Raw genomic sequence first — 57,671 nt, 5'->3', positions numbered from 1 at the left:
GGAATCGGTGTGGCTGGCTCGCGCCAGGGTAATGGCGGAACGTGCCGCCGCGAGTCCCGGCTTGACATCGAATCGGCTGAATAGTCTCTTCCATGGCGACCTCGGCATTGCGCTGCTCGTTGCGGATCTAGCCGCACCGGAGTTCGCCTGTATGCCATTCTTTGACAGCGAGCATTGGTCGAAGCGGGCGCCGTCGTTGGCTACCGGAGAGGCCTCGGGCCAGTCAGCCAGATAACGAGCGTCCAGCGAACACCGCTGGTAATCATCGCTGCTCGATGCGTGACGAATGACGGAAACACGACGACATCTCCTATGTCGGCATGCAACTGGTTGTCGATCGCATCACCGTAGAATATCTCGGTGCCACCGCCCTTCATGTCTTTGTTTGCACTAAGTTGCAGAACCATCGAAATCTTGCGAACGCTCGCATCCTTGGCGCCGAGATCCATATGCCAGTTGTATTGCTGCCCTGGTGTATAACGAGTGAGCTGCGCCATCCCCATTTCTGGCAGTAGCTCGAATTGATATGCCTCGTTGAAGCGCTGTGCTGCCGCCCATAGCCGAGAAAAAATCCATTCAGTCCTTGCGCTTCTCGGGATCCAAAACAGGTGGCAGTCTCTGACGGGATCACCCGATTGATAATTTATTCTGCTTGCCACCATGCTGTATTCATTGTGCAGGGAAACGATCGATTGGCAGTCCTCCTCGCTGAACAGTCTTCTGTAGATTTCGTAGTAACGATAGGTCTGCCATTCGATGTGAATGCGCCGAACGGGCAGCGCTAAATGCGCTTCAGCGGGGACGAGCATCGTTGCGGCAACCAGGTCCGATAGCACGGCGAACGCATCTTCCAGCGTGCGCATCGGATCCAATTCGTTCCTTGCACAGAAGTTGGCGATGGCATCCACCACAGTCGTCGGTGAACGGAAGTGCGCTAATAGCGCTGCGGTGTCTTCATCGACAACAAAGGATTCAGCCCCGGCGGCGGCTCGCGTCACAATGAAGTCGTCGGGCTCATGTGCAACGCCACGTCTAAGATCTGAAGGAAGGTTGGCGACCGGCGCCACAATCACATCCTCTGGGAGAAGAAGCGTTGTGGTCGCGTTCATGCCCTTTCCAATGCCGCCGGCCACATCCCGTCGGACGGAATCCATGTGTCGGTATCGATCTCCGCCAAGCTCAGACGTTCGAGCGCATATTGCCAAGGCTCCATCGTGTTCAGCGCGGCGGTCCTGGCTGAGACAAGATATTCGGCAAGGCGCCAAGTCACCCACATTCGCCAGCTTGTCGTTCGCTCGCCTTTGACGGCGCCACGCGGCGGATCGGCTCCCCAGGAGAGGAGACCGTTCTCCGAAGCCGCGGCGCTAAATGGAACACCGTGCGGCGCGCAGCCGGCAAGTCTCGTCCGAAGAAGGTCGGCAAATTGATAGAGATCATCTAAATGAGTGAAATAGACTAAGGTCTTGTCCGGCCGGGAAATCCCCCAAAGTCCGACGCCAACCTTGAATCCCGTGACCCCATGCGCATGAGCCAGTGCGCCGATGAGAGTCTCCAACGCTTCAGGCATGTCATTTACAACAGGACTCAAATAGAGCTTGAAGCTGGCCCTCTGTGCGGTCCCGCGCGGCGGCTCGGATGTGGAAAGCCACTGCCACCAGAATTCCCGAGCACCTTGCGATACCGGCACATGCGTCCAATGACGATGGAGCGAGCGAACCAGGATACCGTCCTCAGCGATTCCGAGGAAGCGGGCTACTGCCGCAGGACCAGTGAGACGCCGTTGAAGTTTGGGAGACACCGGCTTCCGGCCATAGGAGTACAAGCGATGCGCAAGTTCGGTTTCGGGAAGGCAGTTCAACTCCTGGCCATACCGAAGCGCGGACACGGAAAGATCGAAGTTGCAACCGCGGCTCGACCAACCAGGCAGCGATCCGGAAAGTCCCGCCACCTGCGGACCACTGATGAAATCATCGTTGAGCAATATCTGCAGGACTCCATCCAGCAGAAGCCTCTTTATGGTGGACTCAAGGTCGTGACCGAGGCGACGCAGCACATAGCGTGGTAGCGGACCGGCTTCGACAAGCGCCACGAAGAGCAGAGCAGTTTCACAAGATACTGCGCGCCAGCCTTGCGCGCTGCCACCTTGCGGCACGAGAGCGCCATACAGGTCTTCCGAGCAATCGGCTTCCTGAAGTTGGCGTCGCTCTTGCTCGCTGAGCCGATCGACCAGCACCAACTGGTAGTCCGGATTCGATCGAAATATGGAAGTTTCAAGCAGGCGACCGTCCATATCTCTCTGCTTTCGCCGATCCGCACCGTTAGTTGTTCTTGCCCTTCTTTTTCAGTTCCTTTTCGACGCGCTCAACGTCTGCCAATTTTGATTGGACTCGTTTCTTCGCCAAAGTGGTGGCGTCATCCGCAAGCTCCAGCAACTTCATCTTTAATTCAAGCTCTTCCTTGAACAAGGGAAGATCTTCGGGCGACAGAAGCGCCTGCTCGGTCGGGTTGATGACCTCATCCCATGGATTGAGTCCGAAGAAATTGCTCGGCATCCCACAGGGCGGAGCGCCTTGCGGACGAATCGGGGGAGGCGGCGGGCAGACAGCAGATTGCGGTGAGTCGCTGCACCCTGCATCACAGCCCGCGGCGATATCAAGCGGGTCGCCGGGGTTTAGAATCGAGCCGGAGATTCCACAAGGAATTTGGATCCTTACGCGCTTCGCTCTAAAAGCCATGTGTGACACTCCGCTTGGTTGACTAGCAAAGTGCGATTTGCCGCCGTTAAAAGCTTATCAGATGAGCCTGTTTTTTCAAGGCGATTCAGTTCCACCGCTACGCGTGACGCGTCAGTTGTCGCCAGCGTGGCAGTTCGAGGATACCCGCCGTGCCATCTCGCCCGCATAGTGTCGCGCGAGCAGGTCGTACAGGGCCAGCTCATAGCTGTTCGCACAATCCCGAAAAATTCGGTTTGCCCACATGTGCAGATAGCTCTGGACAAGCGCTACGCGGCTACATCCAAGCAGCCCATCAGCATCCAGGGCAACTAGTTTGTTGATTGTGGGTGCGATGCTCGCGGAGCGGGTCCGGATGGCGAGATCGGCTTCGCCGCAGTCATGCGTTTGCGTGGAGAGCAAGCTTCCCACGACACTCTTCACTTCGCGGTATTTGGCTGCCAGAGCCACCAATGTCTCTTGGTGCGCGCGGCCTTTCAGAAGGAGACTTCGGCAGGTGGTCATGACCCGTCGGCGCTCATCCATGCCCAGACAAAAATCATCGAGCAAGGTGTGCATGCCGAGCAAGGCGGCACGCCATCTCGCTTCATTGTCTGCGCGATACCGGGCAATAATCGAAATTGCAGCCACGCTGTCGCTTTCAAAGATTGCATGCGCAAGCTCCATCGCTTGAAAGCCGCCGTAGCGCTCCATCTCGGGCGCGTATGTGTCTACGGCGTGCTTGTAAAGGCTGTTGCGCCACGGCGCCAATGCAGAGAATACCCGGGGCACCACGTGCCGCCATAGGATCGATGCGTCGCCATGCATGCGCCATCGTAAATGCCAGTCCGGATCCGCGTAGCGTATGAAGAACCAGGTATCGATGACCCCTTCTGCCCGCAGCGCTGCGGCCAAGGGGCCCACGCACTCGGTCAACAAGCGGTCTAGCGTGGACGGGCCGGCGTATAGACGAAAATAGAGCCAGTCTTCTCCCGGCCTGCTGTCTTGGCCGGACGGCATGGCGCGGGCTGGCCGCAATGTTTCACGGACGCGGCGAGCGCGAACCAATGGCACGACCAGTTCATGATGAAAGCTGCCTTCCTCGCCGTTCGCCAACAGCTGATCGGGCAACGGGAAGACTTCGGTTACGGCGACCGAGATGCGTCGCCTGGCCGTGGCCAGGAAGCTGTCGACCGACAGCGCATTGTCGAAGTCGACTAACAGCGTCTTGTCGTTTTCCGGAAGCCACACGAATCGAGGCAGCCGATGCTTCTCCCTTAGCGCCTCGATCGCTGTCATCCGATCGTGCTCGGAAAGCAAATGGATCGCCGCCAGTTCTTTGCCACTGAGCTGCCAGCGCGCAAGCGACAATACGAACCGACCGGACACCAGCCGCGGAAGAAAGGGGGCGCTGGACAATGTCCCCCAAGAGAATCTGGACTCGGCGGCATGCCCGCCGGCGGCCAGGCTGGCGAGGAAGCGATACAGTATGGGACCTCCGCGCTGGTGGGCGTGTGCGCATCCCAAATGTGGCACGACGCGGCGCTCCATTGCGGCGGAGCGTAGAACCACCTTGCCCTCGCACAGGGACACAAGCAGGTCACTGACGGCGATTTGTTGCGAAGGTGGAGCCCCGGATGACGCGCATAGCGAAATTTCGTAGGCGCGCAGTATTGGCCGACAGACCACATTGGCAGCCTTGCCCGGCGGCAAGTAGGCGATTTCCGCATGAATGGCATCCGGGTCGCTGGCCTCCTCCTGCCGAAGGGCGCCACGCACCAGCGCAGTGAGTTCCGGTGACGCATGGCAAAAGCGGCCCAGCAGGGTGGCGCTTGAGCCGCCAATCACCTTCTGAAGGTAGATCTGGTAGTCGCCCCGGGCCATCGCTGGCGCATCTGCCGCGGCTATCGAGACAATTGCCGTGCTGCCATGGGGAGCAGTCCACGGTGTATCTTCGACAAGCGCCTCAATATCAACGTGGTCAAGCTCAACCTGTGCCGATTGATGCATGAGCGCTTGCGCAAGACGCTGCAGCAGACGTTGATCGCCGCCATGCCATACGCGCTTGGTGGGCTCGCGAGTGGATGGCAAACCGTCCAGCAAGGATGAGGGACTTGCGCCAATGTATGAATTCGCTTCGAAGCCGATGCCGTCTTCTTCGTCCAACGCTTGCAATAGGGGCACTTCACGCTGGCCGAAACGGATCTCAAAGCGCCGCGCGAATTCGTCCAGCACGTCTGGCTCGCGCTGCGCTGCCAGCTTGCACAGTAGCTCTGCCCCGCGGGCTATCTCGTTGGCCATGTGCTGGCTCAAGGAGAGCGACGCCGCGGGCTTCTCCAGATCGACATAGAACTTGTGTCCAGCGCAATCGCTTTCGGCAAGTGCTTGCAGCAGGGCCGTCGACTCCGGTTCGGGGTACTCCCCAGGGCACGCTATCTGGTCCGTCGCAGCGAATATTGTGCTGAGGACAGAGGGGGGCGAATGACTGGTAGCCACATTGCGCAGCCATGCCACAGTCGCCCTGCCCGGCTCGGGGCCTGTCGCAAAAGGAGGCAACACGGGGCGAAGCAGACCTACGTCGATCAGTTCCTCTAGAAATGCGAGCCCGTCGGCTTCCTCAAGATCCGGCAATGGCACCGTCAACTGCTCGGCGATCGCGCTCAAAGTGGCGCCATCCTCCCCTGCAGCTGCCGCCAGCACCCATCGTAAGTAGTGACTGTCCTTTACTTCCACCAAGTGATAGGTCGGCTGCGGAGTGCAGAGGCGCATCTCGTGGTAGCGTAACCGGTCGCCGGCCTGGTATAGGGTCTGCTCTGCGCGATAGTGCAGGTGGCGCCGGACGCAAGCGTCTTTTGCCAATGATCGTGACACTTCTTGCAGGTAACCGGCATCTAGACGGATGTGGCGACGATGATCAGCCCGGGGTGCGACCGTGAGACGGGTGACGTCACCGATCGGACCCGAGGCCCAGCCGGCGAATAGGCCGAACGGCGTCGCGCGGCTGGCCAAACGCTGCAGGTAGCGCACAGCTACCCGCTCGATTGCGAGAGCATCCTTGTTCTCGCACCCGTTCAACCAGGGGGCCATGCGTCGAGAGAATCCAGGGGAAGCCAGCTCGATTGCCTCACGCACTTGTGGGCGCTCGACAATTTCGCGTAAGCGCGCTCGCAACAGCGCTGCCCCAGCCGGCCGGGCCAGATCTGCACACCAGTTCAGCAGCACCTCCCACGGCAGCGCAGGCGTGCGCATCAGGAAAAATCCCGTGTCCGCCAACTCATCCTTTATTAGTGCCATCGCCACTACTCTTTGTCCTTGCCCGTTAAAGCAGGCTGTTGCTCTTTAGGAGCCAGGCGACGCAGGTCGGCGTAAGCCCGCCACAGGCTACCCCAGCCCCGTTGCACCAGTTGGCCCCACAGCTGCGGAGTTGCCAGCCCTTGGGGGAACGGTCGTGGCCAGAAGAAATTGACATTGATGGCCCACGGCGAGGCCACCGTCACCTGGTGATACCAGCCAACTGGGATATAGAGAGATTCCCCGGCGTGCAGAGTGCATTTCCAACCAACCGCCCGGCGCGCCAGGGGAAACCGCTCGAAATCTGGCACGTTGGGATCGAAGCGGCAATGGGTCATGCGCGGCACGGGGTATAGCCAACGTGCTTGCGACGGCGCAAACATAATGAAGGTCTTGTTGCCAAATACCTGCACATTGCAGTTCGGCTTGATATCTGCGTGCAGGCCGGAGGAGGTTCCCAGTATGCCGCACCAGAAGATGGTGTCCACCGGGGGCAGAGCAAACCACGGCGGTACGGCGGTGTCGGCAAGCAGCAGTGGCGACAACGCGCCTAGGCTCACGTCAAGATAATAGGTGCTTTCGAACCCGCAAGCCCCGATGGCCCGGGTTAGCTGCGCCGTGTCCGCGCCGGCGGCCGCGATGGCGCGGATATCCTCCGCGCCGGCGATCTCGACAACCCAGTCTAGATAGTCGGAAAACAGGATCTTGCCCCCAGCCAGCATGTTCTGGTAGACGTTTCGGGGCGCCCCGCTTATCTCGCGCACGGCCACCTTGCGCGCCCCAACGGCGGTCTTCAGGTATGCGGGCTGCCACCGCTGCAATGCCGGCCAGGCGTCCACGTTGCCGGTCACGACACAAGGCGCACGCGCCAGGCGCGCAGGCCTGAAGCTGCAAGCGGCAATGCGAGGAACAGGATTGAGTTCCATGGCTCTGATCGCCGGTCACGCCGCTAAACCACGATGATATCGGTTCCGTGCGCTCAGATGCCCAGACAGCGGTGCAGGCTCCTCCAACTATGATTTGGCGGGATTGATGACGTCAGCGCCCGGATCCGGCAGTCCGGGGCAAGTCCACAGACTCTCGCTTCGAGGGGCCAGCAGCCGTTCCCAGACATTGAGATTGCGAATGGTTTCGCGCTCTAGCGTCAACTTCCTTTTTTTGGCTTGGTCAGGTTGACTGCCGGCGGGATCCGGCACCGTCTGCGTGCCCAGGGACTTCTCCGCCAGTGACAGGATTCCCAACAGAACCGTCGCTTCCTTTTCGTCGAGCTTCGCGCCTAATTCGTTAAGTTTTTCCGCGAGGGCGTTCACATCGACCTGGGTTACCTCTACATAATCAGACATGCTGCCTCCCGCAGTCGGAGATCGAAACTTCAGGTTACCATCGCTTTCTGCGTAGACCAGCAAAAGGGCGCATGGCACGGTTATGCCTTAAAGATCGCATACTAGATGTGAATCCACGATTTTGGCGTCGGGATTGAAAATAAAAATAGACGGCCAGCGATCAGAGAGGTAGGAGTATCTTGACGCTAGCCTTCAAATCTTTTTAAATCTGTATTTAGTCAATTTTAATATGTAACAAATTTGAATCAATTCGCGCAGCGAATGTGCTCGCATGGCTCCATGCCGATCTTCGGCTTACAGAGAAGCGGCTCTTGATCCTTCAATCGAAATTGGCTCTGCGTGCGCATTTACGCCACTATCGCCTGTAATCCGCGACCGTCCGCACTGCGCTATTTTTTCAATCTCATCTGCACAAATATTAATGTCAGACAGACTCTCTTCACCTAACCTAAATCCACAATCAAAGAATCAAGAGTCATTCAGGGGGAGCCTTATGGACACGCACCACAGTGCCGACCTCCGGCGACAAGTGGCAACAGTCCTTCGAGTGGACCCGCTGTCCAGCACCACGTCGACCGACAATCTGCAGCACCTACAGTTCATCAGCAACGCGGCCCAGACCGTGTTCGACCTAACGGATCCGTTCACCCGCGAACCCTTCACACGAAGCGGCATGTCAACTTGTACGCCCGTCGCGGTATCCATTGAAGAAATGTTGGGCTTCGCCCGCGCCTACTTAAGGGTTACTCTCGAGGCACTGACCCGCTACATGATCCGACTGGAGAAGAAAGGCGGGCTGTAGCCTGGCAGGCTCGGATTGATGTTCGGCTGAATATGGGCGCACGGCAGCGCGTGGCCGTAAGCAGTCGACTCTGATCGCATCACCAGCACTTTGGAAAGGAGCTTTCCATGGATGCCAATACCCTCACTTCCCACCTGCAGACCCGCACCACGCATGTGGTAACGCTAGGCGGCGCTGGATCCGCCATGCTGACCTTCGACCTGGCATCGGTCAGCATGACGCCCGAGCAGGAAGTGGTCGTTCGCAAGCTGTTCAGCCAGCGCCCCGCTCTAGTGGCAACCGAAGGACCGCACTCCGCCCGTGACGAAACCAACAAGCCTGGCCCGGCAAGCCAATACCTCACCCCAGCGGAGTTTGAGAGTATCCGGAAACTTGGCGTAAGACTGGGCACTCAGGGCGTACTGGCAGCAACCGCCTGCGACTTTTGTCTGCACTGCGTCAAGCTGGAGGCATTGCCGTCAGCTGGACCGCTACAAAACGGATGAAACGGGATGCAAATGCCACGTTCCGACGAGGCTGTCGACGTTGCTACTCAGGCCGCAGCTGATAGCCTGATTCTTGGTGGCGCCAACACGCATGAGACCAAGGCCTTCCTCGCTGGCTTGCCGCCGGGCCGTAGCACCGATGCCATTGCAGCGGTGCTTCGCCCCTGCTGCGAAGCACCGCGCCGCTTCCTCGCGGACTCGTCGCTGATACTCGGCAGCTGGCTTTTGGCTCGCCTATCAGCCCGAGGTTACACGCCCACTGCCGAACCATGCGCGGCCATGTATGCGCTGGCAGATGCAGCCAGGATGCTGTCCCTGGTGGAATTGCTGCGCTGGCAGACCGTGGTGGCGGCTTTGCCCGCGCCGCCTCATCTCGAAACCGTGCGTGACAGGCTCCTTTCCCAAAGCCGCACAATGTTGCGAACGCTCGCTCGCCTTTCGGACACCGACGACCTGCGGCATGAACACCGTGTGCTGAAATGTCTGAGGGACAAGCCTTGACACCGCGGCTGAGCCCAAGAACCGCCGGGATCGCTCGGCGCGGCCTGTTGTTGGGGATGGCCTGGCTCAATGAGAACCTGCAGCATTTCGCGGTGCGCACAGTCACCAGCCAGCGGTTTGACAAACACCACGTGGCACAATTGAAGCCACTCACCGAACTTGCGCTGACAGTCTGGATGCTGAAGCGATGCGGTCTTGAACTGCCCCTCCTCGATGCGACGGCCAGCTGGATTTGGCAACAATGCGAACATGGCCGCAAACTGGTGGCACTTCTGCTGGCGCGGCATGATTTCCTGCCTTGTTGTGCACTCTATGCTTCGTTGCGCCAGCTCGGTTTCCGAGACCCAGCGCTAGACCGCGTACTACGCTTACTTGCGCGCGCGGACATCGAGGCAGCGCTTCCCCTGCAACCTTGGTCACGCTTGGCGATGCGCTATAACTTGTGGCAACTTGGCCTGACGAAGTGGCCAGGCCAAGAGGGTGGGCTCTATATAGCAACACGGCCCGAACCATGGGTGGTCTCCGGGGAGGTGGCCTACGCGATTACGCACGAGGTGTTCTACCTAACTGACTTTGGGGCACGCGAGCTGGAAGATGTTTGTGTGACAGATTACCTGCGCGCTTGGCTCCCATACTGGACACGTGCTTTTGTTGACGCCAACGATAATGACCTTGCGGCGGAACTGGCCATGGTTGCTGCCTGTTTACAAGCCAGCCATGATCCCGCGAGTACTCAGGGACTGCATAGCGCGCTTGCTGTCCAGCGCGAGGATGGAGCCGTGCCGGGACCCGACGGCGCAGGTAGCTTCCTTTTCGCTGAAGGCGACACAGCCGCACACCGGGACTTCCTTGGCTGCTACCACACTACCCTTGTTACCCTGATGGCGGCAGCAATGACATTGCGGAATTCCACAATCTGAGCGCTTGGATCGGGAGTCGGTTGACGAAGCATCTGCAGCCACAAGCAGCTCATGTTGACATAAGTGAAGCTTGTCAAAGACCGTGGAGGGCGCCAAGTGTGTCCATTTCTGCTGAGGAAGCGGAGGACAGGCGGCACCTCATACACCTGCGGAGGCATCACATGGACTATCAGGGGACCGCGCTACTCTCGCTGACCACCAAAAGGCCGCCCGATGCCGAACGTGGGGTCGGGCTCGTTCATGTGACTGTCACGCTTCCGGAGAATATCGCCAAGGAAATCAAACTCTCCGAAGATGGCAGCCGCCCTGCGCTCGATCCGAAGGAGGCGGCTAACCTGCTGTGGAACACGCCGGTCGCAGCCTATCTCAACGGCCGGTCGGATGCGTGGCTCAGTGTGCCGGGCGTCCGATTGCTGCTGCCCGGGCTCGAAGCGCTCGCCAAGGCGGACTCGGGCCAGTGGCCGCATGACCAGGCGAATCTGAAGAGCTTCCTTGCCGCGGCGGCGCCGGGCGGACCGACTGTGGCTGCTTGGTCGGCGGAACTGGAGCGCGGGGGCACGACCGCGTTGCTCAATGACCTACTCCTCATCTTCAAGTATGCAGCCCTGCATCGTACGAGGCCTCTGGACATCGTTGCAGGTCTCTACCGCCTCGCAGTCGCCGCCACCACACAGTCGAACGCACCGGCCAACCGCGAGCAGTTAGTCACGTGGTTGACGGCGCCATTCGTCGTGCCGCGCGTGTTCGTCGCGCGTCCGACCGAGGCGCCGAGAAAGCCACCGGCCCCGGGCGGTGGAGGATCGGGCGGAGGCCGGCCTGGCCCGCGTTTCCCGGCTGTATCGTTTGAGACGGCCAGCGGGCGAGAGATACTGCGTCGCTTGGAAGACGAGATCGCAAACCTGGAACGCGGGGCGCGCGCATCGGCGCTGACCGAAGCGCTGCGGGCCGAAGGCATCCGTGATTCGGCCGTACTTGCACGACTTACGCGTGTCCTGGACAGCGCGGCTATGGGACCGCGGCCGGCGGGTACCGAGCGATCCTGGCATCCGCCGCGACGCGCGGGCATCACCCGGACGTACATCGGCGGGTATCCGGTGCTTGTCGACCTCTCCGAGTTCGAACGGCGCACGACGATTTATCGGCGGGCGCTTGCAGAACACCTGACGACGGCACTACCGGCCAACCTGCGCGACCGGTTGACACGTTTGGGCACATCGATCGATATGCTAGTGGAATTGCCGATGGTGATGGCCAACGCGGCGCAGTTGCCAAGCTATCTGGAGCCGGCCGGGCGTAGCGACCTACTGGTCGTGCGGCAGACAACCACCGGCTACAGGCAATCGGAAATCGCATATCTTGAGAATATCCTGGTGGGCGAGACCCGCTTGCGCGAGCATACCCAGCGCCTGATGACGCGGCGCGAGCTGTTCGAGCAGGTGATCAAGGAGGAAGAGGAAACTCACGACCTGCAAGTCACCGATCGGGCCGAACTCAGCCGTGAGATCAGCGACGTGATCAAGGAAGACCTACGGGCCGAGGGTAGCATCCAGGTCACCAGCCGTGGGCCGACAAAGGTTGTCGCCTCCGCCAGCGCTTCGTACAGCCGCTCCACGGAGGAAGCCGCCAAGATCGCCGAAGAATATTCGCGTGAGACCGTGGAGCGTGCCGTCAAGCGCACCATGGAGCGTGTAACGCGAGAGGTCCGCTCGGTGATCGAAGAGGAAATAACTGAGCTGAACCGCCATGGGTTCACCCGCGATACCACTGCGCCGGACCACATATCTGGCATATATCAATATCTTGAGCGCGTCAGCCGGGCCAAAATTTTCTGCTACGGCGAGCGTGAACTCTATGACCTGCTAATTCCGGAGCCTGCCGCCCTCATCTGGCAGATGGCGGTGTCGCGCGTTGAAATGCACAATCCCCTCCAACGGCCAGACGCCGAGTTGTTCGAGTCGTTGACGCTCGCCAACATCGCGGACAAGCGGGCAGAGGTGATTCGGGCTTATCAGGTCAGCGACCTGCCGGACTTTCCAGAGGAGCATAAGCAAGTCTCAATGGCAATATCCAACACCGGTAGCGGAGGCAGCGCGAAGCATGCGCAGAACAAGGACCTGCAGATACCGGAAGGATATGTCGCCGTCGACGGCTCTTTCGTCCTTTCAGTGGAAGTTGAGGATTCAAATAGCAAACCTAATGGCGGCTGGATTGCGGGAAATCTTGTCAACACCTGGATCATCAATAATCTGACCGACAACAAGGGAAAGGCGGCCGAGGATTTCACGTTCGTCACTCCGCAGCCCGGACCTTCCATTGCGGCCGCCTTCAACGCAGACAATTTCACCAGTATCGTAGGTGCCATTACGCTCAATCTCGAACTGACCGAGGACGCGCGACGCGATTGGGCGATCGAAGCCTACGCGAGAGTGTCGGCGCGCTACGAGCAACTGCGCCTCGAATACGAGCAGACGATCATCCAGCTTACGTCCACCCAGCAAGCGGAGAGCACAAAATTGCCAGAAGGGTCGCGGTTGGAACTCCAGCGAATGGTTCGGTTTGAGCTGCAACGATCCGCGATTGACATCATGCGCAATGCCCCCGTCGATTTCGCTTTGATGGGCGAGTACGATTTCAGCCAAGCCGACGGCTCTCTTAGCAGCCATCCGACGGTGGACACAGACGCAGTGCGGACGTCGGAGCCGGAGATTCGCTTCCTGCAGCAAGCGTTCGAGTGGGAGCATATGGTCTGGGTTCTTTATCCCTATTTTTGGGGCCGCCGCCAGCAATGGGATCGCACGGTCGTACAGACCCATCCCGATCCTGATTTCGCAGCCTTCTTGAATGCGGGCGCGGCGCGCGTGCAGATCTCAGTGCGGCCAGGCTTCGAGAATGCGGTGAAGCATTACATGGAGACCGGCGAGGTCTATGGCGGGCTCGGGCTGCCCAAGATAGGCGATCCGAACTACGTCTCATTCATCGATGAGCAGATGACTTCGCTGGGCGGACCGGGCGAAGAGATTGCCTGGCCACCCGACTCTCCGAAGGAATGGACGGTCTTGGCGCCGACGCCGTTGGTGCTGGCGCGTAGCGTCACCAAGCCGCAACTGCCGACCTGGGATCCACAGACCGGCGAAGAGGTGTAGGCGGGGGAGTCGCTCTGCTGTTATTACCTGGCCAGAGACGATGGATCTATCCCCTATCCCATGCACCTGCACTGCGGTCGACGTCTCACCAATGCCGTCACGACCCGTTGGAGGTCCGAGTGCCAACGTCGCTGATCCTCCTCTACAACTCCGATCTCCCGCGGTGGGAGCGAATCGGCCCCGACAATGGGCGTGACAACCATTGGCCGTCCGGACGACTCGTAATCGCCAAGAGCTAGGGCAGTCGCTATGGTCTACCTGTTTGCATTGCCGCCAAAAGTCGAGGTCGTTGAGGATCCCTCGACAGGCAGTGCCACAATTACTTGGTACGAGTCCTCGCTTCAATGGCGGACCAGCAACCGTACCATTCTGGCGCTGAATAGCCCGCCGTGGCACCAGATTGGGGTGCGGCCCTTCGCTTGGGACTACTTCGAGCTTGAGTGGGCGCACCTCCGACTCGCTGTGGCGCGCGGGGTGACAGTGACGCAGCGGACGGGACCGCCCGGCCGTGAGCAAAACGTCCCCATCGGATGGAACGCATTGGATCCGAAGCGCTATCCGCAGGTCCATCTGCACCGGTGCCAGGACGAAGGGCTGCTAGGCGATCCCGACGAAACACTGGACTGGTACAGCATCATCGGCCAGCCTCAGAGAATCGAAAAGGAGAAATTCCTCTTATCACTTACTTCCAATGATGACGCGATTGAAGACTGGAAAAAGCAGCAGAAGGCTGTGCAGGTCACGCCCGGCGAAAACGCCGTCACGTTCCAGCAGATCGATGGCTTCGCCAAGGTGGACGTGACGCTTTCGAACCCGGGCAACCCGTCGGCGTACTGCTACGACGTCCGTCCGGAAGAGTGGATGGAAGAGCTCAAGGAACACGAGTTCATCGACGTGGACCCATCGAGCACAGTTATCAGAATTGTGCATACGCGCGACGTCAAGATACGCCTTCGCGCGCACGAGGATCAAAAAGACGCGCTGATCGTAGAGGCATGCGAGGTCTCGAGGTTGAGCGACGTGCCACCTCAGGGCGCTGCGCTCGGGAAAGCGGACTTCCCTCACCTGCGCTTCCGTCGCCACGCCATCGACGAGCTCATCCCCAGCAACCGCCAACCTTGGGTGATCGCCTTATTCGAGCTTGCCATCAATTTCATCCCTGTCGTCGGCGTCGTCTACGACCTTGGTCAGCTCGCCTATGCCGCGGCCACCGGTAAGACTTTTTTCGGCTACAACGTCAGCGAAGAAGAGCTCTTGCTGATGGGCATCACGACGGCAATTGGGCTCGGAGTCTCGGCTGCAGGTGTTCGCTCGCTGCGCAAGATCGTCCAAGGAACAAGGCTGGAGGCGGCGACCGAGGACGCAACCTTGAGCCAGATCAGGCGAATTGCCGACGCCGGCTACGTAGAGGCAGTCGGCCACCTCCCACCTCGCCAGTGGGACGACCTGCTCAGTGCGTTCGACCGGCACCTTCGCGACCCGATTGCGTTCCCGCTGCCGAAGCTGGTCGACAAGTTCACCAACGTCGTAAACGACGCTTACCTCGTCGCCGTCGAGCGGCGAGTAATGAGAAAAGTGTTCAAACCGGACTTCACCGGATTCCGCGACGCCGACTTAGCCGCCGCGTACAACCGGTATCTGCAACCGAAGTTGCGCAAGAAGTTACCTGCACTCGATCCCGCATCTTGGGCCAAAAAGGCTAATCGCGGACTTCCGAAACAGTTGCTGAGGCGCGCGCTCGGGGACGAATTCGTGGAAGTCATCAATCGTGCCGAGAGGGCTGATGTGCTGCCGCGGCGACTGACCAAGAAACACATCGACGCCTACGACTTCCTCGTGGCTCGGGGTGTCGAGGACTACGGGACACTACGAAACCTGCGGAACAACCTGAAAAACAAGGTGCCAGATGTTGGCAAAATTTTCGAGATCGATCACCTGCTTGAGCAGCGGTTTTGGCGCAACAACCCAAATCTGACGACGGCTTTCGACGAGAAAGGCCTTGGCATGGCTTTCGTGGTGCCAAAGAACCCAGCCGTATCACGGGAGATGTTCATCATGGCCGGTGGCCAGCGAATCCGGTACGTGCACAACGTCAAGACGAACATGCTGAAGGAACTGATTCCGAACGGGGCAGAGACATTGGTGACGGTGCAGGAAATGTGGGATGCGCATGTGCATGTGTTGCGGTCACTCGGCACCCACGAATCCCTTATAAAGGGCCGCCTCGTCAAGGACTTCAGGCTGATGGCCAAGCAACTCGGCCAGAGTTTGGACACCCGGTTTCCGCGCCCCGGGGCCATGCGGCATACCGGCGGTTGGCCGAGATTCGTGGAGGACCCCACTACGGGTGCATGGACAAGGTTGTGAGTCCCCGACTGCTGCTCACCTCTCATCTTGAGACCCTACCGTCAGTTTCCTGTGCGGCGTCATAGCCTGTCGAGGCTGATTGGCTTGCAGAAATATCCAATATCCGCGTAAGTCGTTTAAGAATTTGGACGGAGCCGTTCTTGAATTCGTGGACACGAAGCGCGGACCTCCTTCAGAATCTTGCGACTTGGGGGTGCTGTCATTGTGTCCGAAAGGCGGCAACCCGACATTGGCTCTTTGCGTGGCCGAGCGGCAGGGGTGGGTCGCCAGGATGAGTTCGAGTTTTGGCAAGCTGCCCGTGGACCGAAGTTCCATTCAATGGCCGGTCACGACTTCGGACCGGCCGCTGGGCGCGAGCCGGGTCAATGTCGGCTCCAGCCGGCCTGCTGCCGGCGCCAAGGTGCGCACAACTACTGCTGAACCTAGCGTTGAACGGCGAGCGGGTCGAGCAGACTCCTTTGAGGTCGAGAAGAGACGACCGGTATATGCCCTCGCCGGCGACAAGGTCAGCGATGCGGCAACCCGGTTCGACATAGCGGGCATAGAAAGCGGTGTTCGAAGCGTGGGAGTCGGCGCGTGCTAAGGCCGCAGAAGTCCGCGGCGGCATGCTTTGCAACCGCCGAAGGCCGCGAGTACCTCATTATAACTAGAAGGGCCGTCCGCCTGCGGCGCACCCGAGGGCACGGAGAATTGTCGTTCAGGTTGTACAGGCAGGCCTCAGTGGTCTTCGAGAGCCAGAGATCAGCAGGTAACGAGATTCGTATGCCCAAAGCCCTTGGAATAGTCGAGCACGGAAATGACCATCGGTGTCACCCTGAATAATCGGACGTCTTCCGCGCTTGGCAGCGGCACAGGGAACTCGCTCAGCTCTGGATACTTCAGTGGAAACATCCGCAAGATTCTCTCCGCTACGGCCACATCGACCACCAGTTGCGCGTGCGCCGCCATGGACAGGCCGATAATCGCCATAAGATCGTGAGTATCGTGATCAATTGTCAGCGAGACACGATCGTCCAGTGCCCGTCCATGTTTGATCACCATGGTTGCACTAGTACAAAAGAATCCTCAAGGGACCAACATAACTGCCGCCTCGTTTTTGGCTTTTGGTCTTCTCCAAGGTAAGGGTTGACAGGGCAGCCGTATTGATGAACGTCAACGAAGAACTAAGTTCGCCAAGGCCGGCCGCTAGCCCTTTCTCTGTTGTGCATTAACCGATCTACCCAGTGCATACCTTACCTTGAGGCGCTTGACTGCACCGCTCAGCGCTGCCACGTAATCCATGTGGACTCCGCCGGCAGAAACGCCTCTTCATGCCAAGCGCGTATTCTGGCCGTGTAATGTTCGACTGGACGGGAAGCCCGCACAGATGCGGAGTAGATATAGCCTTCTATCGCGCCCGCAATCGGGCCTTCGGAGGTCATTGACCTCCGTTCTGCGGGAAACTCGCCATTGGCTGCAGCATAGAGTTCGACCCTTACCGACTCTGGCTTGATTTCGCCCAAGTACACGGGCAGCCTGAAATACCACTGATCTGCTACCTGCTTTGCGTCGGCGGTCCCGAAATGGATTTGATGCCAGCCTGTAGCAAGCGACGTGTCCCATGCGTGCAGGGCTCTCGCGAGACGCGCGCCGCTTTCGCTACGTCGCCGGTATGCGCGAGCGGCGGGCCGGTAGAAATGCTCCAAGTACTCGAGGAACATCCGATTGCTACTGAAACGGGGGGCCAAATGCGACATGCTGGCACGCATTCGTCGCACCCAGCCGCGCGGAATGCCCATAGCGTCCCGTTCATAGAAGGTGGGCACTACTTCTTCCTCAAGCAGGCGATACAGACTTTCCGCGTCCGACTCGTCGCCCTTGCCGCCCTCACCGCTCCCAATCGCCCAGCCATATTCCAGTTGATATGCTTCTGCCCACCAGCCGTCGAGCGTCGATAGGTTCAGCCCGCCGTTGCACAACGCTTTCATGCCGCTAGTGCCGCAAGCCTCGCGCGGCCTTCGCGGTGTGTTGATCCACACATCGACACCCTGCAATAGACACTGCGCAAGAGCCAGATCGTAATCTTCCAAGAACACCACATGCCTGCGCAATTCCGGGCGATGCGTGAACTCGAACCATTCACGAATGAGCGCCTTGCCTTCCGTATCATCGGGATGCGCCTTTCCCGCGATGATGAGTTGCAAAGGATGCTGGGCGTCTGTGAGCAGACGCGCCAGACGCGCCGGATCTCTCAGCAACAAATTCGGCCGCTTGTATTCAACGAATCGGCGTGCAAGCCCAAGCGTCAGGGCATTGGGGTCGAGTACCTGTGCTGAGTCTGAAACCAGTTGCGGCGAGGCGCCGCGCTGGCCCAACTGCCATGCGAGACGTTCCCGCGCGTAGCGCACCAGATCGTGTCGTTGCGCGCCAGCCAGGGTCCACAGGGCTTCGTCGTCACTTGTAAACATCGCTTCAGGAAGATGGTCTACAGTCCCGAGCCAGCGATCCTTCCCACAAGCGCAGGTCCATGAATGGTCCGACCTAGCCGAATCCCATGACGGCACGTGCACTCCGTTGGTCACATGGCCCACGGGGACCTCATCTAGCGGCCAGCGCGAGAAAAAGCCGCTGAAGAGCCGGCGGCTAACTTCGGCGTGCAGCCGACTGACGCCGTTGACATGCGCGCACCCGCGTAGCGCGAGATAGGCCATGTGAAATGGTTCTTGGTCGTCGGTCGGGTCAAGGCGGCCCAGGGCGAGGAAATTGCGCGCCGAGATACCGAACTCGGAAAGATACTCGCGCGCGTACCCATTGATCAGAGACGGTGGAAAGGCGTCAAATCCGACTGGAACTGGCGTGTGTGTCGTAAACACATTTCCGGCCCGGGTCGCCCACATCGCTTCTAGAAACGACAGCTTTGTGCGCTGCATGAAGCGCCGAGCACGCTCCAGCACCAGCAGCGCCGCATGGCCTTCGTTGAGATGACACACATCCACTTCGATGCCAAGCGCCTCAAGCATGGTCCAGCCGCCAATACCCAGCACCAACTCTTGAAGTAGGCGCATCTCCGGGCCGCCGCCGTACAGCTTTGCCGTGATGCCCCGATCTGCGGCGCCATTGCGCGCGTCGTTGCTATCGAGCAGGTACAAGCGTGTGCGCCCGACAGTGGCCTGCCATACGCGAACGTATAGCGTCCGACCAGGTAGCGGGAGTTCGACCTTTAGCCAGGCTCCGTCTGAGCCGATCACTGGTTGGACCGGCAAGCTCGTTGGATCATTGTATGGATAGGCCTCCCTCTGGTTCCCCTGTGCATCTATAATCTGGCGGAAATAGCCCTCCTGATAGAGGAGGCCAATGCCGATCATCGGCGCATCTAAATCACTGGCAGTTTTGAGGTAGTCGCCTGCCAGCACCCCAAGTCCGCCAGCATAAAGTGGGAGCGCTTCACTCAGTCCGAATTCCATGCTGAAGTAAGCGATCTTCAAAGGACCATCGCCGTTCCGGCTTCCCCTTTCCACATACCAGCCCGGCTTATTCAGATAACACTGGCGATTCTCAATGGCGCGGTTGAGGTCCTGTAAGAAATTCCAGTCTCTTCCGAGTTCGTCCAGACGGCATTGCGGGACGTTCTGCAAGATCACCCATGGGTTGTGGCTGCGCTTCCAGAGTTCCGGGTCGATGGTTTGCCACAGGGTATCTAAGGCGTGGTTCCATGTCCAACGCAGATCGAGGGCTAGCTCCGTTAGAACTGTCAGCTGTTCCGGCAACGTGCGTGGCAAAAAGGCATGCACTTGTAGCTTCCCTCCGCGCGATTAGCGCGCTTGCGGTGGCGCGGCTTCGCAATCATCCGACTGACTCGCAATCCATGGTAGCTCCGCACATGTCGGCATACGCCTGCTTCGCGTCGGAATACGTATGCCCGCCAGTTCAAAGTAGATTCGCGCGTAAGTTGCAGCTGACCGTGCCCAGCCAAAATCGCCCGACATGGCCTGCTTGCGGAGTTCTGAACAGCGCTTGGGTCGCCTCTCATACAGCGCAATGCAACGGGATAGCGCCGACTCCATGGCTTCGCCAGTAGCATCGTCAAACACGAAGCCGGTCGCATCGGAAGCGCCCCGGGCATGTATACCTGCGTCGCGTACACTATCGGCCAATCCACCGACCCGCCGTACGACTGGAACTGTCCCGTAACGCATGGCGTACATCTGGGTCAGGCCGCATGGTTCGAAGCGAGACCCGTGCAGGAGAATGTCGCCGGCTGCATGGAGTCGGTGCGCCCGCCCCTCCTCGTAGCCGATCTGCACTGATGCGCGCCCGGGAAAGCGGGCCGCCATGAAAGCAAAACCTGCTTCCAGCGCGCTCTCTCCACGACCGTGTAGCGCAAATTGCAAGCGCGGATGGAGTGTCAACATCGCGGGCAACTTTTCAAGTAATACGTCGGCCATCTTCTGCCAGGTTAAGCGACTAATGAAGACTGCTAGCGGCGCCGAAGTGTCGACATTCAGGTTGAGGCGCCGTTGCTCATTCGCTTTGCAGGATTCCTTTCCGCGCAAGTCGCTGCAGGAATAATTGTGGGAGAGATGCGGATCGGTGCATGGATCCCACTGCTGCGCATCGATACCATTGAGAATGCCCACGAGATCAGCACGTCTGGCTCGAAACAGCCCATCCATGCCAAAACCGAATTCTGGCGTGCAGATTTCATTTGCGTATGTCGGGCTGACGGTGGTCACCTTGTCGGCATAGCGCACACCGGCCTTCAGGAATGAGAGCTGGTCGTAGTATTCGATGCCCTCGGGGGTCAATACGTCTTGAGGCAAACTTAGCTGCGCGGCCAGGGTGAATGGAAAATTGCCTTGGAACGCGGCGTTATGGACGGTAAATACCGTGCGCGGTCGCAGTTGGCCACTCAACGCTAATAGTAATGGCACTAGCCCGGCATGCCAGTCATGCGCATGAACGACGTCCGCGCGCCACTCATGTACGGCTTGTCCCAGCGCAACCCGCGCGGCCGCGTGACAGAACGCCCCAAAGCGCTGCGCGTTGTCCTCCCATTCACAGCCACGCGGGTCCTGATAAGGCGTCCCAGGCCGATCATATAGTGCCGGGCAGTCGACCAGCCATACCGGCAAGCCAGAATCCGGCATCGTACCCGCGATCAGGCGGGCGGAGACCCCAGGAAGTAATTCCTCCAAATCGGCCACCTGCCGCGGTGCGTCGAGACGAGCCAAGGCTCCCGGATAACCGGGCATTATTAGGCGCACGTCGATTCCAAGCCGGGCTAGGGCGGTAGGGAGCGCGCCGCAGACGTCGGCTAAGCCGCCTGTTTTTGCCAGAGGAACGATCTCCGAAGCTACAAATAACACGTGCGGAGTGCCTTGTTCGCTACAAAATGGAGCGAAGTTTGGCGCGGCGTCAACCATCTCGTCCATACTGGCTCCCTACGTCATTTGTTCCTATTTTTTGCGTTGTGAGCACTTAGGAATTGAGCCCGGTCAAGCCAACTGTGAAATCTTTCGACCAGAGGCCGTCATAATCACTTTGATTGCGTAGAGGTGTGAGCTTGCCCCCGAAAAACGAATCCCTTGCTGAGCGTTTAAACTCAAGCAAGGAGAGTCAAGAAGATGTGAAAGTGAAAAGAAGTTCGTCACGGATGAGCGAGGCTGCGGGATGGCGGAGAACTTTATCAAGGAATAATGCGCGACGACGTCGCTCTTAGCCCCGCTGCTCTCAGGCAGCGACGACGATGGCATCGTCCAGATGAAGGTCTTGACTCAGGCGCGGACCAAGAATCCGGCCTTGCCAAAGAGCTGGACAGCTCGTGCGATTCGAGACAAGGACTCAGATCGCATCCTGTTGACCGTCATTGACGGACCGGCAACGCTTCAAGCCCACCGATATCCTTCCGTCCTACCGCCGCCGTTGGGAAATCAAAACGAGCTCTGCGCCTGATACAGGGTGAACTGATCTGGGCAGCCGGCATGGCCCCAGGCAAGCTGCCGGCAGCGCTTGCGCGCCAAATTTCAGTTGGCGATCGTACAAAAACGACGGGGGCGATTTGCCCCCGTGTGGTCAAAGCCCTGCCTAAGCTCTACACCGTCCGGTACCTCAGAAAGGACTTAACTGAACGGCATTACTTTTCAAGCGGGCACTTCGCCCTTTAGGGTGACCCGGTTCAAAAGGCGCTCGTGGTTGCCGTAGTCGTGGACCGCATAGTGCATGGTGCACCGGTTATCCCACATCAGCGCATCGCCGACGCGCCACATGTGGCGGTAGATGTTGTCCGGCTGCGTGCTGTGCTCATATAGGAAGTTCAGCAAGGGCCGGGCTTCGGCCTCCGTCATGCCCTCAATGCCCAGCACATTGTCCGGATGCCCGATGTAGAGCGCCTTGCGGCCGGTCTCCGGATGCGTGCGCACCATCGGATGCACGGCGGAGGGCACATCCGACTCGCACACGCCTTGGGAGCGGGCCAGCCGCACGGCGCGGAAATGGACGCGCAAGCCTTGCAGCATGCGTTGCATGACGGGAGTCAGCCTATCGTAGGCGAGATATTGGTTGCACCACATCGTGTCGCCACCCACCGGCACCACCTGCGCGCTGAGCATGGTGATCTTGGGCGGCACGGGCGTGTGCGGCGCATCGTAGTGCCAGGCCTCGGTCGAAATCAGCTCCTTCGGCGCCGTTCGGATCTGGACCACTTCGGGATACTCATCGAGCCGGTGCAGCCCCAGCGAGCCCACATCAAGGGCATCTCTCTCGAACTGGGCTATCTCGGTGACGGTGGCTGGCGCGCCTCCATCGTCCTGCACGACGAGTTGCAAGCTGATACGCATGGCCGCCCTCCTTCCTTGGAAGCTGCGGCGACCAGTCTACCCCTCGAGCTCTCGCAACCGATCATTGACGATCCGACGATCAAAGCGACGATCCAGCCAAATCAGCCACCTATCGACCTCCTCGCGCAGGTCTTCCAGCACGATTGGCCCTTCGCGCAGCGACTCGATTCAATCGACGAACTCATATTCAATGTGTTCGTCCCTGGCCTCCAGATACCTCTCGATTCCGCCAATGTCCTCGGGCGGGCACGGCCCGCAACCCGCCACGCAACGGGGCAACTGGCCAGGCTGTTGCCGCAGCATACGCCGCTCCATGCGTATCTCGTGGCGCCACCACGCGTTGAAGTCATACACATAGACGAAGCCTTCGTGTTCTCGGAGATGAAACGCGGTCAACGGAAGTTCGCTGGCGACTGTGCAGAACTGCAAGACGCCCTCCTGAGCTTCGCCGTAACGCCTGCCACGAATGCTGAACGTGTGCGGATGCTCGTCGGCCCAGCCCATGACGACCTGGATGACATGGTGCAATTGTCCGAGCGTCAAGTGCTCGGGAACGAGGACGCGCCGCCAAACCGACGGGCTCAGGCCGCGCAGAGCAATTCGAAGTTGAAGGACGGAGATCGCCGGCCCAGGATCGGAAGCCATGCGCGCATTGTAGGTGCCTCATTGGCCTCTCAGTAGCTGTCCGGTCGTCAGCCCCCGCTTTGGCGCGGTCTCCGGCAAGGGCTTTCACATGAAGCTACAATGCCGCAGCCACGTCGCGGTGGTGCGCGGTCAGCATGCAACTTACTCCAAATGGGACCGAAGCTGGCCGGCTACAAGGGGCCTGGAAGCATCGCGGATTCGTCCGGCGTTGGGCCGACAAGTTATTTCTTTCTTGGATCCTCCGCGGGATTCAAGTAGCTGATGCCCCAGGGACCGGTGCCATGAATCTGAATGATGGTTTCTTTGCTGGTGGTGTAGGCGAACATAGGCATTCCCGCGGGCATCATCGTGACGCCGCCAGCCGGATAAGCCCTGGCCTTGGCGCGATCGAACGTCTCGCCGATACCCAAATGGAGCGTCCCGGACAACACTGTGACTCGCTCAAACACGGGATGAGTGTGGGCTGGGATCTTGAAGTTGGGAGGAAGCTTGATTCGCATGGTGAACGGCGCGGCTTGCTTGAGATCACCTTCCAATACCGCCAGCTTGGCGCCAGGTCCGATAGATGGGGCCTCGGCCCACTTGACTTCGGACGGGACGATCGAAATGTGGCCTTCCATAGCGGGTTCGGCTGCCAGAGCCGGGGCCATAATGAGCGCACCCAGCGCGCATGCCGTCGAGGCTCCAATCATTCTTAAGTTGCGCATTCTCTACTCCTCTGCGCTCGCATTTCCCCGGTCAACCCAGCCACCGGTGCCGGCAGTCACCGGCCGGCCTGAGATCGCGCTAACCGGTCCGCGTAAGCGGTGAGATGCGCCGCCTGCCTGGAACCCAGCCTGAGCGCGGGCTGAGGCAAAGGACGGGTGTAACCCCACGGCAGCAATTTCAGCCTAGCGTGCCGGATAGCGGGAAGCAAGCAGCGCGGGTCCTGATTCGATGAAGATTCGGTCGCCCTTCCATTAGCAAGCCAAACGGGCAATCTTCATTGGACAGTGAATGCCGGCCGTAGTCGTGAAGGGGGCGATCTCGAGCGCCTACCAAGTGACGGGAAGGGTACGAATCCGGCACGCTGTGGTGGAACCTGAACACCGTCTACGGGTACCTGAGGAACAACGCGCGCACGCTGGTCAACTACGGCGCTCGGCATCGCAAGGGCCTGCGGATCAGCAGCAGCATCGCCGAGTCCGCGGTGAACGAGGTCGTCAGCCACCGCATGGCCTCTGTCTGCTTGTGACAGACCGCACGCGCGCTGATGAGCCATGGCTGCTCGTGACTGGTCACACGCTCATGATCGGCGACCTAGGCCGAACCGAACTCGCCGTGAGCGCGGCACAGGGTGCGAAGGACCTTTTCCGCAGCGTGCAAAGGCTCAGGGCGCTTCCTGATTACCTGGAGATCCTTCCCGGCGCCTACGCCGGCTCGGCCTGCGGGCGCAGCCTCAGCGCTAACCCGACCTCGACACTGGGCTTCGAAAAGCGGTACAACCGGGCGTTCCGCATCGAGAGCGAGGAGGAGTTCGTCCGCTTCATGCTCGACGATGTACCGCCGCCGCCCGAAGCAGCCCGCATACGAGCAGTCAATTCCGGCCGCCGCGCACTTGGAGCGTAGCTGATGGGAGAGGCAGTAGTTGCGTCCGCTCGGCCTTCAATTCGACTAGGGCTCAAGGAAAACTGGCGGCAGTTTTCACTGCTTGTACTGATCAATGCCTTTGTGGGTGGTATGGTCGGCATTGAGCGGACGGTCGTGCCTCTGATTGGCGCAAAAGAATTCCACATCGAGTCCACGACGCTCATTACCTCCTTCATCATCAACTTCGGGGTGATCAAGGCCCTCGCCAACCTTGTTTCGGGACAGCTCGCGGACACGTGGGGCCGCAAGCGTGTGTTAGTCGTCGGATGGCTGCTTGCGCTGCCAGTGCCTTTCATGATCATTGGCGCACCGCACTGGGAATGGGTGATGGCTGCCAATGTCCTGCTTGGCGCCAGCCAGGGCTTTGCATGGTCCATGACCGTGATCATGAAGGTAGACCTGATCGGCCCGAAAGGGCGAGGTCTGGCGGTGGGTCTTAACGAGTTTGCTGGCTATTTCGCGGTGGGCCTAACCGCGTTTCTCACTGGCTATCTGGCGAGCCGGTACGGTCTTCGGCCGATTCCAATCTACCTCGGCATCTTTTATGCGGCAGCCGGGCTAATTCTGTCGATCCTCGTAGTGCGTGCTCGTGGACTCAAGCTGGGCGACTATCTCTTTCCGAGTCGTTTACACGCCTCACCGCACCTGTCAACGCGACAGTACGCGAGGATCGTTCATCGCTGGGTCGCCTCCATTGGCCTTGACGATTCAGCTTACGGAACGCATTCCATCCGATGCACCAAAGCAGCGTTGATCTACCGACGTACGAAGAATCTGCGAGCCGTTCAACTGCTTCTTGGCCATACCAAGCTGGAAAGCACAGTGCGCTACCTTGGCATCGAGGTGGACGACGCGCTCGAGATGGCTGAGCAGACCGAAGTGTAGTTAGGGGACTTGGCCGGCCATTGGAATGGGGCCAGCGACCGACTGAAATAGGTCCACAAGCCGCCTCGGATCGAGATTTCTGGGTTAAGGCCTTACATAGGCGAGGAGCTCAGACGATCCAACCAGCTACGCAGCTCGGCAGGGCGAAAGTCCAGGAGCTTGCCACATGGCGGCACACCAAGAATGTCGGCGGCGTCCTGCAACACGATGCCGCCTGATCGGATGTGCCAGGCACCTTCCTTCACAATCTCCGCCTTGATTGCCACTTCGGAAAGATCCATGAAATCAAGCTGCGCATAAGTGCTGCTCGTATTGCCGATAGACATCATGGGCCTTGGTGCTGAGTATCGTTATTCGGCCCGGATGCTGCCTTGCTTGATGACCTTGGCCCATTTCGCGGTCTCGCCCTCGACGAACTTGCGGAAGTCCTCGGGCCGCGAGCCGGCCGGTTCGGCGCCGATGGCGGCGAGCCGCTTAGAAACCTCTGGAGAGTTGAGCACTTCGCGCGTCAGCGCGCTGAGCCGGTCGACAATCGCCTGTGGCGTACCGGCCGGGGCAAAGAGCCCGTTCCATTCGTAGACCTGATAGCCCGGCAAGCCGGATTCGGCAATCGTGGGCGTGTCCGGCAACGCGGCAGACCGCTTCGTTCCCGTCGTGGCCAGCACCTTGAGCTTCTTGCCCGCGACTAACGGGTATGACGCCGCCATATTGCTGAACATCATGTCGACCTGGCCACCCATCAGGTCGCTTAGCGCAGGCGCGCCGCCCTTATAGGGAACGTGCAGCAGATTCAGTCCCGACTGCTGCCGGAACAACTCCGCTGCCAGGTGCTGTGCCGTGCCCGGCCCCGCTGAAGCATAGGTCAGCTTGCCCGGCTTCGCCTTAGCGGCATTAACAATGTCCTTCGGTGACGTGAATGGAGAATTGGGCGGCACCACTAGCAGGTTCGGCACCAGCACCACCAGCGAGATGGGGGCGAAGTCCTTAACGGTGTCGTATGGCAAGCGCGCCTGCAAGCTTGGATTGACCGAATGCGCGGTGGCATCGAGCAGCAGCGTGTAACCATCGGGCGCGGCCTTTGCCACCGCGCCCGCGCCAATCACGCCGCTTGCACCGGGACGGTTGTCGACCACGATGGTCTGGCCTAGCTTGGCGCCAAGCGGCGCGGCAAGAGTGCGCGCAACCGTGTCGGCGGCACCGCCCGCGGGATAGGGCACAACCAGCCGGATGGGCCGGTCCGGATAGGCTGCAGGTGCGGCGTGGGAGGCGTTCGGCGAAATGCCGAGGCCAAGCAATGCGAGCGAAAGCAGCCGGGCAGTGATGGGCTTGAACATGTCTCTACTCCAGATTCTTATGTGATGAAAAATCAAACGGTAGCGATGGGAGTTGCCGGGGATCCGACCGCGCCGGGCAAGCGCAGGGGCGGTGCGGTCAACAGGAAGCGGCTGCGCCGATGTGCCCGCAGCCACCGCGCCAACGGCGTCAGGTGCCACAGTTCGCCCAGATGAATGCCATTCTTGAACAGGCAATGCTCGTGCAGCGGCAGCCGGGGCCCACGGATCGGCGATGGCGTCAACGGCTTGGGCACGACAAGCTCTACGGCCGGGTTGTCTGCCAGCAGGCAGGCGAGCCGCACGTCGGTGATCCAGTTGAGCAGCTTCTTGTCGTGGCCGTCCAGCCCGGTCCCGGTTTCATGCAGCACGCGCAGGTCGGGCATCTTGTTCATCGACAGCAGCGTGTCCGCGAAGCCGGTATGCAGGCACACCATGTCGCCTGGTTCGACCGCTATCTTGTCGGCCTCGAGTATGCGCATCAGTGCGTCATAACCGACGGCGTTGCGCTTGCGGCCGATGTGGTGCTCGAGGTCAATCATGACGCCTCGCCCTTGCGCCCCATGCTCGGCCAGCACCGCAATGCTCAGCGCGCGAGCTTCGGGATTCTCGTAGCGCGCCCACGGTTCAGTGGCCTGCATCTCAGTGCCCGCGATGACATCCTCGCCGCCCCGGTAGCCGTTATAGAACACCGGCTCTTCCTTGCCATCGCCATCCGCGTCGAAATGGCTGCCGACATGCGCAAGACTGTCCCATTGCGTCGAGTACTGCAGGCTCATCAACACCACGTCGTCGTTGACGACATCGGTCAGGTCGGGGTCTTCCGACTGATATGACCAGCAGAAGCCTTGCTGCCCGGCGCTCTTGCCGTCGCGCAGCACGGCAAAGCGACGCGGTGGCTGACGGCGAACGTTCATCGTTTGCCCGCCCGGATAGTCGAGCGGCAGCGACAGGCAGAACGTGACGCCCTCGCGAACTTCCGCCACACCCTGCAGCACCTTAGCGCGGTCGACCAGGTTCATCCGGCCGCGTTGATCATCCGGGCCGAATTCGCCCCAATGACTGCCTTCGGGCTGCCGCTTCCAGCGAAGTTGAGTTGACGCCATGCCCCGCTCCTAGTGTTGCCCGCCGAGCACCGCCAGCGCGTTCGTCGCGGCCGCTACGCCCATGTTGACGTAGGCGTCGCTGGTCACGCCGCCGATATGGGGGCTCAGCACGAACTTCTGATGACGGAAGAACGGATGGTCCGGAGCAGGAGGCTCCTGTGCCAGCGAATCCAGGCCGGCTGCTGCAACCTTGCCGCTCTCCACCGCCGCAAGCAGTGCCGCCTCGTCGATCAGGCCGCCACGCGCGGTATTAACCACGATGACACCGTCCTTGCAAGCCGACAATGCGTCTGCACCCAGCAAGCCCTTGTTGTCGGCGGTAAGCGGGCAATGGAACGACACGATATCGGACTCGCGCCAGATCGTATCCAGGCTGACCGCACGGATATCGTCGGGTACCTCTGTAGCGAAGGGGTCATAACCCAGCACGTTCATGTCCATGGCGGTTGCCATGCGGGCAAAGCGGCGGCCGATCGCACCCAGGCCGATGAGGCCAAGCGTACGCCCCTTCAATTCGAGGCTCTGGTGCGTCGCCTTGTCCCAATGCCCCGCGCGCGTGCGCTGGTCCAGGTGCACCACGGATTTCGCACAGGCAAGCAGCAGCGCCATGGCTTGCTCGGCCACGGCCGCAGCATTGGCACCGACGGCCGCCACCACCTTCACGCCACGCGCCTGCGCGGCTTTTTGGTCGATGTTGTCGATGCCGCTGCCGTGCTTGGACAACACGCGGATGGACGGCGCCGCGTCGAGCGCCATGGCACCCACCTTGCTGGTGCGCACGATGATCGCCACCGGTGCATGGCGGCGACACAGGTCGGCCGTTTCCTCTTCGCTGGCGGCCTTGCCGGCATAGATCAGTTCGTAATCGGATAGCAAGGCGACGGCTTGCGGGGCGAGATTTGCCGCAGTCACCACAATGACAGGCTTGCTGGCGGCGCTCACAGTGCCTCTCCCGCCTTCAGCACGCCCGCTGCGCGCAGCGCGTCATCCAGCCAGGCCGGACGCAAAGCCTTGCCCGATTTGATTCCGTCGATGCGCTTGCGCTCGCCGGCTACTTTCTCGGCCGCGGCGGCGATCAGCGAAGCCGCCTTATCGCGTTCGATGACCACGACCCCGTCGGCGTCCCCGATCACCAGGTCGCCCGGGCATACGCTGACGCCACCGCATTGGATCGGGTGGTTGACCCGGCCCGGCACGAACTTGGTCGGGCCATTGGGGTTGGTGCCAACGGAATACATCGGGAAGCCCGCATCCCGGATTTCATCGGCGTCCCGCGACGCGGCATCGAGCACGACGGCGGTCACGCCCAGCGCGATGCACTGCTGGACCATGATGATGCCCATCAGCGCGCTGTTCCGGTCGCCTTTGCCATCGACCACGATGACGTCGCCCGGGCGGGCCAGCGCCATGGCCGCATGGATCATCAGGTTGTCACCCGGTCGCACTTCCACCGTCAGCGCAGTGCCACAGAAGCGGCTGGTGGGGCTGAGCGGCGCAATGCGGCCGTGCATGCCGCCGCGGCGTCCGGCCACGTCAGCAAAAATGGATGAAGCGAACTCCGAAGCCTGCCGGACGATCTCGGCCGGTACTCGTTCAAAATCACGGATGACATCAGGGAGGGTCGGTTGCGCGGACATGGTTGCTCCTGAAAAAGTGCGAATGCATCCCACCGCCCGCCTGGTTACCCACGGCGGGAGGTTCTGCAGTGATGCGAAATGGTTGGGAAGTGCTTGGTGACGGAAGCGCGTCGGCGCTCAGTCGATGGTGGCGCCGGAGTCCTTGACCACCACGCGCCAGCGGGCCAGGTCTTTCTGCATCAACGATGCGAATTCCGTGCTGCTGCCGCCGAGGACACGACCGCCTTCGGCTTCGATCTTGTTTTTGACGTCAGGCGTCTTCAGGGCCCGGTTCAGTTCGGCATTGAGCTTTTCCAGGATCGGCGCAGGCGTGCCGGCGGGCGCGAGCAGGCCGAACCAGGTATCGGCTTCAAACTGCTTCACACCGGCCTCCGTGACGGTAGGCGTCGACGGAAGCTGGGCGGAGCGGTGGGTCGAGGTCACCGCCAGGCCGCGCAGCTTGCCGTTCTTGATCTGCCCCATGACGGTCGGCACGGAACCGATATAGATGGCAACCTGCCCGCTCAGCACGTCAGTCAGCGCCTGCGACGCGCCCTTGTAAGGGATATGCTGCAGCTTTACGCCGGCCTGCTTTTGCAACAGTTCCATGGCGAGATGAGCCACGGTGCCGTTGCCTGGCGTGCCAAAGGTGACGGTGCCCGGTTTTGCCCTCGCTGCTGCCAGCACTTCGCCGAGGTTGCGGTATGGGGAGTTGGCCGCCACCACGAGCGCCAGTGGCGCGGAGGCGATCAGCCCGATCGGAGCCAGGTCCTTGCCCGGGTCGTACGGGAGCTTCTTGTACAGCGAGGGATTGATGGCCAGGTTACTGGTCTGGCCGAACACCAGCGTATAACCGTCTGGCGCCGCCTTCGCAGCGGCTTCAATGCCCAGATTGCCCCCGGCGCCGGGCTTGTTTTCGATGACTACCGTCCACTTAAGGTCGCGGCTCATCTGATTGCCGATGGCGCGCGAGAAAGCATCCGGCGCTCCGCCCGGCGGGAACGGCACAATCAGGCGAATAGGCTTGGTGGGATAGGTCTCGGCCACTGCGAACAGCGGCAGTAGGCCGAAAATGGCGCAGGCGGCCAGAAGGCGGGTGGTCCGTTTCAAGGTTGTCTCCGTGGTTAGCCTTGTTCTATGCGCTAACTATAGGGAGTCGTTGCGAGGTGTACAATCACGTTGTCTACTACGGAACGCATGCCATGGACCGGAACACTTCGCCCGCTTTGGAAGATGCCAAAGAAAGTGTCGATAAAGACACCATCATCGCAGTAACGCGGGCATTACAGATCCTGGAAGCGTTTTCGGCCGACGACACTGCGCTCACGCTCGCTGAACTCAGCCGTCGCGTCGGCATGGGCAAATCAACCGTCTTGCGCACCGCGAGGACGCTCGCTCAGTCCGAATATCTGGTGCAAAGGGACGATGGCCAATGGCGACTCGGCGCTGCGGCGGGATGGCTCGGCGCACGCTATCAGGCCGCCTTTCGCGTTAGCGAAACGGTCGAACCCGTGTTGCGACGCATCTCGTACGAGACTCGGGAGAGTGCCGCGTTTTACGTCAGGGAGGGCGACACGCGGGCCTGCCTGGTGCGTGTGGAAGGGCCCGGCGCGGTGCGACACCACGTGCGCGTAGGTGAAAGGCTGCCGTTGATTGGCGCCCCCGGCCGTGTTTTGCGGGCCTTTGCCGGTGAAATGGGCGAGCCCTACGAAACGATCCGCAAAGACGGCTATTTCATCTCTATGGGGGAACGCGAGCCAGAAGTTTCCAGCATTGCAGTTCCCGTGTTTGGCATTAACTGGACGCTAGCAGGCGCGCTTTGCATCTCTGGCCCGATCAGCCGCCTGACCCGCGACAAGCTGAGCGAATACGCCGAACTGATGCTGGCTGCGGGCCGCGAAATGTCGTATCTGATCTCCGGCTCCCGCGGGCAGACAGCGAAGCCATCCACTTGGCATCCTTGAGACAATTGTTCGGGAAAACTTCACTGATTTGCACAGTCGAGTGGGAATCGTCTTCATTGAAACCCATGTCGGCCATCGCAAAGCTGCCACTGGAACTACCCGCCTCAGTGGCAGAGACGGGTCGGTAGGCGCCCTTGATTCTCTCAACAACTTGGCGCTAGCCGCCGTATCCCCAACTTGGAACGGTTGAAGTAGACATTAAGGCCGCGCCCCGGGCCCTCACCTCTACTCGGAGACCGCGCCAAAACGGGGGCTGACTAAGCGGCAAGGCGGTGGCCTTCTTCTAGGGCAATGGACGGATACCATCGTTCAACGTAAGACCGGAACTGGTTGTTGAGCACGGCCGTCCGGATTTGCAGCAGGTTGTCCGCGTGCCGAGGCCGCCAGGCCATCTGCTGCCGTTTGACGAACCGCTTGCTGACCACCTGGTTGACGGCAGACTCGACAAAACCTGAGGCAATGGGCTCCCCATGCCGATAGCGGTCACCGTAGTTCACGATGAAGTGCCGATTGTTGTCGAGGTAGACAATGAACTCCTCAAGCTTGCCGAGGAGTTTGGCCTCTTCGGGGCTGGCTTCAGCGTCCAGATCCCAGCCTAGGCTTTCCAGTCGGCGCAACGCCGGATAGGGGCAGCCGTGCCACAGGTGCCACTTGGCGCCATGCAGATCCTTGATCAATGCCGCGTTGGTCGGGCCGTCGCAGTGTGCCGGCCGGCCCTTGATCATCTGTTCGAGGTTCTGTACCCGCATGGCGATGTGGAACCAATCGAGAACGTACTCACCGCGGTCACCAAAGCCGAGCTGGGAAAACCGTACGGTATCCCCGCCGTCCGACAGGAAGGTGACCGGCTGATCGGGTTGCACACCTTCACGTAGCAGGAAGTTCCACATACGATAGGCCGGTCGGCGCTCCAGCTTGTGCACGTAGGCAAAACTATGCCCGCCATCCTGATCCCGCAGGGACTTCCCGACAATCACTTCAAACCAGCCGTCCTGGCGGCGCCGGTGTCCGGCCCGCCTAAGGAAGCCGCCGTCAATGCCAACCGCGCGGACCGGACTGGGCTCGGGGATCTCGGGCGAGCGGACGCTCGCGGTCACCTCCGCCTGCTGCCGCACGTCGGTTGCCTGCTCCGCTTCCAGCCGGCGACCGACCTTGGTGACCTGGCGCCGGATCGAGCTGGCTGCCAGTACATGATCGAGCGGCAATACTTCCTGCAGGACGTTGACGGTCAGACCATACGACATCAACGCGGCAAACTTCACCTCGAGATACTGCAGTTCTGGACTGACCCGCTCAGGCAGAAAGCGGGCGACCGGGCTGAAGCTAGGGGCGTCGCCCCGGCACTGCCGGCAGGGGTACAGCCTCGGACTGTCAATCGACAGCCGTCCGAACGCGCTACGGAAAACCAAGTGATGGTGGCCCTTGCAAGCCAGCTGCGCCCCGCACGTCGGACAAACGCTGGTCCGGGCAACTGCTTCGGCAACCTGTGCCGTGACCATCGTGCGCTGCAGCCGGCCCAGCAATGATTTCGCCTCCTGCAGATGCAGCCCCAGCGAGCCCACATCAAGGCCATCTCTCTCGAACTGGGCTATCTCGGTGACGGTCGCTGGCACCCCTCCCTCGCCCTGCACTATGAGTTGCAAGCTGATACGCATTGCCGCCCTCCCCCCTTGGGGGCTGCGGCGACCAGTCTACCCCTCGAGCTCTCGCAGCCGATCATTGACGAGCCGACGATCAAAGCGACGATCCAGCCAAATCAGCCACCCATCGACCTCGTCGCGCAGGTCTTCCAGCACGATTGGCCCTTCGCGCAGCGACTCGATCCAATCGACGAACTCATATTCACTGTGTTCGTCCCTGGCCTCCAGATACCTCTCGATTCCGCCAATGTCCTCGGGCGGGCATGGCCCGCAACCCGCCACGCAACGGGGCAACTGGCCAGGCTGTTGCCGCAGCATACGCCGCTCCAGGCGCATCTCGTGGCGCCACCACGCGTTGAAGTCATACACATAGACGAAGCCTTCGTGTTCGCGGAGATGAAACGCGGTCAGCGGCAGTTCGCTGGCGACTGTGCAGAACTGCAAGACGCCCTCCTGAGCTTCGCCGTAACGCCTGCCACGAATGCTGAACGTGTGCAGGTGTTCGTCGGCCCAGCCCATGACGACCTGGATGACATTGTGCAATCGCCCGAGTGTCAAGTGCTCGGGAACGAGGACGCGCCGCCAAACCGGCGGGCTCAGACCGCGCAGCGCAATTCGAAGTTGAAGGACGGAGATCGCCGGTCCAGGATCGGAAGCCATGGGCGCATTTTAGGTGGCTCATTGGCCTCTTAGCAGAAACCTTATCGTTTGCCCCCGATTTGGCGCGGTCTCCCTGTTCTGAAGTTCCAGGCGTGGCGCGCTACCTTCACAGCTTGATGAGGATAACAATCGACATCAGCCGCCCATGACCACCTGGATGACATTGTGCAATCGCCCAAATGTCAAGTGCTCGGGAACGAGGACGCGCCGCCAAACCGGCGGACTCAGGCCGCGCAGAGCAATTCGAAGTTGAAGGACGGAGATCGCCGGTCCAGGATCGGGAGCCATGCGCGCATTGTAGGTGCCTCATTGGCCTCTTAGTAGCGGTCCGGCCGTCAGCCCCCGTTTTGGCGCGCTCTCCTGCTCCAGAGACCAAGCCGTCGCCAATGCGCTGAATACCAGGCCGCGGAAAACGCTAGGTTGGAAGACACCCGCAGAAGCTCTGGACGAATACTTAAAATCTGTTCAACAATCTAGTGTTGCGAGGACCGCTTGATAAGCCGCACCGGCCAGCCGTTCCTGCGTGGCAAGCTGCCGATGCTGGCCGGCATGGCGCTGACTTTTGCCGCCGTCGCCACGCTGGCGTCGGCCGTTGGCGCCTGGGCTGTGCAGGCCAACGCCTATGGGCGCCTGGCCGCCCTGGCGCTGCTGCTCGCCGGGGGCGTGCTGAAGATCGCCTATGACCTCGCGATGCTGCGCGCATTCCATCGAGTCGAGCCACGCCACTGAGCCGCCGGAGCCAAATCCTGACCGGCCTTCAGGCCGCCCTTGTTTCGCGAGCGACCTCGATGACGAGGTCGCGCAACCACTGGTGCGCACGTCGACCGGCGCGGCCAGGATCGTCAGCCGTACTTCGCGCGCCAGGTGGCGCCGGATCAGGCCGGCCAGTGTCGCGCAAGAGGTGGGCAAATCGTATGATATCCCGGACCTGCACGTAGAAGGAAACTCCACATACGATCGGCCGGATTTGCAGCAAAACCCGGATCTTCGAGAAGGACTTGAAACGATCGCACCCGATAAGGTTCGATCCGTGCAGTGAGCCGGCCGTCCCTGGACCAAAGAACCGCGCGACCGGATGGCATCGCTGCCTGCCTCGCCGCTCTGCCGGCGGCAGCATTGCGCGGCCGCCGGCCGCCGGCCGGCGTGCCCGATGGCCCATCGTTCAGGCATGCAGCGGGTTCGCCTTCTCCGGATCGATCCCGTACTTGTGAATCGCTTCCGAGACGCGAGTGCCGGGGATGGTCCCCTGATCCGCCAGCGCCTTCAATGCCGCGATCGCGATCCAGTGGCGATCCACCTCGAAGAAGTGGCGCAGCGCCGCGCGGGTATCGGAGCGGCCGAAGCCGTCAGTACCCAGCACGACGAATTTCTGCGGCACATAAGCGCGGATCTGGTCCGCGAGCGCACGGATATAGTCGGTCGCGACAATGACCGGCCCCGGCGCATCCTGCAGCAGCCGGGTCACGTGCGGAACGCGCGGCGGCGCCTCGGGATGCAGCAGGTTGTGCCGTTCGGCCGCACGGCCGTCGCGTGCCAGTTCCGTCAGGCCCGGCACGCCCCACACATCCGCAGCGACGCCCCAGTCCTGCAGCAGCAATGCAGCTGCGGCGATGACCTCATTGAAGATGGTACCAGCGCCCATCAGTTGCACGCGCGGACAGGATTCGGCAGATTCTGCCTTGCTGAAGGCGTACATGCCCTTGAGGATATCCTGCGCGACGGTCGGGCCGGCCGGCATGGCCGGCTGCGCATAGGTCTCGTTCATGACGGTGATGTAGTAGTAGACGTCTTCCTGCTCCTGCACCATGCGGCGCAGGCCGTCCTGCACGATCACAGCCAACTCGTACGCAAACGACGGGTCATAGCTGATGCAGTTCGGCACCGACGATGCCCACAGCAGCGAATGGCCATCCTCGTGCTGCAGGCCTTCGCCGTTGATCGTGGTCCGTCCGGAGATTCCGCCCAGCAGGAAGCCGCGCGCCCGCATATCGGCCGCCGCCCAGGCGAGATCGCCCACGCGCTGGAAGCCGAACATGGAGTAAAAGATATAGAACGGCACCATGGGCTCGCCATGCGTGGAGTACGATGTCGCGGCAGCGATCCAGTCGGCCATGCCTCCCGCTTCATTGATACCCTCCTGCAGGAATTGGCCGGTCGTCGACTCCTTGTAGGATGTCAGCGTCTCGGCATCCTGCGGGGTGTAGCGCTGACCGTCCTGGTTCCAGATGCCGATCTGCCGGAACAGTCCTTCCATGCCAAACGTGCGGGACTCGTCCGGTACGATCGGCACGATGCGCCGGCCCAGTTCCTTGTCCCGCAGCAGCGTGCCCAGGATACGGACGAAGGCCATCGTGGTCGACATGCCCCGCCCTTCAGGCGTGGCCCTGAGCAGCGCGTCGAATGCCGACAAGGCGGGCGCCGGCAGCGATGCGGCTTTCTGGCGCCGCGCGGGCAGGTAGCCGCCCAGCGCCTCGCGGCGTCCGCGCATGTAGGTGAGCTCTTTCGATCCCTCGGGCAAGCTGATATACGGGACGTCTTCGATTTCCGTATCCGCAACGGGCAATGCATACTTGTCGCGCAAGGCCAGCAGGGCCTCACGCTGCACCTTCTTCTGCTGGTGGTTGACGTTGGAGGCCTGGCCCTGGTCTCCCATGCCATAGCCCTTGATGGTCTTGGCCAGGATCACAGTCGGCACGTCGCTGCCGCGCGCGGCCTCAGCGAATGCGGTAAAGACCTTCACCGGATCGTGGCCGCCGCGGTCCAGGCTCCAGAGGTCGTCGTCGGTGTAGTCGGCCACCAGCGCCTTCAACTCAGGCGTATTGAAGAAATGCTCGCGCAGGTATGCCCCGGATTTCGAACGGTAGGTCTGGTATTCGCCGTCGACGACCTCCATCATGCGCCGTGCCAGCGCCCCACTCTTGTCGCGTGCGAACAGGTCGTCCCAGCGGCCACCCCATAGCACCTTGATCACCCGCCAGCCAGCGCCCAGGAAGATGCTTTCCAGTTCCTGCACGATCTTTCCGTTGCCGCGCACCGGTCCGTCCAGGCGCTGAAGATTGGCGTTGACGACGAACACAAGGTTGCCCAGGCGCTCCCTGGCCGCCATGCCGATCGCGCCGAGGGACTCGGGCTCGTCCATTTCGCCGTCGCCAAGGAATACCCAAACCTTCCGGTCATCGGTCTTCGCGATGCCGCGCGCCTGCAGGTACTTCATGAAACGGGTCTGGTAGATCGCCATCAACGGGCCGAGCCCCATTGAAACGGTGGGAAACTGCCAGAAATCGGGCATCAGCCACGGGTGGGGGTAGGAGGACAGTCCTTCCCCGCCGACTTCGCGTCGGTAGTTGTCGAGTTGCTTGGCATCCAGCCGACCCAGCAGGAACGCGCGCGCGTAGATGCCGGGCGCCACGTGGCCTTGCACGAAGACAAGGTCGCCGCCGTGATCCGCTGTGGGCGCGCGCCAGAAATGGTTGAAGCCCACGTCATAGAGCGTGGCCGCGGAGGCAAACGAGGCGATATGCCCGCCGACATTCGAAGTCTTGCCGGCCCGCACCACCATCGCCATGGCATTCCACCGGGTATAGGCGCGAATGCGACGCTCGATCTCGCGGTCGCCTGGCATGCGTGGTTGCTGGTCGGCGGTAATGGTGTTGACGTAAGGCGTGCCGCCAGAGTGCGGCTGCAATTGCCCACGCAGCCGCGCATGGGCAATCTGCCGCTCGATGAGATAGTGCGCACGTGCCGGGCCGACGTTGCCGAGGACGCCCTCCAGGGCTTCCAGCCATTCGGCTGTCTCCTGCGGGTCGTCGTCCCGTGGATCAATTGTCAATGCGATTTCGTCATGTTGCGTGGCGGTCACGACAAGTCTCCGTTAAGGAATCCGGTGAAAACCAGTATAGATGATAACTACGACTTATCAAGTCGTCGTTATCGGTTTAGAGCAATCCATGGGCTGTTCATGTCTGGCACTTGACGGGAGACAGAGCTGCAAGATCTTCTCCCGATGCTTGTTTCGGCGCCGTCCATGTGCCCGCTTGCACTTCGATGGACGATCGACTATCGTTACTACGACTACAATGATCGTAGTTAAAGCAACCGGAGTTCACTATGAAACCGATCCACTGGATCAGCGCACTTTGCGCCACCGCGATCCTGTCCACCGGCGTGACCGCATGGGCATCCGCTTCCGACTTGGCCTGGGCGGCCGGCCGCCCCATGACTGCCGGCCACGACCTGAAAGGCGTATCGGCGCAACCGAGTCACCCCCGCAGCCTCCGCGATACGCTGATCGCCGGCCAGGACCTGAGCGGCGTTTCCGCTACGCCCAGCCGCGCCGGCGAGAGCGGCGCGGGGGATGAAGCCAGCAAGGCTTCGGGGCCGCCCAACAAATCGCTGCCTCGGCTCGCCTGAGGCTGTGCCTCCCGTGACGAAAACGCGTTCCGGACTGGAAACCGCAGACCGGCATCCAGGCTCTACCCGCTTCACGCGCTTTGCCAAGGAAACAGACATGAAAGCCCAACACCTTCTTTTGCCCTTTCTCGCCGCCACCGTGATGGCATTTCCCGTCGCCGCAGCCGCACATGGAACCGATGACACGGTCAAGGAGAACTTCTCCCGGGCCATCCCCAACATCCCCGGTAAGACCCTTATCGCGCTGGAAGTGGATTACGCGCCCGGCGCCTCGTCCTTGCCTCACTACCACGCCAAGTCGGCATTCATCTATGCCTATGTCGTCTCGGGCAGTATCGCCAGCAAGGTCGATGACGGACCGGAACGGGTCTACAAGGCGGGCGAGAGCTTCCATGAAGAGCCGGGCTCGCACCATCCCGTCAGCCGCAACGCGAGCAAGTCAAAGCCCGCCAAGCTGCTGGCCGTGTTTATCGTGGACAGCGGCGAAAAGGACCTGACCACTTATGAAAGGAGCGCGAAATGAGACTGGACTACACGAAGGCCGCCCCGGGGTGGCGTGAAGGCATTCGGCAGTGTCTACGGCTACATCATGCAGTGCCATGGGCTGGACGGACGATCACCTGCACCAGTTCATCATTCGTGGCCGGCGATATGGCGAAAGCCGCGAAGGCGCTCTGCAATTTTCCACGGCGGCAACCGCGCTAAAGCTGAGCGCATTCGCTCTGCGCGAGCACGAGGCAACCGGCACTTCATCGTGAACTATGGTGACCGCTATCGGCATGGCGAGCCCATTGCCTCAGGTTTTGTCGAGTCAGCTGTCAACCAGGTGGTCAGCAAGCGGTTTGTCAAACGGCAGCAGATGGCCTGGCGGCCTCGGCACGTGCACAACCTGCTTCAAATCCGGACGGCCGTGCTCAATAGCCAGCTCCGGTCTTACGTTGAGCGCTGGTATCCCTCCATCTCCGGAGAAAAAGACCACCGCCTTGCCGCTTAGTCGGCACCCGGTTTCGCGCGGTCTCCAACCCTTCGCAGCCGTTTAAAGCCACCTTCCTGCAACGACCGCTTCCGAAGAACAACGGCCGAGCGAGGAGCAACTGACAGAAACAGGTAGCAGCGCACTGACTCGAGGTGAGTCTCCATGCAGGGGGACACCGCCGACGCCGAATGCCTGCCGTGTCATGCCTGATCCGGCAAACCGCATGCCGCCGTCATCTTGTCCGAAAACCACGCTTTCAGCGATTTCACCCCTTCCTGAAGCGCGGCCGCATGGGGATGTACCAGGTAGTAGCCACTTGATAGCGGAAGCGCCTTGCCGAACGGCTCGACCAGCGTTCCGGTATGAGAAAGCAGATTTCTCGCTGAAAGATAGCTGGAGCAGGGATGCAAACGGAAACAGGGCAGGAGCTCACGCTCAAGGCGCTGGCGACCTTCGTGGCCGTGGCGCGCACGGGCAGCGTTTCGGGCGCCGCGGCGCAGCTCGGGCTGGCGCAGTCGGCCATCAGCCGGCAGGTCGCCGAGCTTGAGCGGATGTTCGGTGGCGCGCTGTTCTACCGCACCGGGCGCGGCGTACGGCCGACCACGCTGGCTGCGCAGGTGCTCGCCGATGCCGAACCGCTACTGGCCGGCGCCCGGCAACTGGTGGAGTCGGCGCGGGGCGAGGCAGGCAACGTCAGCGGGATGGTCACACTCGGGCTGGTGCCGGCGGTGGCGCCGCTGCTCTCGAGCCGGCTCTACGCCGCCGTGCAGGAACGCCTGCCGGCCGTCCGGCTGCGCATTGTCGAGGGCTATAGCGGGGAGATAGAGACCCGGCTGACGCAGGGCAGCATCGACCTTGCAGTGCTCAACCGCTACCGCGCCGAAGGCAGGAACAGCTACCGGCGCCTGCTCGACACGCCGCTGATGCTGGTGGGCCGGCGTGCGGCCTTTCAGGCCCACTGGCGCACGGTGGGCGGCAGGCCGGCGTCGATCACGTCGCGCCAGCTCGCCGGCGTGCCGCTGGTGCTGCCGGTGCCCCCCAACGCCATCCGCAACCTGCTCGACGAGCTGGCCATCGCCCATCGCATCCCGCTCAATGTTTGCATGGAGGCCAGCTCATCGGTGGTCATCAAGCGCATCATGTTCGACCATGCCGCGTTCTCCGTGCTGCCCTACCACGCGGTCTCGGCCGAGCTGGAGAGTGGCGACTTCGACGGCGTGCCGCTGGCGGACCGCGCCTTGCGGCAATCCGTCGTGCTCGCCACCAGCAGCCAGCGTCCGTTCACGGCGGCCGCCAGGCAGGTAGCGCAGATGATCCCCGGCATTGCCGAGGCTTTAATCCGCGAAGGGAAGTGGCGACAATGACGACGAACGTGAGCCACGGAGAAGGGCTGAACAGCCATTAGGTTGGTGAAAGAACTACCCGAGGTCGGGCTTCGGCAATGGCTTCTACGACAACTTGGGAAGGAGTTCTGCAATGTCCGTTAGATTTCCAGCCGGCATTGCCGAGTTCGGCTTGCTCTACGTCTACCCATTCAAGGCGTTGACGCGATCATCGGCGGTGTCGCGGCTGCGGGTCGAGGGCGATGGCAATGTCTCTCTGGGCGGTGGTCTTTTTCTCCGGCGATGGAGGGATACCATCGTTCAACGTAAGACCGGAGTTGGTTATTGAGCACGGCCGTCCGGATTTGAAGCAGGTTGTGCGCGTGCCGAGGCCGCCAGGCCATCTGCTGCCGTTTGACGAATCGCTTGCTGACCACCTGGTTGACGGCCGACTCGACAAAACCTGATGCAATGGGCTCCCCGTGCCGATAGCGGTCACCGTAGTTCACGATGCAGTGCCGGTTGTTGTCCAGGTAGATGATGAGCTCTTCGAGCTTGCCGAGGAGCTTGGCCTCTTCCGGGCTGGCCTCAGCGTCCAGATCCCAGCCGAGACTTTCCAGTCGGCGCAACGCCGGATAGGGGCAGCCGTGCCACAGGTGGCACTTTGCGCCATGCAGCGCCTTGATCAATACCGCGTTGCTGGGGCCATCGCAGTGTGCCGGCCGGCCCTTGATCATCTGTTCGAGGTTCTGTATCCGCATGGCGATGTGGAACCAATCGAGGACGTACTCACCGCGGTCACCAAAGCCGAGCTGCGCAAACCGTACGGTATCCCCTCCATCCGACAGGAAGGTGACCGGTTGATCGGGTTGCACACCCTCTCGTAGCAGAAAACTTGACATCCGATCGGCCGGGCGGTGCTCCAGCTTGTGCACGTAGGCAAAGGTGTGGCCGGCCTCCTGATCCCGCATTGATTTCCCGACGATCACTTCAAACCAGCCGTCCTGGCGGCGTCCATGGCCTGCCAGCCGCAGGTAGCCGCCGTCAATGCCAACTGCGCGCACCGGGCTGGGCTCCGGGATATCTTGCAAACGGCTGCCCGCAGCTATCTCCTCCTGCTGCCTGCCATCGGTCGCCTGGTCCGCTTCCAGCCTGCGACCGAGCGCGGTCACCTGACGTCGGATCGAGCTGGCCGCCAGGACGTGATCGAGCGGCAAGATCTCGTGCAGCACGTTGACGGTCAAGCCATAGGACATCAGCGCGGCAAACTTGACCTCGAGATACTGGAGTTCGGGGCTGACCCGCTCGGGTAGACAGCGGGCGACCGGACTGAAGGTCGGGGCGTTGGCCATACATTGCCGGCAGGGATAGAGCCTGGGACTGTCAATCGAAAGTCGTCCGAACGGCGGCGGAAAATCAGCCGATGGTGCCCCTTGCAGGCCAATTGCGTACCGCATGTAGGGCAAATGCTGGTCCGTGCAACCGCCTCGGCAACCTGTGCCGCAACCATCGTGCGCTGCAGCCTGCATAGCAGCGCTTTCGCTTCCGCCACATGCAACCCCAGCGATCCGGCATCAAAGGCGGTTCGCTCGAACTGGGCATTTTCGGTGACGGTGGCGGGCATCTCCCCTTCGTCGTGCATAACGACTTGCAACGTGATACGCATGGCCGCCCTCCTCCCGTGAACATCTTGCGGCGACCAGTCTACGCCAGCAGTTGTCGCAACCGGTCATTGACGACTTTCCGGTCGAAGCGGCGGTCCAGCCAGGTCACCCACTGGTCGACCTCATCACGAAGCTCGTCCAGATCGATCGAACGCTCGCGTAAGGATTCGATCCACTCCATGAACTCCCATTCGCTCCACCCTTCTCCAAGCTCCAGATATCGTTCGACCCCGCCGATATCCTCCGGCGGACAGCCCCCGCTTCCTGCCACGCAACGTGGCAACAGCACGCTATCCTGCCTCAGCACGCGCCGCTCGACGCGGATGTCGTGCCGCCACCAGACATTGAAGTCGTACACGTAGAGGAAGGCCTCGTGCTCGCGCAGTGCCAATGCGCTCAGCGTCAGCGCGGTTGCCGCCGTGGAAAATTGCAGAGCACCTTCGCGGCTTTCGCCATATCGCCGGCCACGAATGACGAACTGGTCCAGGTGATTGTCCGTCCAGCCCATGGCTGCCTGGATGACTCCGTGGAGCCGAGCCAGCGTGACGTGCTCGGGAATTAGCAAACGCCGCCAGACCGGCGGGCTCAAGCCACGCAGAGCAATTCGGAGTTGCAGGACGGCGGTAGCCGGCCGAGGATCGGACGCCATGGGCCCATTCTAGGTGGCTCATTGGCCTCTCAGAAACGGCAAGGTCGTTTGCCCCCGCTTTGGCGCGGTCTCCTTATCCTGTGCCACGTGATGCTGGTGCTGCCGTTTGTGCTGAAGAGTGTCTATGTTTCCATGGAAAACCTGGACGCAAGGCTGGAACAGGCGGCAGCAAGCCTCGGTGCGTCGCCGCTGAAGGTGCTTTTCACGATTCCGCTGCTCGCGCCGGGCCTGTTTGGCGGCTGGTTGTTTGCGGCGATCATGTCGTTCAGTGAATTCACCGCATCGCACGCAGACACTGCCGGTTTCCATGTACAACTATGTCCGGGAGTTTGCCGATCCGACGCTGGCTGCACTGTCGGTCGTCTATATTGCCGTGACAGCTAGCGTGCTTGCCTTCGCGAACTATTTTCTGGGCCTGGGGAGAATCCTCAATATCGAGGAAGGGCATTGACCGGCATGCACTGCTGAAAACCGAGAAGCGGTAGGACGAAGTCGCGCAAATCCTTGCAAGGCGAGTGGCCTATCGCTCCTGGACCAGATCGAGGGCGGGCTGGGGAAACGTCAGCCGGCATTCCCGTCCTTGAGGCGCTTGCGGTGTGCCGCAACCTTGGCGCGATTGCCGCAAATCGCCATGCTGCACCACCTGCGGGCGTGGCCTCGCGTGTGATCGGCAAACAACAAGGTGCACCGCTGGCCTTCACAAGCCTTCACATGGGTGAAGTCCTCCTCGCACACGAGTCTGGCGAGTGCCTCCGCGATTGGCATCAGCAGTGACTCCGGCGATTGCCAGCGCCGCTTGGCACGGAAAACCAACCCCGAGTCCGCGTTGCCAACGATCTCGCAGTACTGCGCGTCACGCTCGAGCCATCGGTTCAAAGGCTCGAGTTCGGCCAAATCTCTGGCGCGCAGCGGGTGACCCTTTCTCTCCAGCACAAATCCCCTGAACCACTCACGCATGCCACGTGCTTTGGCGGCGATGTCATCCAGAACCTCGGGCGTGTGCTGCGCCCGCAGCACCACGAGAGCCTCTGCCGGCACCAGTCCAGCCTGTTCCAGCCAGGCCATCAACCCCTCGCCATTGCTGATCCAGTCGACCTGCTCATCCACTGGCGTCGCGACCGAGTTCAGGAAATCGAGTCCCGGCACATCGGCGACGAACATCGCCGGAATCTGGCGGTAGTCCATATGGAAAGACTGCTGCTGTTCACGATGCTTACATCGTAACCGCCAAATGCTACCTTGACAAGTTACGTCCTCGGTTTGTAACCTGTAAAAATGCATCGGATAGGTTACCGAACAGCTGTGCTGGGTCAACCTGTCCGGTTCGAGAGGAACCGCACACTCAGGAAAGGAAAGGCCATGCCCACAGTCGCTTATCGCCATGCGGACGTCGACGGATTCAACGTGTTCTATCGGGAGGCCGGCCGAGCGGGCACGCCCAAGCTGCTGCTTCTGCATGGATTTCCGAGTTCGAGCCACATGTTCCGGGACCTGATCCCCCGGCTGGCCGACCGCTTCCATATCGTCGCGCCGGATCTGCCGGGATTTGGTCTCTCAGACATGCCGAGCCGCGATACCTTCGCCTACACGTTTGACAACCTCGCGAACGTGATCGACCGCTTTACGGAAGTGATCGGGTTCGACCGCTTCGCGGTGTATGTCTTCGACTACGGTGCGCCAACGGGATTTCGGCTTGCGGTCAGGCATCCGGAGCGGATCACCGCGATCATTTCGCAGAACGGAAACGCCTATGAAGAGGGATTGAGTGCTGGCTGGAACCCGATCCGGGCCTATTGGCACGATCCCACGCTCGAGAACCGGGAGGCGCTTCGCACGCTGCTGGCGAAGCAGACCACCATATGGCAGTACACCCACGGCGTCAGCGATGCGGCGTCGGTATCCCCGGACGGATACTCGCTCGACGACTACTATCTGAGCCGCCCCGGCGCGGACGAAATCCAGCTTGACCTGTTCGGCGACTACCAGAGCAACGTCGCGCTGTATCCCGCATTCCAGCAGTATTTCCGCAACCACAAGCCTTCCTTTCTTGCTGTCTGGGGCAAGAACGATCCGTTCTTCCTGCCCGCAGGGGCCGAGGCATTCAAGCGCGACATCCCCACGGCGGAGGTCCGCTTCTTTGATACCGGCCACTTCGCGCTGGAGACGCATGCCGCGGATATCGCAGCGGCAATTTCCGATTTCCTGATCCGATGAACGCGGACTCCCCGAGCCGCTTCCACAAGATCAAATGAGGAACGAAGATGAATGACGACATCGCCCGGCTGGACGCCGGAATCCGCGAGAGCCAGGCTTCCGGTAAAAAGCGAAAAGCTGTATGGGTTGGCTCAATCGCCGCGGCTGCAGTTGTTGTGGCAGGCAGCGCGTTGACGCTTTACGTGGGAGGTTCAAACAAGGTCCAGGCCGCTCCGACCAAGGCACCCATTGTGTCCGTCAGTGCCCCACTCCAACGTGACATCGAGACACGCATCGGCTTTCTCGGTCAATTCTCGCCGGTCAAAAGCGTGGAGTTGCGTGCACAAGTTGGCGGCGCCTTGAAGCAAATCCACTTCAAGGACGGCGATATCGTCCGCGAGGGCGACCTTCTGTTGGTCATCGATCCGGAGCCGTATGAAATCGCACTTGGCAAAGCACAAGCCCAACTCGACAGTGCGACTGCTCGACTTGAACTGGCCGGCCGGGAACTGACGCGCGCTGAAACGCTGAAGAACACCGATGCGGGTACGCAACAAAACGTTGAGCAGCGTCTGGCCGAAAAGCGTGCCGCCCAGGCGGCACTGAACGACGCGAAGGCACACATCCGGGACGCACGATTCGACCTCGAGCGCACGCGCGTCAAGGCACCGTTCACTGGCCGGATTGGTACACACCAAGTTTCAGCAGGCAACATCATCGCCGGCAGTCGCGCAGCCAATGGTCCGACTACCCTGCTCGCCACCATCGTGTCGATGGATCCGATCTACCTGAATTTCGACATGAGCGAGGCTGACTACATGAAGTTCCAGCAGCAGCGCGCGAAGGAGAAGGGACCACTCGCCAACAAGATTGAGATCTCTCTCAACGGCGAGTCGACGTACGACCGCCACGGCACACTGGATTTCATCGACAACACCATTGATCGCTCCAGCGGCACGATCCACGCGCGTGCCACGATCCGCAATCCTGATCTGAATCTGACCCCGGGCGGCTTCGCACGCATTCGGCTGGCTGTATCCAACCCCGAACCGGCTCTGCTGGTGCCGGATGCTTCCGTCCTCGCGGATCAATCGGAACACATCGTCCTCACGGTGGGCAAGGACAACATCGTGACGCCGAAGAAAGTTGAGATCGGGGACATTCGCGGCGGGCTGCGCGTGGTGCGCTCAGGCCTGGCTACCACCGACCAGGTCGTCCTCGACGGTGTACCGTTTGCGACGCCGGGTTCGAAGATCGCGCCACAGCCGGGCTCTATCAAGCTCGCCGAACAGGACTGAAGCCGTGAAGCTCGCTCACTTCTTTATTGACCACCCACGATTCGCCGCGGTGCTCAATATCTTCCTTGTTCTGTTCGGGCTGGCAGCAATGACCACGCTGCCCGTGGCCCAATATCCGGACATTGTTCCGCCAACCATTCAGATTACGACTACCTATCCAGGCGCGTCTGGCGAGACCATCGCTCGCACGGTGGCCACGCCTCTCGAACAGGCCATCAACGGCGTGGAAAACATGTCGTACATCAGTAGCCAGTCGACAGGGAACGGATTACTCACCATCACTGTCATCTTCAAGCTCGGCACGGATCCGAATACCGCGCTGATGCTCACCCGCAACCGGGTGCAGGACACGTTGTCCCGGCTGCCACAAGAAGTTCAGCTTCAGGGCGTGCAGGTAAAGAAGACCATTCAAGCCCTGCTGCTTGGTGTGCTCGTCTATTCGCCGGACGGCTCGCGCAGTGCAGAGTATCTTTCCAACTACATGCTCCGCGTGAGGGACGAAATCGCACGCGTCCCTGGTGTCGCTGACTTCTGGGTACTCGGCGAGCGCCGCTATGCCATGCGTATCTGGATCGATCCGGATAAGGCAGCCGCATACAACATCAGCGCAAGCGAAATCATGGCAGCGCTTCGCGCCCAGAATGCTCAGGTGTCGGCCGGCGCGCTGAATGCACCGCCCGTCGCGAACAGTGCGGCATATCAAGTGAACGTCGAAGCGCTGGGACGTCTGACCAAGCCCGAAGAGTTCGGTGACGTCATCATCAAGGCCGACAACAAGGGGCGTGTCACCCGCATCCGCGATGTCGGCCGCGTGGAACTGGGCTCGGTGGACTATGGCTCCAAGGCCTACACCGACCGCTATGTGTCGGCGCCCTGGTGGGTCATCGCCACGCCGGATGCAAACGTGGTTGAAGTGCAGCGTGCGGTCTGGGACAAGATGACGGAGCTCAAGAAGGATTTCCCGCCGGGTGTCGATTACATGAGGACTTACGATCCCACCAACTTTGTAACGTACTCGATTGAGGAAGTCATTTTGACCATCTTCATCGCCATCGTTCTGGTGGTGGGTGTGGTCTACGTGTTCCTCCAGAGCTGGAGAGCCACGATTATCCCGGTGATTGCCATCCCGATTTCGCTGCTCGGCACCCTTACGGTCCTGGCTGCCCTCGGAATGTCGGTGAATAACCTATCACTGTTCGGCTTCGTCCTGGCAGTGGGGATCGTGGTGGACGATGCCATCGTGGTGGTCGAGAATGTCGAACGCAACATGAGTCTTGGCATGACGCCACGCGCGGCCGCTCGCCGGACGATGACAGAAGTCTCGACGGCTTTGATTGCCATCGCGTTGACACTGTGTGCCGTGTTCGTCCCGACGGCCTTCATCTCGGGGATTTCTGGCCTCTTCTTCAAGCAGTTTGCCATCACAATTGCTGCTTCGACGGCTATTTCTTGTTTCGTCTCGCTGACGCTGAGCCCGGCTCTGTGCGCAGTCATGCTTAAGCCGCACGAGCACACGCATGAAAAGGCTCATGGCATTGGTGCCTCCTTCCGTCAATGCTTCGGCAAGTTCAACACCGGTTTCGAATGGCTGTCGAATCGCTACGGCAGGATGACTGCTCGCCTGGCTCGCGCCGGCATGATTGTCGCGTTGGCGTACGTCAGTCTGATCGGCCTTGCAGGCCTGCAGATGTCCCGCATGAGCACTGGCTTCATTCCTGAGCAGGACATTGGCTATCTCGCAGTGATTGTCAATTTGCCACCAGGGTCAAGCCTCGAGCGTACCCACAAGGTCGTGCGTGAAGTCAATGAAATTGCCCTCAAGACGCCTGGTGTCTCGCACACGTCGGCAACGGCAGGCTTCGATGTCACCACGTCGACCGTGGCGCCAAATGTGGGGACGGTTTTCACTTCCCTGCCTTCGCTCTACGGTGAGCACATAAAGGGTGTCACGGCTGCGTCGATGGTTCAAAGACTGCAGGAGCGGCTGTCTGTCATCAAGGACGCCTATGTCATCGTCGTGCAACCCCCGGCAGTTCAAGGCCTCGGTGCCGCCGGTGGCTTCAAGATGATGCTGCAGGATCGTGATGGGCTCGGACCGCAGGCCCTGGCCAAGGCAGCAAATACGCTGGTCGCCGCAGCGAACAAGGACAAGACGTTTGCTGGCGTCTTTACGCTGTACAACGCCGGCTCGCCGTCGATCTATGCCAATATTGACCGTCTGAAGGCCGAGAAGATTGGTCTGACGACTACCGATATATCCTCTACTCTGCAGCTGTATCTTGGCTCGCAATACGTCAATGACTTCAACTATCTCGGCCGCACCTATCAAGTGCTCGCCCAAGGCGACGAAGCGTTCCGCAAGACGCCTGGGGATATTGCGCGGCTGAAGGTGCGCAATGCAGACGGGGCGATGGTTCCTATCGGTTCCGTGGCCACGTTCAGGGATATGACTTCGCCGTATCGCGTGCCGCGACACAACCTGTTCCCGGCAGCAGAAGTGATGGGTGTCGCAGCGCCGGGGGTGGCTTCCGGTACAGCGATAAAGCGCATGGAGGAGCTTGCCAGGGAAGTGTTGCCGCCAGGCATCGGCTTCGAGTGGACCGACCTTGCATATCAGCAGCAGCAGCACGGTACCCCGACGATTGCCATTTTCGCTGCTGCGGCCCTGTTCGTATTCCTCGTGCTGGCCGCGCAATACGAAAGCTGGAAGACGCCGTTGGCCATCGTCCTGATTGTTCCGATGTGCTTGCTTGCATCGTCCTCGGGCCTGCAACTGCGCAATATGCCGATCGACATCCTGGCCCAGATTGGATTCGTGGTGCTCCTTGGACTAGCGGCGAAGAACGCGATTCTCATCGTCGAATTCGCCAAGCAACGGCAGGATGAGGATGGTGCAAACGCAGAAGATGCGGCAGTGCAATCGGCTCGGACTCGCCTGCGCCCGATTCTGATGACATCGTTCGCCTTCATCGCCGGTGTGGCACCGCTGGTCGTAGCCACCGGCGCCGGTTCTGAGATGCGCCAGTCTCTCGGTACCGCGGTGTTCTTCGGAATGCTCGGTGTGACGATCTTCGGTCTGCTGTTCACGCCTGCCTTCTACAGCATGATCCACCGAGTCCGTAACAAACCGGCTGTGTCGGACGTCATGAACCGACTCGGCATTGGGAGGTCAGCATGACCCGCATTCCGTCGAAGCTGTCCAAGACAGCCGTAGGCACCCTGTTGTTGAACGCACTGCTGGCAGGCTGCGCCGTCGGCCCCGACTACACATCGCCGCCAACAAACGATATGACGCCGTTCCACAGCACGGCCGCCGCAGCGAATAAAGCAGCACCGGCGCCATCACTGGAGAACTGGTGGCACGGGTTTAACGACCCGATGCTTGTCAATATCGTCCAGCGTGCACTTGGCCAGAATCTGGATCTGGCGGCATCGATAGCTCGTGTGCAGCAGGCTCGTGCAGTAGCGAGTAGCGCCGGAGCGCAGCTTCTTCCGACTGTGGATTTCGATGCCGCAGCAGGCTATACCCATCAGAGCCTGCGTGGCCCCCTCGGCTCTGTTGCGTCGGGAAGCCCGGCTTTCAAGCGGAACACCCCTTTCTACACGGTTGGTCCGGCTGCAAGCTGGGAAATCGATCTGTTCGGTGGGCTGCGGCGCGGTGCCGCGGCGGCCGAATATGAGGCCATCGCAGCAGAAGCCGATCATGCCGGCACGCGTGTGATGGTCGCGGCCGACGCAGCTGACGCGTACTTACAGATCCGCGGCTACCAGGCGCGACTGGCCATCGCCGGAAGGCAGATTGAGACGGATGAACGTCTGCTACGGCTGGTACGTGACCGCTACGATGCTGGCGCGGCACAGGGACGGGAGATTGCGCAGGCCGACGCGCTGCTGAAGCATGCGTTGGCCTCTGTTCCTCCGCTGCGCATCGGCTTGGAGCAACAGCTCAATCGACTCGATGTCCTGATGGGGGTTCAGCCTGGTACGTATGTACAAGAGCTCGGTGCGGTAAGTGATATTCCGGCAGTTCCTGGAGTGCCTGCGGATGCTGAGCCACAGGAGGTGTTGCGTCGTCGTCCCGACATCATTGCTGCGGAGCGCCGTCTGGCTGCATCGAGCGAGCGCATCGGGGTAGCGATCTCCGACTACTACCCCAAGATTTCACTGTCTGGCGCTCTGGGATTCGACAGTCTGAACGCTGCGAAGCTCTTCACTTCCTCCGCCTTCACGGCGACGGGTGGCGGTGCGTTGCGCTGGAGACTGTTCGATTTCGGCAAGGTGGACGCAGAGGTGGCTCAGGCACGCGGCGCCAATGCCGAGGCGCTGGCGCTCTATCGCAAGACTGTACTTCGCGCTGCCGAAGACGTGGAGAACGCATTCACCGCCCTGACTCAGACCGAGATTCATGTGGTCCAGCTTCGGAATGAGGTTCAAGCGCTTGTGAAGTCCCGTGACCTGTCGGAGCAAGCGTATCGCGCCGGATCCATCACGTTGACTGATGTTCTGATCGCCGATCGCCAACTATTGACCGCACGCGATGAGCTGGAAGCAAAACGCGCAAATGCTGCGAGAGCCGCCGTTGGCGTGTTTCGTGCACTCGGTGGTGGATGGGAGCCCGCGCCGACGAATGGAACGAAAGCTAGCTGACCGCAAGGAAGATAACGGCGGCATCCGCCGTCGGTGGGTTGCTGCAATCCCGGCCGATTGCCCACCGCCAGGCCACGGCTGTCTCTGACCGACCCTGTCTGAGACAGTCGCATTGCTCGACGCGAACAACCGCTCTTTGTTCGATGACCTACCGCGCACCGCCCAAGGACTGCATCACCTTCGCGTGGTGACGACGCGATAAGGACAACGTTATCGCACCTTATCGCCGCCTACCGCCTACCGCCTACCGCCTACCGCCTACCGCCAACGCCGATTCCGGATTTCCACACACCCCGCGACACACATAGGTTTGGCAGCGTACACCACCCGCAGCCAGTCAAGGCTGGCCTCGGAACGCAAAGGCCCGGGGCTTCGCTCTCCCGATCCATAGCCGTCATCGGAGCGCGTGCTGTGCCGCCGCAATGAGCGGCTCGATAAAAGGGCTTTCCAGATCGCGGCGCCGGCAGACGGCTAACTCCAGGCTCTCTCTATTCAGGTAGATACCCAAGGAAATCAGTAGCGTCCGGCATTCGGAATGGCAAAGGGCGAATGGTTTTACGTCTGACAGACGCCTTGGTTGGTGGGAAGATCTTCCTGTCCGGCGTAGTCACAGTTGTGCAGGGGAGCTAAGCGAGGCCTTGCGATGTGGGTCATCCCTTAGCGCGCTCTGCCGTGGGCTTCTACCGGAAATCACGCGGTACCGGTTACTTGGTTGGTACACTGCTGGTCACAGCCGTGCAGGGCGTTGCAGCGGATATTTGTCCGAGCACGGCTTCGCCGGCGCCGCGCCGAAGAAGCGCACCGACACCGCACTGCCCTGCCTCGGCGCGAACTGCGCGTCGCTGAACACGCGCGCCATGCCGTCCGCTCCTGTCAGATGCACGAGCGCCGGGCTCCAGCGTTGGGCACCAATCTGGACTCGGACCGCGGCAGCATATTGCCCCACAGGCGGCAAGCAGATTCCCTCCGGAAGACGAATCTCCGCCGCGCCGCTGGCGCGGGCGGGCGTCCTGGTCACCACCATGGCGCGGATCTCGTGCGGACGCGCCAGCAATGCAGCAGCAGCGCGCACGTCGCCACTCTGGATCAGGCGGCGGGCCTCCGTGGATGAACAGCGCACGCCTGCCCCGGCTGCATCGGTGGCCCGCAGCCGAACCGGCTCGACGGCATAGCCGTACGCTTTGCCAAGCTGGCCGAGGTAATCGACGTTGCCCTGTCGTCCTCGTCCGCAGCAAAAGTTCGCGCCAACCACCAGCCGCCGCATGCCCAGACGCGCCAGCAGCAGTCCACGGACAAAGTCATCCGCACTGGCTTCGCTGAGGGCGCGGTCGAACGGCAGTACCAGGCAGTGGTCGACGGCGCCGCTTTCAGCCAGCAGCGCGATACGGTCATCAACGGTGGAGATCATGCGGGGCGCGCTCTGCGGCTGCAGGAACGCACGCGGATGCGGGTCAAATGTCAGCAACACGGTCGGCAGCCCGAGCGAATGCCCCGCGGCGCGCAAATCGGCCAGGACCGCGCGGTGCCCGCGGTGCACGCCGTCGAAGGTGCCGATCGAAACAACGGATGCTGCCAGCCGCAGCGGGTCGGCTCGTCTTGTCACCTGCATGATGGACTCCTCGTCTTGTCATGAACCGCATGCTAGGAGGGGACGGCGCGGGATGCCAATCTCTTGTTTTCATGACGACTATAACCGGCGCTCATCCCTCCATGCCAATCCCGGCACCCGCGTCCGCCACGGCATCATGGCGGGCAAAGAGCCTGTGTACCAGCGCGCGAATCCACTGGTTGCCCGGCTCCCGGTGCACGCGATCGTGCCAGTGCTGGGCGATGTCCATGCCGGGCAGCGACAGCGGAGGCGCCACCACTGCCAGGTCCAGGTCCGCGCATAGTGCCCGGGCCAGCGTCAGCGGCAGGATAGCCACCGCGTCCGAATGCCGGGCGATCAGGGCCGCCGTGGCAAAGCTCGGCACGCGGCAGACGATGTTGGTATGCGGCACGCCGGCTTCGATGGCGCGCTCGACGCTGAGGTGTTCATGACCGGTCCCGACCGCGGAAACCAGCACATGCTTCTCGGCTATGAAGGCGTCCGGCTCGCCAAGCTGCGCCAGCCGCGGATGGTTCTTGCGTACCACGGCGCCGTAGGTCTCACGCCATAGCAACTGGCGACGGATGCTCTGCGTCAGCGTGGGGAACGAGCCAATCGCCAGATCGACAAGGCCATTTTCCAGCCAGAGATCGAGATGCGTGGCATCGGCGTTGACCGCCTGCACTAGGATACCCGGCGCTTCCTCCGCCAGCCGGCTTAGCAATGGTGGCAGCATTTGCGAGGCGCCGGCATCTAGCAGGAAGAAGCGGAAGCTGCGCTGGCTGGTGCGTGGATCAAAGCTGGCATGGTCTGAGCGCAATGCACGCACGCTCTGCAGAATGTCCCGCACCGGCTCGCCAAGCTCCATTGCCTTGGGCGTGGGTTCCATGCGCAGGCCCACCCGGACGAACAGCGGATCACCGAAATAGTGGCGTAGCCGCGCCAGGGTCTTGCTCAGCGCCGGCTGGGTCAGGTTGAGCACGCGCGCGGCCTTGGTAAGGCTGCGCTCGCTGAGCAGCACATCAAGCACCAGCAGGTGGTTCAGGCTGAGTTCGTCTTCATGACGCTGGGGAATAGTGTCCATGACGCGAGGTGATTAGCAAACGGGCCGACTCGGCTGTAGTCTAGTTTCACACAGCTGACACAGATCAGAAAGCAGGTTTCAAGAGACGAAACTTCGTCTACGCCCTGTTGCAGCGCGAGGACGAAGGCCCCATCAGGAGGAGATTGCCATGTCGTCCGCAGTATCCATCGAAGCCGTAGCAAGCCGCATTACCGATCCTGGCATCGATGCCGCAAGCTTTCGCGATGCCTTGTCGCATGCCGTCACCGCCGTGACCGTGATCGCTACCGACGGCGCAGGCGGTCGTGCCGGCGTCACGTGCTCGGCGGTCTGTTCGGTCAGCGACTCGCCGCCCACTGTGCTCTTCTGCATCAACCGCCGCAGCGCCGCAAACAGCGTGATCAAGACCAACGGCGTGGTCAGCATCAACTGGCTGCACGCGAGCCAGACCTCGGTGTCCCAGCTGTTCGCCGGGGCCGGCGCGGTGCCGATGGCGCAGCGCTTCGATGGTGACAGCTGGGGCGTGTTCACCACCGGCGCGCCATACAGCAAATCCGCGATGGTCGCCCTCGACTGCAAAGTGGTCGACCAGATCGAGATCGGCACCCACAGCGTCTTCGTCGCGCAAGTCTTCGGCAGCGCCGGCGGCGAACGCGGCAACGACACGCCGCTGGTCTACTGCCGCCGCAACTACGCCACCACGCACCCGGTCGCGGACTGACGCGCGCGCCCCGCAGCACCGGAATTCCATATCCATGTCCGTATGCCCTTCTCCATGGCAGGGACTGTCACACCCCGAACATCATCCACAAAGGAGACCTCGCGATGATTCGCACTGGCAAGCAGTACCTGGAATCGCTCAACGACGGCCGCAACGTATGGGTAGGCAACGAGAAGATCGACAACGTCGCGACGCACCCCAAGACACGGGACTACGCGCAGCGCCACGCCGATTTCTACGACCTGCACCATCGCCCCGACCTGCAGGATGTGATGACCTTCGTCGACACCGACGGCGAACGCCGCACCATGCAATGGTTCGGCCACTTCGACAAGGAGCAGCTGCGCCGCAAGCGTAAGTACCACGAGACCATCATGCGCGAGATGGCCGGCGCTTCGTTCCCGCGCACACCGGACGTCAACAACTACGTGCTCCAGACCTACATCGACGATCCGTCGCCGTGGGAAACGCAGACTATCGGCGCTGAGGGCAAGATCAAGGCAAAGAACATCGTCGACTTCGTCAACTTCGCCAAGCAGCATGACCTGAACTGTGCGCCGCAGTTCGTCGACCCGCAGATGGACCGCTCGAACCCCGATGCCCAGCAGCGCTCGCCCGGGCTGCGCGTGATCGAGAAGAACGACAAGGGCATCGTCGTGTCAGGTGTCAAGGCGATCGGCACCGGCGTCGCCTTTGCCGACTGGATCCACATCGGGGTGTTTTTCCGCCCCGGCATCCCGGGCGACCAGATCATTTTTGCCGCCACCCCGGTCAACACCCCGGGCGTGACCATCGTCTGCCGCGAGAGCGTGGTCAAGGACGATCCCATCGAGCATCCGCTCGCCTCACAGGGCGACGAACTGGACGGCATGACTGTATTCGAGAATGTCTTCATCCCCTGGTCGCACGTGTTCCACCTAGGCAACCCCGAACACGCCAAGCTCTACCCGCAGCGAGTGTTCGACTGGCTGCACTATCACGCCCTCATCCGCCAGTCGGTGCGCGCCGAACTGATGGCCGGCCTGGCGATCCTGATCACCGAGCATATCGGCACCAACAAGATTCCCGCAGTGCAGACTCGCGTGGCCAAGCTGATCGGCTTTCACCAGGCCATGCTGGCGCACATCGTCGCCAGCGAGGAACTGGGCTTCCATACGCCTGGGGGCGCCTATAAGCCGAACATCCTCATCTACGACTTCGGCCGCGCGCTATACCTCGAGAACTTCTCGGAGATGATCTACGAGCTGGTCGACCTCTCCGGGCGCAGCGCACTGATCTTTGCCAGCGAGGACCAGTGGAACGACAAGACCCTGAATGGTTGGTTCGAGCGCATGAACAACGGCCCGGTCGGCAAGCCGCACGACCGCGTGAAGATCGGTCGCGTGATCCGCGACCTGTTCCTGACCGACTGGGGCAACCGGCTGTTCGTCTTCGAGAACTTCAATGGCACCCCGCTGCAGGCCATCCGCATGCTGACCATGCAGCGCGCCGAGTTCTCCGCAGCCGGTCCGTACGGCACCCTGGCCCGCAAGGTCTGCGGCATCGAGCTCACCGAGGTCCACGAGAGCGAATACAAGGCCACCGCCGGCTACGCCCAGGCACTGGATTCGGCGCGACACCAGGAAAAGCTCGCGCTGAGCGGCACGATGACCGTATGACCGCCCGACCGTTTCACCTACCGGCAGGCCCGTCCGGCCGGAACACCTGAACCAAGGAAGGAGTGCAAGATGCAAACCAATGAACTGCTCGACAAGATCTTCCGCGGCGCGCGCAGCCAGAACGGCTGGCTGCCCACGCCCGTGCCCGACAGCAAGCTGCATGAACTGTATGAGCTGATGAAGTTCGGCCCTACCTCGGTCAACTGCTCGCCGGCCCGGCTGGTGTTCGTGCGCACAGAGGAAGGGAGGGAGAAGCTGCGTCCGGCACTGGCGCCGGGCAACGTCGAAAAGACCATGGCCGCGCCCGTCGTCGCAATCGTCGGCTACGACACCCGCTTCTACGAGCACCTGCCGGATCTGTTTCCGCACAACCCGGCGGTCAAGGCGTGGTTCGAGGGCGACGAGAAAGTGGATTTCGCCACCACCACGGCGTTTCGCAACGGAACTCTGCAAGGCGGCTATCTCATCGCCGCGGCACGCGCGCTGGGCCTCGATTGCGGCCCCATGTCCGGCTTCAACAACCAGGCTGTCGACCAGGCCTTCTTTGACGGCACCAGCATCCGCTCTAACTTCATCTGCGCCCTTGGCCACGGCGATCCCGAAAAAGTGTTCGCCCGCAGTCCACGCCTGTCGTTCGACCAGGCCTGCCAGCTCGCCTAGCGGCAAGGAGTCTCGCCATGCAAGAGTACGACCAGCATAACCTGACCAGCGCCGTCATTGCGCGCCTGGCCGATACGCCTGACCGGCGCACCAGGGAGATCATGACCAGCCTCGTGGGGCACCTGCACGACTTCGCACGCAAGATCAGGCTGACCGAAGCCGAATGGATGCGCGGGATTGAGTTCCTTACCGCCACCGGGCAGAAGTGCGACGACAAGCGCCAGGAGTTCATCCTGCTCAGCGATGTGCTGGGCCTGTCGATGCTGACGGTGGCAATGAACCACCAGAAGCCCGATGGCTGCACCGAGGCTACCGTGTTCGGGCCCTTCCATGTCGAGGGCGCGCCGCACTACGAGCACGGCGCGGATCTGGCGAACGGGGCCAGGGGCGAGCCCTGCACGGTCTACGGACGGGTCACAGGCGCGGACGGGCGGCCAATTGCCGATGCCGTGGTGGAAACCTGGCAGGCCGACGCCGACGGCCACTATGACGTGCAGTATGAAGGGCTGGAAGTGGCACAGGGCCGTGGCGTGCTGAAGTCGGGCGATGATGGCCGCTTCCACTTCCGCACCATCGTCGCACAGGCCTACCCGATTCCTGACGATGGCCCCGTGGGCGAGCTACTTCGCGCCACCGGCCGTCATCCATGGCGGCCCGCGCATCTGCACTTCATGATCAAGGCACCTGGCTACGAGACACTCGTCACGCACGTTTTCCGGCGCGGCGACAAGTACCTCGACTCCGACGCCGTGTTCGGCGTGCGCACGTCCCTGATCGGCGACTGGGTCCGCCTGACCGATGGCACCTACCGGCTCGACTTCGACTTCGTGCTCAACCCAGCCCGCTAGCATCGGCACCTGGCGCGCCGCCCGAGCGGGCGGTGCGGATGCAACCACGCACCGCGGCTTCCGGCCCGGTGCTCCATGCGGTCATTCGGAGTGGCAAATGGGTTCGATTGATGGCACGAA

Annotated in this window: 46 protein-coding genes and 7 pseudogenes (2 of these 53 running past the window's edge); 26 read left to right on the top strand and 27 right to left on the bottom strand. The window is 61.2% G+C overall.

Going from position 1 to position 57,671, the window contains the following annotated elements; translation table 11 throughout:
• Nucleotides 1–235: the final stretch of a lanthionine synthetase LanC family protein gene (locus tag E0W60_RS29640; protein ID WP_135706540.1), read on the top strand. 2,192 nt of this gene lie to the left of the window's left edge; the window shows 235 of its 2,427 coding nt (coding positions 2,193–2,427); the start codon falls outside the window, past its left edge; the stop codon is at nucleotides 233–235.
• On the opposite strand, the gene E0W60_RS29635 is transcribed toward E0W60_RS29640, so the two are convergent.
• The 6 genes from E0W60_RS29635 to E0W60_RS29610 all read right to left on the bottom strand — a co-directional run bounded on the left by E0W60_RS29635 (nucleotide 201) and on the right by E0W60_RS29610 (nucleotide 7,345).
• The gene (locus E0W60_RS29635; RefSeq protein ID WP_167884634.1) at nucleotides 201–1,109 is read right to left on the bottom strand and encodes a 2OG-Fe(II) oxygenase; all 909 of its coding nucleotides are present in this window, start codon (nucleotides 1,107–1,109) and stop codon (nucleotides 201–203) included. The genes E0W60_RS29640 and E0W60_RS29635 overlap by 35 nt on opposite strands.
• Complete coding sequence (locus tag E0W60_RS29630; RefSeq protein WP_135706538.1) at nucleotides 1,106–2,290, bottom strand: hypothetical protein; 1,185 nt, start codon at nucleotides 2,288–2,290, stop codon at nucleotides 1,106–1,108. The genes E0W60_RS29635 and E0W60_RS29630 overlap by 4 nt, the downstream gene beginning before the upstream one ends.
• 28 nt (nucleotides 2,291–2,318) lie before the next feature.
• Nucleotides 2,319–2,735: a hypothetical protein gene (locus E0W60_RS29625; protein ID WP_133096777.1), complete on the bottom strand. Its 417-nt coding sequence runs from the start codon at nucleotides 2,733–2,735 to the stop codon at nucleotides 2,319–2,321.
• 111 nt (nucleotides 2,736–2,846) lie between these two features.
• A complete protein-coding gene (locus E0W60_RS29620; RefSeq protein ID WP_240746112.1) occupies nucleotides 2,847–6,005 on the bottom strand; it encodes a lantibiotic dehydratase in 3,159 nt (1,052 codons plus the stop codon).
• A 5-nt stretch (nucleotides 6,006–6,010) separates the two neighbouring features.
• Nucleotides 6,011–6,928, bottom strand: a complete 918-nt coding sequence (locus E0W60_RS29615; protein ID WP_135706536.1) for a cupin-like domain-containing protein — start codon at nucleotides 6,926–6,928, stop codon at nucleotides 6,011–6,013.
• A gap of 87 nt (nucleotides 6,929–7,015) precedes the next feature.
• Nucleotides 7,016–7,345, bottom strand: a complete 330-nt coding sequence (locus tag E0W60_RS29610) for a hypothetical protein (RefSeq protein WP_135706535.1) — start codon at nucleotides 7,343–7,345, stop codon at nucleotides 7,016–7,018.
• A gap of 547 nt (nucleotides 7,346–7,892) precedes the next feature.
• Between E0W60_RS29610 and E0W60_RS29605 the strand changes: the two genes are divergently transcribed.
• From E0W60_RS29605 to E0W60_RS29580, 6 genes are all read left to right on the top strand, one after another.
• Complete coding sequence (locus E0W60_RS29605; protein ID WP_135706534.1) at nucleotides 7,893–8,147, top strand: hypothetical protein; 255 nt, start codon at nucleotides 7,893–7,895, stop codon at nucleotides 8,145–8,147.
• 107 nt (nucleotides 8,148–8,254) lie between these two features.
• Nucleotides 8,255–8,632 carry a hypothetical protein gene (locus E0W60_RS29600; RefSeq protein ID WP_133096782.1) on the top strand — a complete coding sequence of 126 codons (378 nt, stop codon included), beginning with the start codon at nucleotides 8,255–8,257 and terminating at the stop codon, nucleotides 8,630–8,632.
• 12 nt (nucleotides 8,633–8,644) lie between these two features.
• The gene (locus tag E0W60_RS29595) at nucleotides 8,645–9,133 is read left to right on the top strand and encodes a hypothetical protein (protein ID WP_135706533.1); all 489 of its coding nucleotides are present in this window, start codon (nucleotides 8,645–8,647) and stop codon (nucleotides 9,131–9,133) included.
• Nucleotides 9,130–10,053 carry a DUF6895 family protein gene (locus tag E0W60_RS29590; protein ID WP_135706532.1) on the top strand — a complete coding sequence of 308 codons (924 nt, stop codon included), beginning with the start codon at nucleotides 9,130–9,132 and terminating at the stop codon, nucleotides 10,051–10,053. The genes E0W60_RS29595 and E0W60_RS29590 overlap by 4 nt, the downstream gene beginning before the upstream one ends.
• A gap of 161 nt (nucleotides 10,054–10,214) precedes the next feature.
• A complete protein-coding gene (locus E0W60_RS29585) occupies nucleotides 10,215–13,196 on the top strand; it encodes a hypothetical protein (RefSeq protein ID WP_135706531.1) in 2,982 nt (993 codons plus the stop codon).
• Nucleotides 13,197–13,445: 249 nt separating this feature from the next.
• Nucleotides 13,446–15,563, top strand: coding sequence for a hypothetical protein (locus E0W60_RS29580; RefSeq protein WP_135706530.1), 2,118 nt, complete (start codon nucleotides 13,446–13,448; stop codon nucleotides 15,561–15,563).
• Between the two features lie 741 nt (nucleotides 15,564–16,304).
• On the opposite strand, the pseudogene E0W60_RS29575 reads toward E0W60_RS29580, so the two are convergent.
• The 6 genes and pseudogenes from E0W60_RS29575 to E0W60_RS29550 form a co-directional block, all read right to left on the bottom strand.
• Nucleotides 16,305–16,583, bottom strand: a pseudogene (locus E0W60_RS29575) (pyridoxamine 5'-phosphate oxidase family protein); the annotation flags it as partial.
• 239 nt (nucleotides 16,584–16,822) lie between these two features.
• Nucleotides 16,823–19,333 (bottom strand): alpha-glucan family phosphorylase, encoded by a 2,511-nt coding sequence (glgP, locus tag E0W60_RS29570; RefSeq protein ID WP_135706529.1) that lies wholly within the window; start codon nucleotides 19,331–19,333, stop codon nucleotides 16,823–16,825.
• A 21-nt stretch (nucleotides 19,334–19,354) separates the two neighbouring features.
• Complete coding sequence (glgA, locus tag E0W60_RS29565) at nucleotides 19,355–20,974, bottom strand: glycogen synthase GlgA (RefSeq protein ID WP_240746078.1); 1,620 nt, start codon at nucleotides 20,972–20,974, stop codon at nucleotides 19,355–19,357.
• 708 nt (nucleotides 20,975–21,682) lie between these two features.
• Nucleotides 21,683–22,270 (bottom strand): annotated as a pseudogene (locus tag E0W60_RS29560) (TauD/TfdA dioxygenase family protein); the annotation flags it as partial.
• 276 nt (nucleotides 22,271–22,546) lie between these two features.
• Nucleotides 22,547–23,023: a plasmid pRiA4b ORF-3 family protein gene (locus tag E0W60_RS29555; RefSeq protein WP_135706527.1), complete on the bottom strand. Its 477-nt coding sequence runs from the start codon at nucleotides 23,021–23,023 to the stop codon at nucleotides 22,547–22,549.
• Nucleotides 23,024–23,244: 221 nt separating this feature from the next.
• On the bottom strand, nucleotides 23,245–23,730 hold the full coding sequence (locus E0W60_RS29550) for a cupin domain-containing protein (protein ID WP_240746077.1): 486 nt from the start codon (nucleotides 23,728–23,730) through the stop codon (nucleotides 23,245–23,247).
• Between the two features lie 511 nt (nucleotides 23,731–24,241).
• Between E0W60_RS29550 and E0W60_RS29545 the strand changes: the two are divergent.
• Nucleotides 24,242–24,631, top strand: a pseudogene (locus E0W60_RS29545) (MBL fold metallo-hydrolase); the annotation flags it as partial.
• Between the two features lie 3 nt (nucleotides 24,632–24,634).
• Entirely contained in the window at nucleotides 24,635–25,537 is a 903-nt protein-coding gene (locus E0W60_RS29540) for an MFS transporter (protein ID WP_135706526.1), read from the top strand.
• A 92-nt stretch (nucleotides 25,538–25,629) separates the two neighbouring features.
• Here E0W60_RS29540 and E0W60_RS29535 read toward each other — a convergent pair whose 3' ends face one another.
• The 6 genes from E0W60_RS29535 to E0W60_RS29510 form a co-directional block, all read right to left on the bottom strand.
• Nucleotides 25,630–25,866: an XRE family transcriptional regulator gene (locus E0W60_RS29535; protein ID WP_135706525.1), complete on the bottom strand. Its 237-nt coding sequence runs from the start codon at nucleotides 25,864–25,866 to the stop codon at nucleotides 25,630–25,632.
• A 21-nt stretch (nucleotides 25,867–25,887) separates the two neighbouring features.
• Entirely contained in the window at nucleotides 25,888–26,871 is a 984-nt protein-coding gene (locus E0W60_RS29530) for a tripartite tricarboxylate transporter substrate binding protein (protein WP_133094964.1), read from the bottom strand.
• Between the two features lie 32 nt (nucleotides 26,872–26,903).
• Nucleotides 26,904–27,974 carry a cyclase family protein gene (locus tag E0W60_RS29525; RefSeq protein WP_018008385.1) on the bottom strand — a complete coding sequence of 357 codons (1,071 nt, stop codon included), beginning with the start codon at nucleotides 27,972–27,974 and terminating at the stop codon, nucleotides 26,904–26,906.
• A 9-nt stretch (nucleotides 27,975–27,983) separates the two neighbouring features.
• Nucleotides 27,984–28,916 carry an NAD(P)-dependent oxidoreductase gene (locus tag E0W60_RS29520; protein ID WP_135706524.1) on the bottom strand — a complete coding sequence of 311 codons (933 nt, stop codon included), beginning with the start codon at nucleotides 28,914–28,916 and terminating at the stop codon, nucleotides 27,984–27,986.
• Entirely contained in the window at nucleotides 28,913–29,611 is a 699-nt protein-coding gene (locus E0W60_RS29515; RefSeq protein ID WP_135706523.1) for an RraA family protein, read from the bottom strand. The genes E0W60_RS29520 and E0W60_RS29515 overlap by 4 nt, the downstream gene beginning before the upstream one ends.
• A 117-nt stretch (nucleotides 29,612–29,728) precedes the next feature.
• A complete protein-coding gene (locus E0W60_RS29510) occupies nucleotides 29,729–30,646 on the bottom strand; it encodes a Bug family tripartite tricarboxylate transporter substrate binding protein (protein WP_240746111.1) in 918 nt (305 codons plus the stop codon).
• Between the two features lie 146 nt (nucleotides 30,647–30,792).
• Here E0W60_RS29510 and E0W60_RS29505 point away from each other — a divergent pair, with 146 nt between their 5' ends.
• Nucleotides 30,793–31,554, top strand: a complete 762-nt coding sequence (locus E0W60_RS29505) for an IclR family transcriptional regulator (protein ID WP_135706521.1) — start codon at nucleotides 30,793–30,795, stop codon at nucleotides 31,552–31,554.
• A 257-nt stretch (nucleotides 31,555–31,811) separates the two neighbouring features.
• Here the strand turns inward: E0W60_RS29505 and E0W60_RS29500 are convergent, their stop codons facing one another.
• The 3 genes from E0W60_RS29500 to E0W60_RS29490 all read right to left on the bottom strand — a co-directional run bounded on the left by E0W60_RS29500 (nucleotide 31,812) and on the right by E0W60_RS29490 (nucleotide 34,142).
• Nucleotides 31,812–33,209 (bottom strand): ISKra4 family transposase, encoded by a 1,398-nt coding sequence (locus E0W60_RS29500; protein ID WP_135706520.1) that lies wholly within the window; start codon nucleotides 33,207–33,209, stop codon nucleotides 31,812–31,814.
• A gap of 36 nt (nucleotides 33,210–33,245) precedes the next feature.
• Nucleotides 33,246–33,854 carry a plasmid pRiA4b ORF-3 family protein gene (locus tag E0W60_RS29495; RefSeq protein WP_135706519.1) on the bottom strand — a complete coding sequence of 203 codons (609 nt, stop codon included), beginning with the start codon at nucleotides 33,852–33,854 and terminating at the stop codon, nucleotides 33,246–33,248.
• 135 nt (nucleotides 33,855–33,989) lie between these two features.
• Nucleotides 33,990–34,142: an IS1096 element passenger TnpR family protein gene (locus E0W60_RS29490; protein WP_135706518.1), complete on the bottom strand. Its 153-nt coding sequence runs from the start codon at nucleotides 34,140–34,142 to the stop codon at nucleotides 33,990–33,992.
• 204 nt (nucleotides 34,143–34,346) lie between these two features.
• Here E0W60_RS29490 and E0W60_RS29480 point away from each other — a divergent pair.
• A pseudogene (locus E0W60_RS29480) lies at nucleotides 34,347–34,520 on the top strand (cytochrome c biogenesis protein DipZ); the annotation flags it as partial.
• Nucleotides 34,521–35,016: 496 nt separating this feature from the next.
• On the opposite strand, the gene aceE reads toward E0W60_RS29480, so the two are convergent.
• Nucleotides 35,017–37,713, bottom strand: coding sequence for a pyruvate dehydrogenase (acetyl-transferring), homodimeric type (gene aceE, locus E0W60_RS29475; RefSeq protein ID WP_135706515.1), 2,697 nt, complete (start codon nucleotides 37,711–37,713; stop codon nucleotides 35,017–35,019).
• A 248-nt stretch (nucleotides 37,714–37,961) separates the two neighbouring features.
• On the opposite strand from aceE, the gene E0W60_RS29470 reads away from it, so the two are divergent.
• From E0W60_RS29470 to E0W60_RS29455, 5 genes and pseudogenes are all read left to right on the top strand, one after another.
• Complete coding sequence (locus E0W60_RS29470; protein ID WP_135706514.1) at nucleotides 37,962–38,264, top strand: hypothetical protein; 303 nt, start codon at nucleotides 37,962–37,964, stop codon at nucleotides 38,262–38,264.
• Nucleotides 38,265–38,361: 97 nt separating this feature from the next.
• The gene (locus tag E0W60_RS29465) at nucleotides 38,362–38,787 is read left to right on the top strand and encodes a cupin domain-containing protein (RefSeq protein WP_135706513.1); all 426 of its coding nucleotides are present in this window, start codon (nucleotides 38,362–38,364) and stop codon (nucleotides 38,785–38,787) included.
• 76 nt (nucleotides 38,788–38,863) lie between these two features.
• On the top strand, nucleotides 38,864–39,022 hold the full coding sequence (locus tag E0W60_RS37130) for a plasmid pRiA4b ORF-3 family protein (protein ID WP_167884621.1): 159 nt from the start codon (nucleotides 38,864–38,866) through the stop codon (nucleotides 39,020–39,022).
• Nucleotides 39,004–39,258 (top strand): annotated as a pseudogene (locus E0W60_RS29460) (ISKra4-like element ISBte1 family transposase); the annotation flags it as partial. The gene E0W60_RS37130 and the pseudogene E0W60_RS29460, both read left to right, overlap by 19 nt.
• 386 nt (nucleotides 39,259–39,644) lie before the next feature.
• The gene (locus E0W60_RS29455; RefSeq protein WP_135706512.1) at nucleotides 39,645–40,604 is read left to right on the top strand and encodes a LysR family transcriptional regulator; all 960 of its coding nucleotides are present in this window, start codon (nucleotides 39,645–39,647) and stop codon (nucleotides 40,602–40,604) included.
• A gap of 170 nt (nucleotides 40,605–40,774) precedes the next feature.
• Here the strand turns inward: E0W60_RS29455 and E0W60_RS29450 are convergent.
• Both E0W60_RS29450 and E0W60_RS29445 read right to left on the bottom strand, forming a co-directional pair.
• Nucleotides 40,775–42,228: pseudogene (locus E0W60_RS29450) on the bottom strand (ISKra4 family transposase).
• Nucleotides 42,229–42,266: 38 nt separating this feature from the next.
• Nucleotides 42,267–42,875 carry a plasmid pRiA4b ORF-3 family protein gene (locus E0W60_RS29445; protein WP_135706511.1) on the bottom strand — a complete coding sequence of 203 codons (609 nt, stop codon included), beginning with the start codon at nucleotides 42,873–42,875 and terminating at the stop codon, nucleotides 42,267–42,269.
• A gap of 66 nt (nucleotides 42,876–42,941) precedes the next feature.
• On the opposite strand from E0W60_RS29445, the pseudogene E0W60_RS29440 reads away from it, so the two are divergent.
• Nucleotides 42,942–43,326, top strand: a pseudogene (locus tag E0W60_RS29440) (ABC transporter permease); the annotation flags it as partial.
• 110 nt (nucleotides 43,327–43,436) lie between these two features.
• Here E0W60_RS29440 and E0W60_RS29435 read toward each other — a convergent pair.
• Nucleotides 43,437–44,060, bottom strand: a complete 624-nt coding sequence (locus tag E0W60_RS29435) for a CGNR zinc finger domain-containing protein (RefSeq protein WP_135706510.1) — start codon at nucleotides 44,058–44,060, stop codon at nucleotides 43,437–43,439.
• A gap of 174 nt (nucleotides 44,061–44,234) precedes the next feature.
• Between E0W60_RS29435 and E0W60_RS29430 the strand changes: the two genes are divergently transcribed.
• From E0W60_RS29430 to E0W60_RS29415, 4 genes are read left to right on the top strand one after another with little or no spacing between them, the layout of a single operon-like run.
• Nucleotides 44,235–45,089, top strand: coding sequence for an alpha/beta fold hydrolase (locus E0W60_RS29430; protein ID WP_135706509.1), 855 nt, complete (start codon nucleotides 44,235–44,237; stop codon nucleotides 45,087–45,089).
• A 47-nt stretch (nucleotides 45,090–45,136) separates the two neighbouring features.
• On the top strand, nucleotides 45,137–46,366 hold the full coding sequence (locus tag E0W60_RS29425) for an efflux RND transporter periplasmic adaptor subunit (RefSeq protein ID WP_135706508.1): 1,230 nt from the start codon (nucleotides 45,137–45,139) through the stop codon (nucleotides 46,364–46,366).
• Between the two features lie 4 nt (nucleotides 46,367–46,370).
• Nucleotides 46,371–49,544, top strand: coding sequence for an efflux RND transporter permease subunit (locus E0W60_RS29420; protein ID WP_135706507.1), 3,174 nt, complete (start codon nucleotides 46,371–46,373; stop codon nucleotides 49,542–49,544).
• Entirely contained in the window at nucleotides 49,541–51,013 is a 1,473-nt protein-coding gene (locus E0W60_RS29415) for an efflux transporter outer membrane subunit (RefSeq protein WP_135706506.1), read from the top strand. The genes E0W60_RS29420 and E0W60_RS29415 overlap by 4 nt, the downstream gene beginning before the upstream one ends.
• 727 nt (nucleotides 51,014–51,740) lie before the next feature.
• On the opposite strand, the gene E0W60_RS29410 is transcribed toward E0W60_RS29415, so the two are convergent.
• Together E0W60_RS29410 and E0W60_RS29405 are read right to left on the bottom strand one after the other, a co-directional pair.
• Nucleotides 51,741–52,622 carry an FAD synthetase family protein gene (locus E0W60_RS29410; RefSeq protein WP_135706505.1) on the bottom strand — a complete coding sequence of 294 codons (882 nt, stop codon included), beginning with the start codon at nucleotides 52,620–52,622 and terminating at the stop codon, nucleotides 51,741–51,743.
• 91 nt (nucleotides 52,623–52,713) lie between these two features.
• On the bottom strand, nucleotides 52,714–53,685 hold the full coding sequence (locus tag E0W60_RS29405; RefSeq protein WP_133098452.1) for a LysR family transcriptional regulator: 972 nt from the start codon (nucleotides 53,683–53,685) through the stop codon (nucleotides 52,714–52,716).
• 148 nt (nucleotides 53,686–53,833) lie between these two features.
• Here E0W60_RS29405 and E0W60_RS29400 point away from each other — a divergent pair, with 148 nt between their 5' ends.
• The 5 genes from E0W60_RS29400 to E0W60_RS29380 all read left to right on the top strand — a co-directional run.
• On the top strand, nucleotides 53,834–54,385 hold the full coding sequence (locus E0W60_RS29400; protein ID WP_062799594.1) for a flavin reductase: 552 nt from the start codon (nucleotides 53,834–53,836) through the stop codon (nucleotides 54,383–54,385).
• A 104-nt stretch (nucleotides 54,386–54,489) separates the two neighbouring features.
• On the top strand, nucleotides 54,490–56,043 hold the full coding sequence (gene tcpA / locus E0W60_RS29395; RefSeq protein ID WP_135706504.1) for a 3,5,6-trichloro-2-pyridinol monooxygenase TcpA: 1,554 nt from the start codon (nucleotides 54,490–54,492) through the stop codon (nucleotides 56,041–56,043).
• A 69-nt stretch (nucleotides 56,044–56,112) separates the two neighbouring features.
• Entirely contained in the window at nucleotides 56,113–56,703 is a 591-nt protein-coding gene (locus E0W60_RS29390) for a malonic semialdehyde reductase (RefSeq protein ID WP_062799591.1), read from the top strand.
• Between the two features lie 17 nt (nucleotides 56,704–56,720).
• On the top strand, nucleotides 56,721–57,551 hold the full coding sequence (locus E0W60_RS29385; protein WP_135706503.1) for an intradiol ring-cleavage dioxygenase: 831 nt from the start codon (nucleotides 56,721–56,723) through the stop codon (nucleotides 57,549–57,551).
• Between the two features lie 97 nt (nucleotides 57,552–57,648).
• On the top strand, nucleotides 57,649–57,671 hold the beginning of the coding sequence (locus tag E0W60_RS29380) for a SphA family protein (RefSeq protein WP_135706502.1). Its footprint extends 958 nt past the window's final position; 23 of the gene's 981 nt are visible here — the first part of the coding sequence; its start codon is at nucleotides 57,649–57,651; its stop codon lies off the right edge, out of view.

Source organism: Cupriavidus oxalaticus (genome assembly GCF_004768545.1).
In the GTDB taxonomy this organism is placed as follows: Bacteria; Pseudomonadota; Gammaproteobacteria; order Burkholderiales; family Burkholderiaceae; genus Cupriavidus; species Cupriavidus oxalaticus_A.
This window is presented reverse-complemented; position numbering and strand designations above follow the sequence as displayed.

Excerpts from the sequence above, each read along its gene's own strand:
- E0W60_RS29635 (WP_167884634.1), bottom strand. The coding sequence starts at position 1,109 with ATGAACGCGACCACAACGCTTCTTCTCCCAGAGGATGTGATTGTGGCG.
- E0W60_RS29630 (WP_135706538.1), bottom strand. The coding sequence starts at position 2,290 with ATGGACGGTCGCCTGCTTGAAACTTCCATATTTCGATCGAATCCGGAC.
- E0W60_RS29625 (WP_133096777.1), bottom strand. The coding sequence starts at position 2,735 with ATGGCTTTTAGAGCGAAGCGCGTAAGGATCCAAATTCCTTGTGGAATC.
- E0W60_RS29620 (WP_240746112.1), bottom strand. The coding sequence starts at position 6,005 with ATGGCACTAATAAAGGATGAGTTGGCGGACACGGGATTTTTCCTGATG.
- E0W60_RS29615 (WP_135706536.1), bottom strand. The coding sequence starts at position 6,928 with ATGGAACTCAATCCTGTTCCTCGCATTGCCGCTTGCAGCTTCAGGCCT.
- E0W60_RS29610 (WP_135706535.1), bottom strand. The coding sequence starts at position 7,345 with ATGTCTGATTATGTAGAGGTAACCCAGGTCGATGTGAACGCCCTCGCG.
- E0W60_RS29600 (WP_133096782.1), top strand. The coding sequence starts at position 8,255 with ATGGATGCCAATACCCTCACTTCCCACCTGCAGACCCGCACCACGCAT.
- E0W60_RS29595 (WP_135706533.1), top strand. The coding sequence starts at position 8,645 with ATGCCACGTTCCGACGAGGCTGTCGACGTTGCTACTCAGGCCGCAGCT.
- E0W60_RS29585 (WP_135706531.1), top strand. The coding sequence starts at position 10,215 with ATGGACTATCAGGGGACCGCGCTACTCTCGCTGACCACCAAAAGGCCG.
- E0W60_RS29580 (WP_135706530.1), top strand. The coding sequence starts at position 13,446 with ATGGTCTACCTGTTTGCATTGCCGCCAAAAGTCGAGGTCGTTGAGGAT.
- glgA (WP_240746078.1), bottom strand. The coding sequence starts at position 20,974 with ATGGACGAGATGGTTGACGCCGCGCCAAACTTCGCTCCATTTTGTAGC.
- E0W60_RS29555 (WP_135706527.1), bottom strand. The coding sequence starts at position 23,023 with ATGGCTTCCGATCCTGGGCCGGCGATCTCCGTCCTTCAACTTCGAATT.
- E0W60_RS29550 (WP_240746077.1), bottom strand. The coding sequence starts at position 23,730 with ATGCGCAACTTAAGAATGATTGGAGCCTCGACGGCATGCGCGCTGGGT.
- E0W60_RS29540 (WP_135706526.1), top strand. The coding sequence starts at position 24,635 with ATGGGAGAGGCAGTAGTTGCGTCCGCTCGGCCTTCAATTCGACTAGGG.
- E0W60_RS29535 (WP_135706525.1), bottom strand. The coding sequence starts at position 25,866 with ATGATGTCTATCGGCAATACGAGCAGCACTTATGCGCAGCTTGATTTC.
- E0W60_RS29530 (WP_133094964.1), bottom strand. The coding sequence starts at position 26,871 with ATGTTCAAGCCCATCACTGCCCGGCTGCTTTCGCTCGCATTGCTTGGC.
- E0W60_RS29525 (WP_018008385.1), bottom strand. The coding sequence starts at position 27,974 with ATGGCGTCAACTCAACTTCGCTGGAAGCGGCAGCCCGAAGGCAGTCAT.
- E0W60_RS29515 (WP_135706523.1), bottom strand. The coding sequence starts at position 29,611 with ATGTCCGCGCAACCGACCCTCCCTGATGTCATCCGTGATTTTGAACGA.
- E0W60_RS29505 (WP_135706521.1), top strand. The coding sequence starts at position 30,793 with ATGGACCGGAACACTTCGCCCGCTTTGGAAGATGCCAAAGAAAGTGTC.
- E0W60_RS29500 (WP_135706520.1), bottom strand. The coding sequence starts at position 33,209 with ATGCGTATCAGCTTGCAACTCATAGTGCAGGGCGAGGGAGGGGTGCCA.
- E0W60_RS29495 (WP_135706519.1), bottom strand. The coding sequence starts at position 33,854 with ATGGCTTCCGATCCTGGACCGGCGATCTCCGTCCTTCAACTTCGAATT.
- E0W60_RS29490 (WP_135706518.1), bottom strand. The coding sequence starts at position 34,142 with ATGGCTCCCGATCCTGGACCGGCGATCTCCGTCCTTCAACTTCGAATT.
- E0W60_RS29470 (WP_135706514.1), top strand. The coding sequence starts at position 37,962 with ATGAAACCGATCCACTGGATCAGCGCACTTTGCGCCACCGCGATCCTG.
- E0W60_RS29465 (WP_135706513.1), top strand. The coding sequence starts at position 38,362 with ATGAAAGCCCAACACCTTCTTTTGCCCTTTCTCGCCGCCACCGTGATG.
- E0W60_RS37130 (WP_167884621.1), top strand. The coding sequence starts at position 38,864 with ATGGGCTGGACGGACGATCACCTGCACCAGTTCATCATTCGTGGCCGG.
- E0W60_RS29455 (WP_135706512.1), top strand. The coding sequence starts at position 39,645 with ATGCAAACGGAAACAGGGCAGGAGCTCACGCTCAAGGCGCTGGCGACC.
- E0W60_RS29445 (WP_135706511.1), bottom strand. The coding sequence starts at position 42,875 with ATGGCGTCCGATCCTCGGCCGGCTACCGCCGTCCTGCAACTCCGAATT.
- E0W60_RS29435 (WP_135706510.1), bottom strand. The coding sequence starts at position 44,060 with ATGGACTACCGCCAGATTCCGGCGATGTTCGTCGCCGATGTGCCGGGA.
- E0W60_RS29430 (WP_135706509.1), top strand. The coding sequence starts at position 44,235 with ATGCCCACAGTCGCTTATCGCCATGCGGACGTCGACGGATTCAACGTG.
- E0W60_RS29425 (WP_135706508.1), top strand. The coding sequence starts at position 45,137 with ATGAATGACGACATCGCCCGGCTGGACGCCGGAATCCGCGAGAGCCAG.
- E0W60_RS29415 (WP_135706506.1), top strand. The coding sequence starts at position 49,541 with ATGACCCGCATTCCGTCGAAGCTGTCCAAGACAGCCGTAGGCACCCTG.
- E0W60_RS29410 (WP_135706505.1), bottom strand. The coding sequence starts at position 52,622 with ATGCAGGTGACAAGACGAGCCGACCCGCTGCGGCTGGCAGCATCCGTT.
- E0W60_RS29405 (WP_133098452.1), bottom strand. The coding sequence starts at position 53,685 with ATGGACACTATTCCCCAGCGTCATGAAGACGAACTCAGCCTGAACCAC.
- E0W60_RS29400 (WP_062799594.1), top strand. The coding sequence starts at position 53,834 with ATGTCGTCCGCAGTATCCATCGAAGCCGTAGCAAGCCGCATTACCGAT.
- tcpA (WP_135706504.1), top strand. The coding sequence starts at position 54,490 with ATGATTCGCACTGGCAAGCAGTACCTGGAATCGCTCAACGACGGCCGC.
- E0W60_RS29390 (WP_062799591.1), top strand. The coding sequence starts at position 56,113 with ATGCAAACCAATGAACTGCTCGACAAGATCTTCCGCGGCGCGCGCAGC.
- E0W60_RS29385 (WP_135706503.1), top strand. The coding sequence starts at position 56,721 with ATGCAAGAGTACGACCAGCATAACCTGACCAGCGCCGTCATTGCGCGC.